We start from the raw sequence: 57,129 nt of genomic DNA, 5'->3' as shown, positions 1-57,129 counted from the left end.
CAGCCACCTCGGCCGCGGCTCCAGCACGGGCAGCGGGACGGCGGCGCCGGCCACGGCGAACTCGTCCGTCTCGGGCTGCTCGTACGGCGTGAACGCGAGCGTCGCCGTGGGCGCGGCCGGGTGTGCGGCCGACAGGGTGCCCGGGCTGGTGGGCAGGGCCGTGTTCCGCCACAGGTGCTCCGGGAGCGGCTGTACGACGGCCAGGGGCATCCGGCGTGCCCAGCGGTGCAGGGTGGCGTACCACAGGGTGCCGGCGGGGCCCTCCCGCCACTGCGGGCCCATGCAGTCGCTGATCAGCAGGGTGACGGTGCGGCCGTCGGCGGGGACGTGCGGGTCGGGTCCGTGCACGGTGCCGTCGGCGGCGGCCCGGTACAGGGTGACCGTGCGGAACGCGCCCGACTGGGCCAGCACCGTGTGCAGTTCCCGGACCAGGGGGCGCCAGACCGGCATCGTGGGCCCGGCGTCGTACACCAGGTTCAGGCGCAGCCAGCGCTCCCGGGCGGGGCGCAGCACCGGCAGCCACCACGCGGGGTCGGCACCGAGGCGGGCGATGCGGTCGGCGGTCGCCGGCTCGTCCAGTTCCTGGCCCACGGGGGCGTCGGTACGGCGTGCCAGCGGGCGCAGCGCGCGTTGCAGCGCCAGCGGGTGGGGCAGCATCGGCGGCGCCGGGGCCAGCAGCGGGCTGTGGGGCCGGTCCGCCGCCGGGGCGTGACGGCGGGAGGGGAGGTGGAGGGGGACGCGGGACGGCGGCCTGGCGGCGGGGTGCGGCCCGGGCGGCCGGGTGCGGTCCTTCGGGGGCCGGGCGGGCTCGGGCCCCGGCGTCTCTTCCCGCGGCGGCGGGGGAGCCGGTTCCTCCCCGGGCAGCTCTTCGCCGGTGCCGTCGGGCGTGCCGGGGTCCGGCTCCATCTGCCGGGCCAGCCACAGCAACTCGGCCAGTTCCCGGGGGCCCGGACGCACGCCGCCGGCCGCCGCGGCCAGGATGTCGGCCAGGCGGACCAGCGGATCCGCGGAGCCGGACGGCCCGGCAGGCCCGGCAGGCCCGGCGGGCCGGGCGGCTCCGGCGGGCTGGGGCGGCTCAGTGGGCCGGGCGGCCCCGGACGGCTCGGGGGTCCTGGTGGGCTCGGACGGCTCGGCGGGCCGGGCGGCTCCGGCGGGCTGGGGCGGCTCAGTGGGCCGGGCGGCCCCGGACGGCTCGGGGGTCCTGGTGGGCTCGGGCGGCTCGGCGGGCCGGGCGGCGCCGGACGGCTCGGGGCTCCCGGCGGGCTTGGGCGGCTCGGCGGGCCGGGTGGCCCCGGACGGCCCGGACAGCTCGGTGAACCGGGCGGTCCCGGCGGGCTCGAACGGCTCGGCGGGCCGGGTGGCCCCGGACGGCCCGGACAGCTCGGTGAACCGGGCGGTCCCGGCGGGATCGGACGGCTCCGTGGTCCCGGCGGTCCCGGCGGGATCGGGCGGCTCCGTGGTCCCGGCGGTCCCGGCGGGATCGGGCGGCTCCGTGGTCCCGGCGGGCTCGCGCGGCTCGGTGGGTTCAGAAGACATCGGACTGTGCCGTCTGGCCCAGGTACGGCATCAGCTGCTCGGCGAGCCGGTCCAGGGACTCGGCGTCCAGGTCGGCGGAGCGGGCCAGGTAGATCGCGTTGAGGAGCTGGTCCGTGGCCAGGTCGCCGACGCCCGACCGGGACAGGAAGCGCTCGATCAGGGTCCGGGCGTACGCGTCCGGCTCGCCCAGGTGCGCGCGGACGATCTCGGCGAGGTGCCGGTCGTCCGGCTGGCGCAGGTGCAGCGTGACGCACCGGCGCAGGAAGGCGGGCGGGAACTCGCGCTCGCCGTTGCTGGTCAGGACGACGAACGGGAAGGCCCGGCAGCGCACCCGGCCGCGGGCCACCGGGACCCGCTCGTCGGTGCCGTCGGCCAGCACCTCGGCGACACCGTCCGGCGTGAGCCGGGCGGCCCGCACCAGCTCGGGGATCTCGTACTGGCCCTCCTCCAGCACGTTCAGCAGGTCGTTGGGCAGATCGAGGTCGCTCTTGTCGATCTCGTCGATGAGCAGCGCGCGGGGACGGCCGTAGGGCAGCAGGGCGGTGCCGAGCGGGCCGAGGCGCAGATGGTGCTCGATGCCCGACCCGCTCTCCGCGCCCCCGGTGCCCCCGGCCCGGTCCGTCCGGCCGGCCTCCTGCCGGGCCGCGTACAGCCGGGAGAGAGGGTCGTACTGGTAGAGGCCGTCGTGGAGGGTGCTGCGGCTGGTGATGTTCCAGCGCAGCACCGGACCGAGCCGCAGCTCCCGGGCGACCGCGTACACCAGCGAGGACTTGCCGGTGCCGGGCGGGCCGGTGACCAGCAGGGGACGGCGCAGGTACAGGGCCGCGTTGACCAGCTGGACCGTCTCCGGCGTGGCCTGGTACGTCTCGGCGCGGTGGGTGCGGTCGGGGGAGACGGCGGAGGCGTCGGCGGTCGCGTCCGGCGCCGGGAGCACCGGCCCGCCGTCGAAGTCCCGCCAGGGCGGCGGCGGGGGGAGCTTCGTGATGCCGTCGTGCGGCTCGCTCGTACCGGTGTAGACGGGCCACAGGGGCATGGGCTCTTCTTCTCCGTGGGGGGCGGTTCGGTCGTACGGTCGGTCAGGCGACGGGCGAATGCAGGCTCGCGGTGGTCTCGGGGAAGCAGCGGGGGTCGTCCCAGAGCAGCTGGAGGTCTCTCGCCCAGTGCCGGTCGGGTTCGTCGGCGGCGTCCGCGGTGAGCCGCAACGACAGGATGTGCCGGGGGAGTTCGGCGGGCGGGACACCGGTGACCGAGGCGGTGAGCTGGTCGAGGAACGCGGTGCCGGGGCAGGACGGTTCCCCGGCGGGGCTGCCGGCGCAGGGGCCGTCGTCCTCGTGGCCGGGGCAGCCGGAGCCGGTCCGGGGCCACAGCAGGACGGGGACGGGGACGTTGAGGCCGACCTCGAAGTGCTGCCGGGCCGCCGTGGGCGGGGTCGCGAAGCCCGCCAGGCCGGCCTCGCCGTCCCACAGCCGTTTGCGCAGGCTCGGCGGCCGCTCCCGGGTGCCGCACTCGACGCGGTGCACCTCGACCGCCCCGCCCGCGTCCAGTTTCTGCCACTTCTTGCGCAGCTGGTGGCGCAGCCGGCCGCTGTGGTGGCGGGCGCGGTCGGTCACCACCAGGGGGTAGGCGCAGCCGAGGGGCGTGCTGTCGTCCGCGCCGCACTCCCACTGCGCCACCGCCTCGTTGAGCCACTCGCGCGGCAGGACGAACGTCACGAGTTCGTCGGCGTCGGGCGCGAGGTGGGCCACGGCCTCGTCGATGCGGTTCTGGACGTAGGCCCGTACCGCGTTCCTCGGCAGCCGGCGGGCGCCCACCGGCCGGCGCCGGCCGTCGCGGTACGCCGACACCTCCACGGTGACCTGGTCGGGACCGGCGCCGCTGTGGTCGATCTCCACGACGACCGGGGACCAGGCCGGCGCACCGGAGGCGGGGGCGGCCGAGGGGGCCGCCGCCGGGGCCGCCGGGGCCGAGGGAGCGGACGGCACCGACCGCGCCGACGGGACCGCCGGGGACCGTAACACCGCCTCCCCGTCCAGCAGTTCCCGGAGCCGGCCGGCGAACCGGGTCACCGCCTCCGGGTCCGGGACCTCGCCCTGCACATAGGCGGCGGCCGCCCCCAGGGACGGGAAGCCGCCCGGGGGCAGCGGCGGCCCGAAGGCACCGACCGCGTCGACGTACAGCCGGTTCGGGTCGCACACCCGCCCGGACTCGGCGGCGGCCCGGCGCAGCAGGCCCTCCAGCCACCCGCGGGTGTCGTGCCGGTGGCCGGGGCGGGGCACCAGCTCGCCCAGCGCGGGCCAGTACCGGGCCATCACGTCCAGCGGCAGCATGCGGCCCTTGCGCACGTCCGGCGTGTCCGAGGCCGCGGTGACCATGCCGGCCACCCTGCCGTCCGGCAGCGTCGCCGCCGCCCCGCTGAACCCGCCCACGAGCGGCTGCCCGTGTCCGTTCCACGCCACCAGCTCCAGCCACTCGCCGGCGATCAACTGGCCCGACACCGCCTGGTACTCGGCGAGGGTTCCCTCGTCGTAGCCCTCCGGGAAGCCGTACGCGACCAGCTTGGGGTACGGCTCGGTGTACGCGGCCTGGGGCGGCGCGAAGCCGGCCGGGGCGAGCGGGACGTCATGGTCCAGTTCGAGGACGGCGACATCGCCGGGGTCGGTGACCGCGCCCGCCCAGCCGCCGTGGACGACGACCGAGGCGGTCAGCTCGCCCAGCTCCCGGGCGTTCGGGAAGGACACGGTGACCGCCGACCGGTCGCTGCACCGGACGACATGGGCGCAGGTGAGCACCCGGCGGCCGGTGACCAGGAATCCGGCCCCCACCTCGTCGCCGCAGGCGATGCGGGCGTGCCAGGCGGCGCTGTGCATCACCGGTCGGCGGGCTCCGGGCCGGACGCGGCGGGCGCCGGCACGGTCTGCCCGGGTACGGCCGGGACGGTCTGATCGGGCACAGCCGACACAGCCGGCACGGCCTGGTCGGGCCCGGCCGGCATCGGCACGCTCTGCTCGGGTACCCCCGGCCGGGGCTCCCCGGGCGCGGCCTGCTCCGGCTGCTGTCCCGGCGACCAGCTGAGCTTGACGACGAGGTGGCCCTCCGCCGAACCCTTCGCGATCACGGCACCGGCCTCGGCGGACAGCCGTACGCCGAACTCGATCTCCACCGCGTCGGGGCGCAGGCTGCCGTCCCGGAAGACCCGCAGCGCGGCGGCCGCCGCCGCGCGGACGCCGTCCAGCGCGCCCTCGAAGGTGCGCGCGGCCTGCGCGGGTCCGTCACCGCGCGAGACGAGGCGGGCGCCCGACCGGGTGGTGCCGGCGCCCTCCACCACGACGAGCGCACCGTCCTCGGTCGTGAACTCCACCAATCCGTCCATCGCGGCGCTCGCTCCCCCGTCGTACCTGACCAGTGACACCGCCCATGTTACGGACGGTGCTACCGGAGTCACCTATCCGGTGGCGCGCGGCGGGACGTCCGCCGGGGTTGGCGAGAACCCGCCAGGGCGCCTTCCCGTCAGTCCCGGCCAACTCCCCTGCGGCAGCGGGCACATCACACTCGTCCCAGCACTCGACGCACTCGGCACACACGAGAAGAGGCGTGGATGAGCACAGGACCAGTCAGACGCGGGGCGGCCCTGCTGGCCGCGGGGCTGGTGAGCGCCCTGCTCCCGGCCGGCCCGGCGGCCGCGGCCCGGCACGCCCCCGGCGCCGGACCCGGCGGCCCCGACACCGCCACCGTCACCCTGGTCACCGGCGACAAGGTGACCGTCACCGACCTCGGACACGGCAGACGGACCGTCACCGTGCGGCGGCCGCGCGGGGCCACCGGCGCCGTCCGGACGCGGCACAGCGGCGGGGACCTCACCGTCGTACCGGACGAGGCGCTGCCGTACGTGCGCGCCGGCACCCTGGACCGGCGGCTGTTCGACGTCGGCGGGCTGATCCGGCAGGGGCTCACCGACGCGAAGGCCGGCGCGCTGCCGCTCATCGTGACCTACGGCAAGGGCGTACGGGCCGCGACCCCGGCCGGCGCCGAGCGGACCCGCGCGCTGCCCAGCCTGCGCGGGACCGCCGTGGCGGCCGGCAGGGACCGCACCTTCTGGCGGTCGTTCACCCGGACGCCCGGCATCGACAAGGTGTGGCTCGACGGGCGGGTTTCGGCCGAACTCGCCGAGAGCAACGCCCAGATCGGCACGGCGGCGGCCTGGGACACGGGGCTGACCGGCAAGGGCGTCACCGTCGCCGTCCTGGACACCGGCGCCGACCTCGGCCACCCCGACCTCGCGGACCGGGTGAGCACGACGAAGAGCTTCGTCGAGGGGCAGGAGGTCGCCGACCGCAACGGACACGGCACCCACGTCACCTCCACCGTCGGCGGCAGCGGCGCCGCCTCCGACGGCAGGGAGAAGGGCGTGGCACCCGGCGCGACCCTCGCCGTCGGCAAGGTGCTCGGCGACCAGGGCTCGGGCAGCGAGTCGCAGATCATCGCCGGGATGGAGTGGGCCGCCCGGGACGTGCACGCCCGGATCGTCTCCATGAGCCTGGGCTCCACGGAGCCGAGCGACGGCACCGACCCCATGGCGCAGGCGGTGGACACCCTCTCGAAGGAGACCGGCGCGCTGTTCGTGGTCGCCGCCGGCAACACCGGCGCCCCCTCCTCCATCGGCTCGCCCGGTGCCGCCGACGCCGCCCTGACCGTCGGCGCGGTGGACTCCGCCGACCGGGCGGCCCCCTTCACCTCGGCCGGCCCCCGGTACGGCGACTACGCCCTGAAACCCGACCTGGCCGCCCCCGGCGTCGACATCCTCGCCGCCCGCTCGGGGCTCGTCCCCGGCTCCGGCTCCTACACGTCCATGAGCGGTACGTCGATGGCGACCCCGCAGGTCGCGGGCGTCGCCGCGCTCCTCGCCGAGCAGCACCCCGACTGGACCGGCGCCCGGCTGAAGGACGCGCTGATGTCCACCTCCACCCCCCTGGACGCCTCCGCCTACGTGCTGGGTGCGGGCCGGGTGAGCGTGCCGGACGCGGTGCACGCGACGGTCACCGCCACCGGCAGCGCCGACCTCGGTCACCACCGCTGGCCCTACGACGCGGACCGGCCGGTCACCCGGACCCTCGCCTACACCAACTCCTCCGCGGAGCCGGTGGAGTTGAGGCTCGCGGTGCAGGGCGCCCCGGCCGGCGTCGCCACCCTCGCCGACGACACCCTCACCGTCCCCGCGCACGGCACCGCCTCCACCACCGTCACCGGCGACGGCTCGAAGGCACCGGTGGGCGGGACCAGCGGACGGATCACGGCCACCGACCCGGCCGGCGCGACGGTCGCGCACACCGTGTTCGGGCTGGTCAAGGAGGAGGAGCGGTACACGCTCACCGTCCACGTCAAGGACCGTGCCGGCGCGCCCGCCGCCGCCGGCCTCACCGTGCAGCGGCTCGCCGCGGGCGCGGACCCCGAGCCCGCACAGGTCGGTGACTCCGGCACGCTCCGGCTGCGTCTGCAGCCCGGCACCTACTCCGTCGCGTCCTTCCTCGACGTGCGCGGCAGCCACGGCGCCGACTCCCTCGGCCTCGGCTTCCTCGCCGCGCCCGAGATCACCCTGGACCGGGACCGCGAGGTCACCCTGGACGGCCGCGCGCTGCGGGAGATCCGTGCGAGGACCGACCGGCGCACCGAGACCCGCCAGCTCGTCATGGAGTACGACCGGGCGGCGGACGGCGCCGACCTGTCCGAGGCGGTCCAGGTGCCCCTCACGTACGACAGCGTCTTCGCCGCGCCCACCGCTGACGTCGGGCGGGGCACCTTCGAGTACCGGACCGTGTGGCGGCTGGCCGAGCCGCTGCTGGAGGTCAGGGGCGTCGGCGAGGCCACCGTCCAGCCCGGCGGCACCCTCGTCGAGGGCCGCAGCAGGCTCCCCCTGGTGGACGTGGGCGACGGGCCCGTCACCGGGGTGTCCGGCAAGGCCGTGCTCGCCCGCCTCGCCGACGGCGCCGACCCGGCCGCGCTCGCGCAGGCCGCGCAGGACGCCGGCGCCAGGGCCCTGTTCGTCACGGACGACGTCCCCGGCCGGCTGATGGCCTGGTGGGGCACCGACGACAACGCCGACCGGCCGCTGCAGATCGCCACCGTGAACCACGCGGACGCGGCCCGCCTCAGGGCGGCGGGCCGGGCCGACATGACCGGCACGGCCGATTCGCCGTACGTGTACGACCTCTCCGAGGGCCACCGGGGCGCGGTCCCGGACCGGGACCTGACGTACGCGCCCGACCGCCGGCAACTCGCGGCCGTGCACGTGAGGTTCCACGCGGCGCGCCCCGGGCAGGGCACTGAGTTCCGGTACTCCCTCACCGGCACGTTCCCCGTCGGCCTCGGCTTCCCGGAACGCGTCGCCCTGCCCGCCGAGCGCACCGACTACGTCTCCACCGGCCCCGGCCAGCTGTGGCACGAGTCCGTCACCGGCGCCGACGGTGCGCTGGAGGAGCGCGGCGGGCTCGTCCGGTACACCGGCGGCACCCGTCCGGAGGTGAACTGGTTCCGGCCGGTGTGGCACCCCTGGCTGGGCACCGGACTCGGCTGGGGCCAGCAGCGCGCCGGGAACCGGATCCAGCTGAACGTGCCCGGCTGGGGCGACTCCGGGCCCGACCACACCGGCTTCGGCGACGTGTGGAGCGAGGACAGCGGCATGCGCCAGACCACCGCCGTCGACGTCGACGGCCGCCTGGCCGACCGCCGTACGGGTTCCGCCGCGTACGTGGAGGACGCGCCCGCCGACGCGCGCACGTACCGGGTCGTCACCGACACGGAACTCGACGCCGGCCGGTGGCCGCTCGCCACCCGGGGCCACACCGAGTGGACCTTCCGCTCGGCCGCCACCCCCGAGGACCACTGGACGTACCTGCCGCTGATCAACCTCGCCTACGACCTCCGCACCGACCTCTCCGGCACGGTGCCCGGCGGGCGGCGCACCACCATCGGCCTCGGCGCGCAGTACGTGGCCCGGGCCGCCGGAACGGGCACGCTCGGCGGAGGCCGGCTGGAGGTGTCGTACGACGACGGCACGACCTGGCGGACGGTCCCCCTGACCGCCGGCCGGGGCGCCTCCTGGCGCGGCACGCTGACCGTGCCGCGCGGCGCGTCGTCCGTGTCGCTGCGGGCCTCGGCCCGGGACGACACGGGGGGAGCGGTGACGCAGGAGATCATCCGGGCGGTGGCGGTGAGGTGACCTACGGGCGGGGACGGTCCCCGCGGTCCACGATGCCCCGGACCACGCCCAGTTCCACCAGGTCCTGGGGGCGGATGCGGAGCTGGTCCGCGGTCGGCCGGACCTCCTCCGGTCGGCGCTTCAGGATGGCGGCCGCCAGTTCCGGGGCGATCACCGAGAAGTAACTGTCCGGTGTGGCCCAGGTGTTGTCCGGCGCGGCCAGCGCGAGGGCGCCGCCCGAGCCGCCCTCGCCGATGACGAGGGTGGTGACCGGCACCCGGGCGGCGGCCACCGCGCCGAACACCTCGGCGATCGCCGCGCCGGCGCCCTGCCGCTCCGCCTCCGCGTCGTTCGCGGCGCCCGGGGTGTCCACCAGCGTCAGCACGGGGATGCCGAGCCGGTCCGCGAGCCGGATCAGCCGGGCGGCGGTGCGGTACCCGGCGGGGCGGGTCGCCGTGCCGGTCTGCGCCGCGTAGGCCACGGTACGGCCGTCCCGTTCGCCGAACCCGCACAGCATCCCGTCGGCGTCGGTGCCGCCGCACCGGTCCCCGCTGATCGGCAGCCGGTCGCCGAAGTAGGCGTCGAGATAGGCGTGCGCCCGGGGCCGGCCGGCCGCCCGGGCCCCCTCGACGGCCTCCCACCCGCTCCCGGGCAGCCCGCCCCGCCCGAGCGCACCCGGCACCGGAGCGGGGACGACCCCCGGCCCGCTCCCGCCCGGTGTGACGCCCGGTCCGCTCCCGCCCGGTGTGACGCCCGCTGCGGCCCCCGTCCCGTGCCCGGCCAGCAGCCGCAGCCATCGGCCGAGCACCCCCTTCAGCTCGGCCGGCTCCACGATCGCGTCCGCCGACCCCGCCGCCACCTGCGCCTCGGCCGTGTACGCGGCCGGATCGGCGTCCGGTGGGCGGACCCGGGAGCCGGCGAAGCCGACCTGGGCGCCGGGGAGGGCGAGGACGATGTCCGCGCCGGCGCCGAGGGTGGCCCAGCCGCCGCCGGTCGTCGGGTCCCGCAGGACCGCGATCTGGGGCAGTCCGGCCTCCCGGGTGAGCGCGGACTGCCGGGCCACCCGCTGGAGCTGGGTCAGCGCGAGCATGCCCTCCTGCATACGGCTGCCGCCGGTCGCGATCAACGGCACGACCGGCAGCCGGTGTGCGCGGGCATGGGTGTACGCCGCCTCCAGCCGGTCCCCGGTGCGCTCGCCCAGCGAGCCGCCGAGGAAGCCGAACTCGAAGGCGATCAGGACGGCCCGGGTGCCGTCGACGCTCGCGGTGCCGCAGACCACCGACTCCTCCTCGCCGGTGCGCGCGGCGGCCCGGGCGCGCGAGGCGTCGTAGCCCTGCCAGCCGAGGGGGCCGGCCGGGCGGGACCGCCCGGCCGGCGACGGGAGTTCGCGGAAGCTGCCCGGGTCCGCGAGCAGCGCCAGCGCCTCCCGTGCCGAGAGCCGCTCAGGCATCGGCGAGGGCCCGCTTCATGATCTTGCCCATGTCGTTGCGGGGGAGTGCCTGGAGGTAGTGGACGACACGCGGGCGTTTGTGCGGGGCCAGCCGCCGGGCCACGTGGTCCGCCAACTCCTCGGCGCCGGGCGGGTCCTCCGGGTCCGCGGGGACGATCCAGGCCACGATCCGCTCGCCCAGGTCGGCGTCCGGCTCCCCGGTGACCGCGGCCTCCCGCACCCCCGGGTGCTCCAGCAGCGCGTTCTCGATCTCCCCGGCGCCGATCTTGTAACCCCCGCTCTTGATCAGGTCGGTGGCCTTGCGTCCGACGATGCGGACGTAGCCGTCCGGCTCGCGCACCGCCATGTCGCCGGTGCGGAAGAACCCGTCGGCGGTGAACGCGGCGGCGGTCGCGTCGGGCCGGTTCAGGTACTCCGTGAACAGGTTGGGGCCGCGCACCTGGATCTCCCCGACGCTCTCCCCGTCGTACGCGGTGATCTCCGTGCCGTCCTCCTCCACCAGTCGCAGCTCCACGCCCGGCAGCGGCACCCCGACCGTCCCGGCCCGCGCCTGGCCGTCGGCCCGCACGCTGGTGTTCATCAGCGTCTCCGTCATGCCGTACCGCTCGATCACCCGGCGCCCGGTGGCCGCCGCGATCCGCTCGTGGTCGTGCACAGGCAGCGCGGCCGAGCCCGACACCAGCAGCCGGGCCCCGGCGAGCGCCCCGGCCAGCTCCGGGTCGGTGGGCAGGGCCTCCGCGATCCGGTGGTACATGGTCGGCACCCCGAACACCATGGTCGCGCCGTCGTTCAGCTCGCGGGCCACGCCCTCGGGGCTGAACCGGCCCAGGTGCCGGACCGAGCCGCCGCGGCGCAGCGGGCCGAGGACGCCCAGCACCAGTCCGTGCACATGGAACAGCGGCAGCCCGTGCACCAGCACGTCGTCCGCGGTCCACTGCCAGGCGTCGGCGAGCGCGTCCAGGGTGGTGGCGAGGGCCCGGCGGGGCAGCACCGCGCCCTTGGGCGGGCCGGTGGTGCCGGAGGTGTAGACGACCAGCGCCGGGTCGCCGTCCGACGCCCGCGCCGTGGGGACGGGCCCGGAGGCGGACGCGTCCACGTCGATCCGCGGCAGGTCGCCGAAGACGGGCGGCAGTTGTGCGCCGGGCGCGGCGAGCACCAGGGCCGGCGCGCTGTCGGACAGGATGTGCGCCAGCTCCTTCTCGCCCGACTTCGGGTTGAGCGGCACCGCGGCCGCCCCGGCGAGCAGCGCACCGGTCACCGCGACGGCGGTCTCCAGCTCCGGGGTGGCCCACACGGCGACCCGGCCGGTGCCCTCGATCCGGGCGGCGAGGGCACCCGCGGCGCCCGCGAGCGCGCCGTACGTCAGGGTCCGTGGCCCGAACCGCAGGGCGGTCCTCCCCCGGAGTTCGTCCGGGGGGACCCCCCGCTCGCTGCGCTCGGCGGGGCCGCCCGTCAGGGCGGGGAAGAGGGAGGACACGCGGCGTACTCCTTACTGTCGACGGTGCCGACTGCCGGGGACGACAGCACCCTTCCTACACCAGGAGCCGCGTCCCGACGACCGTGCTCGGACCGGCCGGGTCCGAGCCGCCCCGGACCGCACCCGGCCGCCCCGGGGCGGGAGTTCGCCCGCGCTTGTTAGCCTCGCAGCCGCGCCACCCCTCGAACCCCGTACGACAGGGAGCCCGCCGTGCCCCGGATAGCCCTCGCCACCTACGACCCCGGAACCGAGCCGGGCAAGGACGCCGATCTGCCGCTGCTGGTGCGGGCGCTCAGGGACGCCGGTGCCGGGGCGGAGGCCCGGTACTGGGACGACCCGGCGGCGGACTGGGCCGGCTACGACCTCGTCGTCATCCGCTCGACCTGGGACTACAGCTGGCGGGCCGCGGAGTTCGGCGCCTGGGTGGACCGGGTCGGCGCGCTGACCCGGCTCGCGAACCCGGCACCGGTGGTGCGCTGGAACGCCGACAAGCGCTACCTCGGCGACCTCGCGGCGGCCGGGGTGCCCACCGTCCCCACCCGCTACGTACCGCCCGGTGAGCCGGCCGGCCTGCCCGACGGCGAGGAGTTCGTGATCAAGCCGGCGTCGGGCGCGGGCGCCCGCTTCGCCGCCCGCTACACGCCCGCCGAGCACGACACGGCGGTACGGCACCTGGCCCGCATGCACGCGGAGGGCCTGACCGCGATGGTGCAGCCGTACATGCCGCGCATCGACGTCGGCGGCGAGCGGGCCCTGCAGTTCTTCGGCGGCCGGCTGCTGCACGCCAGCCGCAAGGGCGCCGTCCTCGCGCCCGGCACCCCGTACGACGCCGACAAGGTGGCCCACCCCCGCCTGGAGCCCTGGCGGCCCACCGACGCGGAACTCGCCGTGGCGGAGAAGGCGTTGGCGGCCGTGCCCGGCGCCCCCGGGCTGCTGTACGCCCGTGTCGACCTGGTCGACGGCGAGGACGGCGAGCCCCGTCTGATGGAGCTGGAGCTGGTGGAGCCGAACCTGTTCCTGTGGCTGCACCCGGACTCGCTGCCGCGCGTCACCCGGGCGATCCTGGCGGCGGCCGAGGACCCCGCCTAAGGTGTGACCGGCACGGTGCATGATCCGTGAACGGCCGTGCCTGAGGGGGAGTTGACGTGGACAAGGTCTGGCTGGTGACCGGGGCGAGCAGCGGCTTCGGCCGGGAGATCACCGAGGCGGCCGTCGCCGCGGGCGACTTGGTGATCGGCGCGGTCCGCCGCCCCGAGGCCCTGGACGACCTGGTGGCCGCCCACCCGGGCCGGGTGGAGGCGGTGCGTCTGGACGTCACCGACCTGGCCGCGGTCGACGCGGTGGTCCGGGACGCCGTGGACCGGCACGGCCGGATCGACGTGCTGGTCAACAACGCGGGCCGCACCCATGTCGGCGCGGTCGAGGAGACCACCGACGCGGAGCTGCGGGACCTGTTCGACCTGCACTTCTTCGGGCCGCTGGCGCTCGTGCGGGCCGTGCTGCCGCACATGCGGGAGCGGCGCTCGGGCGCGATCGTGCAGATGAGCAGCATGGGCGGGCAGATGTCCTTCGCGGGCTTCGGCGCCTACAGCGGCACGAAGTTCGCGCTGGAGGGCGTCTCCGAGGCGCTCGCGGACGAGGTGGCGGAGTTCGGTATCAAGGTGCTGATCGTGGAGCCGGGCGCGTTCCGGACCTCCCTGTTCGGCGCCGGCCGGTCGGGAGCCAGCCCGGACAGCGGGGTGTACGCCAAGGTGAGCGGGACCCGTGCGGCCGTGTCCGGCGGCGACGGCACCCAGCCGGGCGACCCGGCCAAGGCGGCGGCCGTGATCCTGGCCGCGCTGGAGGCCGAGCGGACCCCGCTGCGGCTGCCGCTCGGCGACGACGGGGTGAGCGCGGTCCTGGCCCACCTCGACCAGGTCCGCGAGGAGGTCACGGAGTGGGAGAAGCGGACGAGGGCGACGGCCTTCGACGCCTGATGCCCCTCAGGGCAGCACCGCCGTCCGCTGGAGCAGCCCCCAGGTGAACTCGGCGACGACCTCCCGCCGTACGCCCTCCCGGTCGGGGGCGGTGAGGGCCAGTCCCCACCGGGTGGGGGCGGTGCCCTCCAGCGGGCGGGCCGGGGGGAAGGCGCGGGCGGCCTCGTCCACGGTGCAGGACCAGGGGGTCAGGTCCTCCAGGGTGCGCAGCGGGGGTGCGGGCGCGCCGGGCGCCCGCACCAGCCACTCGTTCCAGACGCCGCCGTCGGGTCCGACGAGCACCTCGAAGCGCAGGTCCGGCCAGAGCGGCAGGGTCCACCGCCGGGCCTCGCAGACGGCGTCGCCGAGGCGGCGGGGCTCGACGGATCCGGGCTCGCCGAGGACGGAGCGGTACCGGGCCGCCGCGCCCCGGGCCCGCGGCGAACGGACCATGGCCTGCCACCGTTTGTTGGCCTCCCGCATGTCCGCGGCCGACGCGCCGAGCCGCCGCCGGGCCTCCTCGACCAGGCCCGGGTTGTGGTCGGCCATGCGGCGCAGCAGCACCAGCTGGAAGTCGGGATCCATGACCCCCATGGTGCCCGTGACCGCGGGGGTCGTTCCCGACCCATTGCCCGCACCACCCGCCATGACTAGCCTGTGTTCGTCATGCCGATCGTCTGTTGAAATATCGAACGCAGACGCCAGACCGTAAGGGAGGGGGCCGGACGTGGGACGCCTCGTGCCTGCCGTGACCCGGGCTCTCGACATTCTTGAGCTGTTCCTCGACGGGGACGGGACGCTCTCCGCCCCCGACATCGTGCGCAAGCTCCAGCTGCCGCGCACCACCGTGCACGAGCTGGTCACCACGCTCGCCGCACGCTCGTACATCGTTCCGGTGCCCGGACAGCCGGGACGGTACCGGCTCGGCGTGCGCCCGTACCAGCTCGGCAGCCGCTACGCCGAGCAGCTCGACCTCGCCGCCGAGGGCCAGCAGGTGGCCCGCTCGGTCGCCGAGACCTGCGACGAGACCGTCCACGTCGCCATCCTCGAAGGCACCGACGTCATCTACATCGCCAAGGTCGACTCCACGCACGCGGTCCGCATGGTCTCCGCCGCCGGCCGCCGCCTTCCGGCCCACTGCACGTCGGTCGGCAAGATGCTGCTGGCCGCCCTGCCCGAGCCGGAGCTGGCCGCGCGGATCCCGGACGGCACCGGGCTGGCCGCGATGACGCCCAACAGCATCACCGATCCCGCCGTCCTGCGCGAGACCCTGGCGGAGATCCGGCGGCGCGGGATCGCCGTCGAGAACCGCGAGTCCAACCCGGACGTCTCCTGTGTGGCCGCCCCGGTCCGCGACCGCACCGGCCAGGTCGTCGCCGCCCTCTCCATCTCCGTCCCGATGATCCGCTGGAGCGAGGACCGCCGGGCCGAGCTGGAGCAGCTCGCCGCGAAGGGCGCGGCGGAGCTGTCGGAGCGCCTGGGCCACCGGAGCGCGGCATGACGGCGTACGAGGTCGCGGTGCGGGCGGAGGCGGCGCTCGGCGAGGGCCCCACCTGGGACCCGGCGACGGGCCGGCTGGTCTGGCTGGACATCCTGGGCATGCGGCTGCACACCTACGACCCCTCCTCCGGCCGCCGCACCCTGCGCACGACGCCCCAGCACGTCGGCGCCGCCAAGCCCCGGGCGGGCGGCGGCCTGGTGCTGAACCTGCGGGACGGCGTCGGTCTGCTGGACCCCGACGACTCGTTCCGCTGGCTGCACCACGAGCCGGTCCCCGGCCGCCGCGCGAACGACGCCGCGGTGGCCCCCGACGGCTCCCTCTGGGCGGGCACGATGCGCTACGACGAGGCGCCGGGCGGCGGCACCCTGTCCCGGCTGACGGGGGACGGAACGGTGACGACGGTCCTCCCCGACGCCACCGTCAGCAACGGCACCGGCTGGAGCCCCGACGGCCGCCTCCTGTACTACGTCGACTCCCCGACCCGGCGCGTGGACGTCTTCGACCACGATCCCGACGGCACGGTCCGCGACCGCCGTCCCCTGGTGCGGATCGAGGAGGGCGCCGGCTTCCCCGACGGCCTGACGGTCGACGCGGAGGGCTGTGTGTGGGTGGCGCTGTGGGACGGAGGCGCGGTACGCCGTTACACACCCGCCGGCGACCTCGACCGCGTGATCACCCTGCCGACCCCGCGCACGACGGCCTGCGCGTTCGGCGGCGAGAACCTCACCGACCTGTACGTCACCACGGCCCGCACGGGCCTGACCTCCCCGGACCCGCTGGCGGGCTCCCTCCTGGTGATCCCGGACGCGGGCAAGGGCCTGCCCCAACCGTCGTTCCAGGGCTGAACCCGGCCACGGCGCGTCGGCAGCCGAGGGCGACTACAGCTCCCCAGGGGCGCGGGGAACTGCGCGACCAGCCACCACGGAGCCGCGGTCGGCGGACGGCAGGGCACACCCCGGGACGGCAGCCGCGCGTACCGCCGCCACGTCGGCCGGACGGGCCAGCGCGCGGGACACCGCACCGATCCCCTGGAGCAGGCACGCGGGGTCGGGCCCCCCGCCCGGCCCCGCCGCCGACGGCATGCACGCCCTGGTCTCGACCGCGTCGAGAACGGTCACCGCGGCCGCCAGCGCGCGGGCCCGCTCGGGCGGGTGGCCGAGGCCGAGCGCGGCGTCGTACGCGCGGCTGCCGAGGCCGGTGTCGATGTGGCGGGCGAGCGTCAGCAGCACGTCGCGGATGAACGTCTCGCGCCGGGTGAGCCGCAGTTCCGGCGCGGCGCGCAGCGCGAACGGCACCCCCTCGCCGCTCGCGGCGCACAGCACCCGGTACAGCGGCCGCAGTTCGCGCAGGGCGCTCCGGACCCGCCGGCGGTCGTGCAGGTACTGGCCGGCGTGGGGGAGGACGAAGCCGGCCGCCATCAGGATGGCGGAGAGGGCCGCCACCGGCGGGGCCAGGTCGGTGCTCAGCCAGTCCAGGTCCCGCCCGGACCAGCGCGCGACCACGGCGGTCAGCTTGGCCGCGCCGAACAGCAGGTTCATCACGTAGCCCGCGCCCAGCAGTCTCAGGCCCCGGCGCAGCCACGCGTCCAGGCCCGCCGCCCGTACCCAGTCCCGGAGCAGCCGGAGGGTGAGCACGCAGGCCACGGCGTGCGCGACCAGGTAGAGCAGGATCTCCTCGCGCATGAACGGCGTGGTCGCGTAGTAGGTGTCCAGGTCCCGCACCCGCTCCTCGCGCGCGTCGGCGAGCAGGAACAGCACCCACAGCGCGGCGATCACACCCGAGTACGCCGACACCACCCACCGCGTCGCCCGGCGTGTGGCGGCCGAGCGGTCGTACGGGCCGTTGCGCCAGGTGACGAGGAGCAGCAGGCAGGAGCCACAGAACGCGGTGATGAGCGAATAGCACCAGGGCGCCGAGAAGTTGGGCACGCCGGTCAGCCGGTTGACCCGGGCGATGGTGGACGGGGTGCAGAACACGAACACCGCGCAGGCGAGCAGCAGCAGCCCGCCGACCGCGCGCAGCAGGGGGTCCCGCCACAGCCGGATGATGCTGGGCAGCTTGATCACGAGGGCGGCGGTGAGCACGGCCGTGGGGATCCAGAAGGAGATGTAGAACGTGCTGAGGATCCCGGAGGGGTCCGCCGCCGGCAGGGTCACCGAGCCGTTCCTCCGCGCCCCCGGTAGCCGAGGGAACGCTGCACCGGGTCCAGCGGGGCGGAGGCGTCTCCGGCGAGGTGGCCCCGGAACAGCGTGGCCAGGCGGTGCCCGAAGTCGTCGGCCTCGGCCTCGTCGGCCTCCCGGGAGCCGTTGCGGGCGGCCACGGTGAGGGCGGCCTCCCGCCAGCCGGGGGTGTCGGCGAGGGCCCGGGCGGCGGCGTCCCCGGCGAGATGGTGGTGGCGGTGCCCGGCGTGCAGGTGCCACAGTTCGTGTCCGAGGATGACCAACTGCTGGACGGCCTCGGCCCGTTCCTCCACGATGACCAGGTCGAAGTCGGCGAACTCGACCCACAGCCCGGTGACCTCGATCTCGTCCGGGAAGCGCTCGAAGCGCAGCTCCACCGGCCGCCCGCCGCGCAGCGCGCTCATCTCCTCGCACAGCGCCCGGCACAACGGACGTACGCCCTGCGGCTGTTCGGGCCGGGTGCGGACGGCGGCGGCGAGGTCGCCGGACAGGGTGCGCATGGCCGAACCCGGGCGGGTGCGCCGCAGCCGTGCGGCCAGGCGTGCCGCCTGCTTCCGCGCGCCCCCGAAGCTCATCTGTCTCCCTTCCCACCGCCGGTCGCGGCTGGTCCGAGCGTACGCGCAGGGATGTGCCCACGTCATGTGATCCGACGGCCGTCGTTCAACGGGGAACCACCTGTGAGCGTGTGTCCAACCCATTGACGTGAACGCGCTTCGAATCTACGGTCCCGTTCGAAGTTACGAGCATTATCCGGTATATCGAACGGCGAGGCCCCGACCGACCCGGAAGGAACCCATGAGCAAGCGCACCGCCCGCTTCACCCTCGACCCCGCGTTCACCGTCGGCCGAGTGGACCCCCGTCTCTTCGGCTCCTTCGTGGAACACCTCGGCCGCTGCGTCTACACCGGCATCCACGAACCCGGCCACCCCGCGGCCGACGCCGAAGGCCTCCGTACGGACGTGCTCGACCTGGTCCGCGAACTCGGCGTCACCACCATCCGCTACCCCGGCGGCAACTTCGTCTCCGGCTACAGGTGGGAGGACTCGGTCGGCCCGGTGGAGGACCGCCCCCGCCGTCTGGACCTCGCCTGGCACTCCACCGAGACCAACCGTTTCGGCCTCTCCGAGTACATCGCGTTCCTGAGGAAGGTCGGCCCCCAGGCCGAACCCATGATGGCCGTCAACCTCGGCACCCGGGGCGTGGCCGAGGCGCTGGAACTCCAGGAGTACGCCAACCATCCCGCCGGCACCGCCCTCTCCGACCTCCGGGCCGCCCACGGCGACAAGGACCCCTTCGGCATCAGGCTCTGGTGCCTCGGCAACGAGATGGACGGCCCCTGGCAGACCGGCCACAAGACGGCCGCCGAGTACGGCCGTGTCGCCGCCGAGACGGCACGGGCCATGCGCCAGCAGGACCCCTCCGTGGAACTGGTCGCCTGCGGCTCCTCCAGCCAGGCCATGCCCACCTTCGCCGCGTGGGAGGCGACCGTCCTGGAGGAGACGTACGAGCTGGTCGACTACATCTCCCTGCACGCCTACTACGAGCCCGTCGACGGCGACGTGGACTCCTTCCTCGCCTCGGCCGTCGACATGGAGTCCTTCATCGAGAACGTGGTCGCGACCGCCGACCACGTGGGCGCGAAACTGAAGTCGAAGAAGAGGATCAACCTCTCCTTCGACGAGTGGAACGTCTGGTACCTCTCCAGGTGGGAGGCGCATGCGAAGACCATCGACCCGTCCGACTGGCCGGAGGCACCCCGCCTGCTGGAGGACAACTACAGCGTCACGGACGCCGTCGTCCTCGGCTCGCTCCTCATCGCGCTGCTCCGGCACGCCGACCGCGTCACCGTCGCCTGCCTCGCCCAGCTCGTCAACGTGATCGCGCCGATCATGACGGAGCCGGGCGGCCCGGCCTGGCGGCAGACCACGTTCTTCCCGTTCGCGCAGGCCTCCCGGTACGGCCGGGGCCAGGTGCTGGACGTGCGCGTGGACTCGCCGACGTACGCCACGAGGAAGTACGGCGAGACGGACCTGCTGCACGCCACCGCCGTCCGCGCGGACGACGGCACGGTCACCGTGTTCGCGGTCAACCGCAGCCGCACCGAGCCGCTGCCCCTGGAGGTCGCGCTGAACGGGCTGGAGCTGACGGCCGTCACCGAGCACAGCGCGCTCGCGGACGCCGACCCCGACGCCCGCAACACCCTGGCCGACCCCGACCGCGTCACCCCGCACCCGGTCCACGGCAGCGCCCTGACGGACGGCACCCTCACCGCCGTACTGGAGCCGCTGTCCTGGAACGTGATCAGGCTGGCCTGATCAGACCGGCTCGACCGGTACGCCGCCGGTCGCCCTGCCGAGCAGGGTCAGCCGTACCGACCCGGGGCCGGACAGCGTGGTGAACTCCGACAGGACCGCCAGCGCCAGGGTGTTGGTGCCCCGGGTGCGCAGGACGCCGTTCGGCAGGACGAAGGTGTGCTGCGGGCCGACGTTGTTGATGTACTGGCCCAGGTTCCAGCCGTTGAGGAAGATCTGGGCGCGGTAGGCGCGGTACGGGTCGTCGTCCAGGGTCAGGCCGATCGACGCGTCGACGTCGGCCGGCACCGACAGCCGGAACGTGGTCCGGTACCAGGTCACGCCCTGGTACCGCTCCGCGCGCGGGAACGTCACCCGCTCCCAGCCGCGGTCCTGGAAGCCGGGCAGGTGCCAGCCCTCCCGCTCGCCGTACAGACCGCCGTTGTTCATCGGCCCGCGCACCGGGTCGGGGGCGCTCGCGCCCTGGATGCGCCAGCGCACCTTCGGCTCGGCGCCCGTGAAGGTGACCGCCGTCAGGCCCCGCGCCGCCTTGTGCGTGTCGAGCGCCTTGCCGTCTTGGTCGTGCTGCATGCGCCGGACCAGGACGGACAGCACGTGCCGGCCGGGGGAGCGCAGCCGCTCGCGCACGGGGAAGACGGCCGTCTCCGTCCACGTGCCCTTGCGGATGGTCACGGTCTTGTCCGGCACCGGCATCCGGTGGGTGCCCAGCGGTTCGCCGTCCAGCCAGGCCATCAGCAGGCCCTGCGTGCCGGTGCTGTAGGCGAGCGAGACCTCCTCGACGCCGCTGGTGTCGGTGAGGGCGCCCCGGTACCAGACGTCCCCGTAGTGGAAGCCGTAGTCGTCGGCGAAGAGGACCGGCTGCCCGTCCGGGACGGCCGTGGTGCTGTACGACGTGGTCTTGTCGGCGAGCTGCCACGAGGAGTCGTCGAAGCTCGGGCCCGCCTCCGGGTTCTCCGTCCGCATCCGCCAGCCGCCCAGCTCGGGCAGCCGCACCTCGGGGGTGTCCGGGAGCATCCCGGTGGTCATCAGGCTGCCGGAGAGGGTGACCCGGGTGGGCAGCTTCCGGCCGTTCCACACCAGGGTGTCGATCCCGCGCGGGCCCCACACCTCCATGCTGGTCCGTTCGGTGATGTCACCGGTGAGACGGACCTCCGAGCCGTGCACCTCCGCGTGCCGCAGCAGCGCCGGGCCGTAGACGAGGAGGGTCCCGGACGGGGTGTCGTAGGGGAAGAGGCGGACGGCGGTCGCGTCGTCGGCGAGGAGCAGCAGCAGCGGGGTGTCGCTCTCGCCCTTCTGCACCAGCACCCGGGTCAGCCCGCCCTGCCCCAGGGGGGCGTTCACATGCAGCTCGCCCCGGTCGTAGGCCCAGCCGGCCTCCTCGTCCAGGCGCTGCACGAAGGGTTCCTCCGCGCAGTCCAGCACCAGCTCGGCCATCTCGTCGCGCCGCCCGGCGAACACGGCGATGTCCTGCCGGCCCGCCGTCAGGAAGGTCATCGGCGCGGCGGTGGCGTACTTCAGCTTCCGCCCGCCCAGCGGGAGACCGGTGGTGAGCAGCTTGGCGTCCTTGCCGGGCACGGTGATCCGCAGCCGGCCGGCGTCGGTGGGCAGCTCGGTGGTGACCGGGTCGGTGCCGTCGTTGCGGGCGACGTACACATGGCTGCCGGTGTCCGGGTTGGTCAGGTGGTAGACCTTCAGCCCCTCGGCGGTCACGTCCGCCGCCCGGTCCAGTTTGGCGAAGTCGGGCACGCGCTGGAGCAGGTGCCCGAGCTGGTGCATCGGCGCCATCTTGTCCGTGACGTTGCGGCCCTCGTCGATGGCGGCGCCGTAGTCGTACGACGTGTAGACGACCGGCGCGGGCAGCCACCCCCACGAGGTCCCGCCGAACGCCATGTACACGTTGTGCAGGGTGAGCCCGTTGGCGAGGTTGGTCAGGTAGAACCGGCGCTCGTACGCGGCGTCCCGGGTGCGCCGCGACTCGGCGTACCCCTTGCCGTCGAACCAGGCCCCGCCCCACGGGTCGAACCAGCCGCCGCCGAACTCGGGCACGAAGCCGGGCGTGGACGGCGAGGCGGTGGCCCCGCCCTTCGGCCCGCCCGGACCGTAGTGCCCCCAGTCCGGCGGGGTCTGCGACGGCGACGGGTAGCCGTCGAACCCGTACAGCCAGCCGCCCTTCTCCCCGCCCGTGTCGAAGGAGCCCGGCACCCAGTAGCCGTTGCGGCCCTTGTCGTTGTGGAACAGCGGAACGTCGATCCCGTCGTCCCGTACCTTCCGGTACAGGTGGGACATGTAGTTCCGCCCGGCGGTGTCCGTCGCGTGGGCGTCGTACTCGTTCTCGATCTGGTACAGCAGGACCGTGCCGTCGCCCTGCGTGAACAGGTGCCGGCGGGCGATCCGGTTCACCTGGGTCAGCCACTCGTCCACGTACGACAGGTAGACCGGGTCGTCGGTCCGGGCCGTGCCCTTGGCCGCGGTCAGCCACCCGGGGAACCCGCCCCCGTCGACCTCGGCGTTGATGTAGGGCCCGGGCCGCAGGATGACGTACAGCCCGGTCTCGGCGGCCGTCCGCAGGAACAGGTCGAGGTCCCGGACCCCGCTGAAGTCGTAGCGGCCCGGCGCGGGGGAGTGGTAGTTCCAGGCCACGTAGATGCTGACGGCGTTGAAGCCGTGCGCCCGCATCTTCTGCAGCACGTCCCGCCACAGCGACGGGCTGGGCAGCCGGAACGGATGCATCTCGCCCGACCACAGCACCAGCCGCCGCCCGTCCACGAGCAGCGAGTAGCGGTCGTACCCGATGGTGTGCCGCCGGCCGTCGGCGCTCGGCGGGACCGGAGCCGGACCGGTCGGCGCGCTGCCGCCCGCGTACGCCGAGGGCGCCCCGGGGCCGCCGCTGCCGCCCAGGGCGAGCCCGAGCGCGGCACAGCCGGCCAGGGCGCTGAAGGTACGTCTGCTGAGCGCCAAGGTGGATCCTCCCGGGCGATCTTACGGGGGCGCGGTCCGGCCATTCTCCACACGGGCACGCCCCGCTATGGACCCATGGGTTCTCGGCGCGGGCGGATTACGCGGTACGGGCGGTACCGGAGCTGGCCGTACGGCAGGGTAACGGTCCGGTGAAGGCAGGGGAAATCGCCACCGTACGGGCCCTCCCGCACACGCCCCGGAGGACCCGGCGTCCCGGTCCCGCGCGGATGCGGAGGCCCGCCGCTCGTCCACTAGGGGGACGGGGAGGTTTCCCCCGGGGGGCCCGGTCGTTGGTAAGGCCATGATCAAGAAGCTCGCCTGCGTCACCGTCCTGGCCGCCGCCCTGCTGGCCGCCGCCCCCGCCGCCGAGGCCGCCCAGCGCCCCGCCCCGCCCGCCTCCGTCCCCGGCGGCGCCCTCCTGAACGCCCTCCTCGGCTCCCTCGAAGTGGGCCACCCCGTCACGTCGCTGCGGACGCTGCTCCCCACACGCCTCCAGGGCTGACAGGGGCGAACAGGTCCAACGGGGCGATTCCGGGCGGGCCGTGAATGGCCGGAGTTCGCTCTCCCGGCCCCGGGCGGGGGTCCCTACGCTACCCACGCCTCCACCACGGCTTCACAGGTGACGCACAAGTCTTTCACCTTTGAACCGTTACGGGCGGAGGCGGCACCCCCCACTCGACAACCGGGAGAGACCCATGGTTGGTGGACTCCTCATGGGCGGCGCAGTGGCCGCCCTGCTCACCACCGCACTAGCGCCCGCCCAGGGCTCGTCACCCTTCGACGACCCGCCCCCGGACAAGATCGTCATCGACGTCGCCACGGTGAACGGCTCGGGCTGTCCCGCCGGTACGGCCGCCGTGGCGGTGTCGCCGGACAACACGGCGTTCACGGTCACGTACAGCGCCTACCTGGCCCAGGCCGGCGGCAACTCCGACCCCACGGCCTTCCGCAGGAACTGCCAGCTCAACCTGGTGGTCCACGTCCCCCAGGGCTTCACCTACGCGATAGCCAGCGCCGACTACCGGGGCTTCGCCTCGCTCCAGCGGGGCGCCACCGCCACGCAGAAGGCGTCGTACTACTTCCAGGGCTCGTCCCAGACGGTCCCCAGGACCCACCCGTACAACGGCCCCTACAACGACGACTGGCAGGCCACCGACTCCACGGACTGGGCCCAGCTGGTCTGGGCCCCCTGCGGGGTCCTCCGCAACTTCAACATCAACACCGAACTCCGCGTGAACGCGGGCACCGTGACCCCCGACAAGGTCAGCTTCATGACGATGGACTCGACGGACGGGGACATCAGCACGGTGTACCACCTGGCGTGGAAGGAGTGCCGCCCGGCCTCCTGAGCGGGGTGGAAGGTCTCGGGCCGCTTGCCCGGAGCGAGCGGCCCGACGGTCACCTCTTGAACCAGGCCGGTTCGGAGGTGCTCACAGGTCTCCCCGCACCGAGGGCCGCGACCCCCTCCCGGACGGCGTCCACGCACCGCGTCGGCTCCGCCGCCAGGACCTCCCGGGTTCGTCGTCACCGACATCCGCGCGAACCTACCAAGCGCGCCGCGGCGCCGGGCGGACCGGCCCGTCCGCTGCTCCGAACGGGTACATCCGTCATCCCAACGGCCGTGCCTCGGCCGCTCTGGGCGTCCCCGCCGCCGTCGCGCGGCCAGGATGGCGGGTGACCGGCGCCATGGCGTGGGCGGACGGCGAGCATCGGGAGACGGACGACCTGTGAGCATCCTCAACGAACCCCAGGACGGGGCGACGGCAGCCGAGGACTCGTACGAGAACGAGCTGCCGCTGCGGCGCAAACAGCCCGGCAACGTGATCGTGAGGTGGCTGACCACCACCGACCACAAGACGATCGGCACGCTGTACCTGTCGACGTCGTTCGCGTTCTTCCTGGCCGGCGGCGTGATGGCGCTGATCCTCCGGGCCGAGCTGGCCCGCCCCGGCCTGCAGCTGATCTCGAACGAGCAGTACAACCAGCTGTTCACGATGCACGGCACCGTGATGCTGCTGATGTTCGCCACCCCGCTGTTCGCCGGGTTCACGAACTGGATCATGCCGCTCCAGATCGGCGCCCCGGACGTCGCCTTCCCGCGGCTGAACATGTTCGCCTACTGGCTCTACCTCTTCGGCTCGCTCATCGCCGTCGGCGGCTTCCTCACCCCCGAGGGCGCGGCCGACTTCGGCTGGTTCGCGTACACCCCCCTGTCGGACGCGATCCGCAGCCCCCAGGTCGGCGCGAACCTGTGGATCCTGGGGCTGGCCTTCTCCGGCTTCGGCACCATCCTCGGCGCCGTCAACTTCATCACCACGATCGTCTGCATGCGCGCCCCCGGCATGGCCATGTTCCGCATGCCGATCTTCACCTGGAACGTGCTGCTGACCGGTGTCCTGGTCCTGCTGGCCTTCCCGGTGCTGGCGGCCGCCCTGTTCGCCCTCGCGGCGGACCGCATCTTCGGCGCCCACGTGTACGACCCCGCCAACGGCGGATCCCTGCTGTGGCAGCACCTCTTCTGGTTCTTCGGCCACCCGGAGGTGTACATCATCGCCCTGCCGTTCTTCGGCATCGTCACCGAGATCATCCCGGTGTTCTCCCGCAAGCCGATCTTCGGCTACATGGGACTCGTGGCCGCGACCATCGCGATCGCCGGCCTGTCCGTCACCGTGTGGGCCCACCACATGTACGTCACCGGCGGTGTGCTGCTGCCGTTCTTCTCCTTCATGACCTTCCTGATCGCGGTCCCGACCGGTGTGAAGTTCTTCAACTGGATCGGCACGATGTGGAAGGGCTCCCTGAGTTTCGAGACACCGATGCTGTGGGCCGCCGGCTTCCTCGTGACCTTCCTCTTCGGCGGACTCACCGGCGTCATCCTGGCCTCGCCGCCCATGGACTTCCACGTCTCGGACTCGTACTTCGTGGTGGCCCACTTCCACTACGTCGTCTTCGGCACGGTCGTGTTCGCGATGTTCGCCGGTTTCCACTTCTGGTGGCCGAAGTTCACGGGCAAGATGCTGGACGAGCGCCTCGGCAAGATCACCTTCTGGACGCTGTTCGTGGGCTTCCACGGCACCTTCCTGGTCCAGCACTGGCTGGGCGCCGAGGGCATGCCGCGCCGCTACGCCGACTACCTCGCCGTCGACGGCTTCACCGCGCTGAACACGGTGTCGACCATCAGCTCCTTCCTGCTCGGCCTGTCGATCCTGCCGTTCCTCTACAACGTCTGGAAGACCGCCAAGTACGGCACCCCGGTCGGCGTGGACGACCCGTGGGGCTACGGCCGCTCGCTGGAGTGGGCGACCTCCTGCCCGCCGCCGCGGCACAACTTCGTCACCCTGCCGCGGATCCGCAGCGAGTCCCCGGCGTTCGACCTGCACCACCCGGACATCGCCCTGCGGGAGCAGGAGGCCTACGCGCTGCCGGGCACCGGCGACCGGGGCCACGGGTGAGCGGTCTGCCCAAGCAGGGGGCCGGCGCCGGCGGCGACCTCGGCAACGAGGTGGAGGGCTATCTGCTGTGGCAGGCCCGGATCGCCGAGGCGGAGCGGCGGGCCCGGGAGTTCACCGGCCCCCTGGACTGGATGACGACGGCCCAGCGCGAGCAGATCGAGCAGCACTACGTCGCCGACAGCCTGCAGCGGGCCAAGGCCGACCTCGAACGCATCGCGGCCCGCTGTGTGTCCCTGCGCGCCGAGTACGAGCAGCGCTACCAGGAGCTGCGCCGCCGCTGCCTGGGCGTCACCCTGGCGGTGTGCGCCGCCCTCACCACCGCCATGGCCGCGCTGCTCCTGCTCCTCCTCTGACGCCCGGCCCTCGCTCCCCGTACGGCTCTCAGCCCGCCGCCTGACCCGCGCCCGCCGCGTTGGGCCAGCTCTGGGCGTTGGGCCAGCCCGTCGCGGGTGCCGGGGTCAGACCGGCGGCGGGGGCCGGGGCCGTCATCCCGCGGACCTGGGCCGCGGTGAGCCCGCCGCGGGCCGGAACACCGGGCGGGGTGGGCGCGAGGGCCACGGCGGGGGCGGGTGCCACGGCGGGGGCGGCGGCCGGGACGGGCGCGGGGGCCAACGGCGCAGGGGTCATCGCCGCGGGGGTCATCGCCGCCGGAGCCAACGGTGCGGGCGCAGGGGCAGGCGCGGGAGCCGGGGCGGGGGCTGGTGTGGGCACAGGCGCCGGGGCCGGGGTCGGCGCCTGCGCCGGTGGGGGTGTCGGGGTGAAGGCCGGTTGCGGGGCCGGTGCCGGTGCCGGAGCTGGGGCCGGTCGGACCGCCGCCGCCATCGGCTGGGCCGCCGTCGGCATCGGCTGGGCTGCCGCCGGCATCGGCATCCTGCCGCCGGTCGGGGTGACGGCGGCGGGGAGCGGCATGCCGGTGCCGGCGGCGGGAGCGGGGCCGGCCGGGGTGAGCCGCATTCCGGCCCCGTTGGTCTCGCTGACCAGCCGGTCGACCGCCGCCGTACCCGAGCTGTAGCTGGTCCCGGTGCCCGGCTCGGGTACGGCGGCTCCCCTCCTGGGCCCGTAGAGCACCTGTTCCAGGCCGGACACCAGGCGACGCACGTCGACCTGGGGGCGCACCACGAGCCGCAGGAAGCGGCTGGAGGATCCGATCTTGTTGCCGCACTCGCGGACCAGGATCCGGTGCTCGGTGAGCATCCGGTCCCGTACCACCGTGCCCTCGGCGCCGACGGGCAGCCGTACGAAGAGGAAGTTGCCCTGGGAGGGGTAGACGGTGAGGCCGGGGAGCGCGGAGAGGTGGCTGGCCATCTCCAGGCGGTCGCGGCGGACCTGCTGGAGGCTCTGCGCGTACTCGGCGCCGTGCTCCTTCAGCATGAACACCACGTGCTCGGCGAAGGAGTTGAGGTTCCACTTCGGCAGCATCGAGCGGACCCTGCCCGCGAGCGCCGGGTTGGCGACGAGGTAGCCGAAGCGGATGCCGTGCAGGCCGAAGTTCTTGCCGAGGCTGCGCAGGACGATCACGTTGGGGCGGAGCATGGCCTCCTGGACGACGCTCGGCTCGGCCTCCGCGTCGGCGAACTCCAGGAACGACTCGTCGACCACGACCAGGTCGAGGTCCGCCATGGCGTCCATGAACTGCACCACCTGCTGCCGGCGCAGATAGCCGCCGTCGGGGTTGTTCGGGTTGCAGATCACGGCCACCCGGGTGCCCCGGCTGCGGATGAACTCGGCGTACTGGGCGAGGTCGAGGGCGAAGCCGTTCGCCTCCTGGAGCGGGAACATGTCGACCCGCTTGCCGGTCTCCATCGGCTGGTCGGTCCAGCGGCCGAAGGTGGGGACCGGTATCGCCAGGGACTCACGGACCAGGAGGTGGTCGATCCAGGTGATCAGCTCGGTCGAGCCGTTGCCCATCGCCACGCACTGCGGCGGGAGCTGGAGCAGGTCGCACAGTTCCGCGGTGATGGTGTCGGCGCCGCTGGGGTAGTACGTGACGATCTCGCGCAGCCGGGCGCCCATCTCCTCGAACATGGCGGGAGTGGGGAAGTAGGGGTTGCACGGGATGCAGAAGTCCACCGGGCCCGACCCGTCGCTCTCCCGCGTCAGCGCCGCCATCGAAGGGCTGTGCGCGGCGGTGTTGCGGAACAACGAGGTGACGTTGTCAGGCAAGGGAACCTCCGTCGAAGGGTGGCCCGTGCGGGGGAGCACGGGCCGCCCTTCGATACGGAGGGGACGGCAGTGGTGTTCAACTCGTCCGCTGTGTGAGCCGGTTCACGCGCCGAAGGTGTGGAGGGTCGACGTCCGGTACGTCCGCCCCGGCCTGAGCACCGTCGACGGGAACTCCGCGTGGTTCGGCGAGTCCGGGAAGTGCTGCGTCTCCAGGCACAGGGCGTCGCCCTGCCGGTAGGTGCGGCCGCCGGTGCCGGTGAGCGTCCCGTCGAGGAAGTTGCCGGAGTAGAACTGCAGTCCCGGCTCGGTGGTGGCGATCCTCAGGGTGCGGCCGGAGCGCGGGTCGCGCAGGGTCGCGACGTGCTCGGGCCGAGACGTGATCCCCTTGTCCAGCACCCAGTTGTGGTCGTACCCCTTGGCCTGCACCTGCTGCTCGTGCCCGGCGCGGATGTCCCGGCCGATCGGCTTGGCGTGCCGGAAGTCGAACGGGGTGCCCGCCACCTTCGCCAACTCCCCGGTGGGGATCAGCCCGGAGTCGGTGGGGGTGTAGCGGGCGGCGGCGATCGTGAGTTCGTGGTCCTCGATCGTGCCGCTGCCCTCGCCGGACAGGTTCCAGTAGACGTGACTGGTGAGGTTGACGACGGTGGCCTTGTCGGTGGTGGCCTCGTAGTCGATGCGCCAGTCGCCGTGCCGGGTGAGGGTGTACGTCACCTTCGTCCGCAACGTGCCCGGGTAGCCCATCTCCCCGTCGACGCTCGTGTAGTGCAGGTGCAGGCCGACGTCGGTGCCCCGGGTGAACGGCTCCACGTCCCACACGCGCTTGTCGAAGCCCTTGGCCCCGCCGTGCAGGCTGTTGTCGCCGTCGTTCACGGAGAGCTGGTACGACGTCCCGTCCAGCGTGAACCGCCCCTTGCCGATGCGGTTGCCGTACCGGCCGATCAGCGCGCCGAAGTACGGGCTCTTCGCGGCGTAGTCGGCGAGGTTGTCGAACCCGGCGACCACGTTGGCGTGCCGGCCGTGCCGGTCGGGGATCTCCAGGGTCTGGACGATGCCGCCGTAGGACAGCACCTTCAGCCGGGTGCCGCCGTTCGCCAGCGACCAGCGGTACACCTTCGTGCCGTCGGCGAGCGTGCCGAAGAGTTCCTTCACCGGCTTCCTTCCCGAGGCGGCTTCGGCAGTGCCGCCGAGGGCGGTGGCGGCAAGGCCCGCCGCGGCTGCTCCCGCTATGACCGTGCGTCTGTTCAGTTCCATGAGTGCGGCTCCGTTGTCTGGGCGCTTTACGAACCGGACTTGCGCTTGTTCCACACGTCGAACCCGACCGCCACCAGCAGGGCGAGGCCCTTGATGACCTGCTGCCAGTCGGTGCCGACGCTGAGGAGGTTCATGCCGTTGTTCAGCACGCCGAGGACGAGGCCGCCGATGATGGCGCCGAGGACGGTGCCGACACCGCCGCTCATGGACGCGCCGCCGATGAACGAGGAGGCGATCGCCTCCAGTTCGAAGTTGACGCCCGCCTTCGGCGAGGCCGCGTTCAGCCGGGCGGCGACCACCATGCCCGCCAGGGCCGCAAGCACGCCCATGTTCAGGAAGACGTAGAAGGTGACCTTCTTGTCCTTCACACCGGACAGCTTGGCCGCCGGCAGGTTGCCGCCGATCGCGTAGATGTGCCGGCCGAAGACCGCGTTGCGCATGACGTAGCCGTAGCCCACGACCAGCGCGCCGAGGATGATCAGCACGATCGGGGCACCCTTGTAGCTGGCGAGCAGCAGGGTGAGGACGAGGATCGCGGCGACCAGCGCGGTCAGCTTGAGCAGGAACAGCCGGGTGGGCAGCACGTCCAGGGAGAACTCCTGCTGGCGGCGGCGGTCCCGGAACTCCTGCCACACCACGGCGGCGATCAGGACGAGCCCGAGCAGCAGGGTGAGGTTGTGGTAGTTGGTGTCCGGGCCGACCTCCGGCAGGAAGCCGTTGCCGAGCTTCTGCAGCCCCTCCGGGAACGGGCCGAGGGTCTGCCCCTTGAGGAGGATCTCGGTGAGGCCGCGGAAGAGCAGCATCCCGGCGAGGGTGACGATGAAGGACGGTATGCCGAGATAGGCGATCAGATAGCCCTGGACCGAGCCGGCCGCGGCGCCCACCAGCAGGCACAGCACCAGCGCGATCGGCCAGGACACCCCGTGCTGCACGGTCAGTACGGCCGCGAAGGCCCCGACGAACGCCGTGAGCGAGCCGACCGACAGGTCGATGTGCCCGGCGATGATCACCAGCATCATGCCGATCGCGAGGATCAGGATGTAGCTGTTCTGGAGCACCAGGTTGGAGACGTTGCGCGGCAGCAGCAGGTCCCCGTCGGTCCAGATCGCGAAGAGGACCACGATCAGGCCGAGCGCGATCAGCATGCCGTACTGGCGCATGTTGCGGCGCAGGCCGGCCAGCACCAGGCCGAGCAGTCCCCCGTCGGCGGCCGGTCCGCTCCTGCCCGGCGGCGCGGGGGCCGGGCTCTTGGCGGTCACATCCGTGCTCATCGCGTTACCTCTTTGTCCTTCGTCATATGGCGCATCAGCACTTCCTGCGTGGCCTCGGCCCGCGGCACCTCACCGGTCAGCCGCCCGGCGGCCATCGTGTAGATGCGGTCGCACATGCCGAGCAGTTCGGGAAGCTCGGAGGAGATGAAGACGACCGCCTTGCCCTGGGCGGCGAGCTGGTCGATGACCGTGTAGATCTCGTACTTGGCGCCCACGTCGATGCCGCGGGTCGGTTCGTCGAGGATCAGCACGTCCGGACCGGCGAAGATCCACTTGCTGAGGACGACCTTCTGCTGGTTGCCGCCGGAGAGCTTGCCCACCGGCTCGAAGACCGTGGGCGCCTTGATGTTCATGGACTTCCGGAAGCCCTCGGCGACCTGCCGCTCCTCGTGCTCGTCCACCACACCCCGCTTGGCGACCTTGTCCAGCGCGGTCAGCGAGATGTTCCGGTTGATGGTGTCGATGAGGTTCAGGCCGTAGTGCTTGCGGTCCTCGGTGACGTACGCTATGCCGTGCCCGATCGCCTCCGCCACGGTCTTCGTACGGATCTCCGTGCCGTCCTTCAGGACGGTGCCGGCCGCGTACCGGCCGTAGGTCCGCCCGAAGACGCTCATCGCGAGTTCGGTGCGGCCCGCGCCCATCAGGCCCGCGATGCCGACGATCTCCCCGCGGCGCACGGACAGCGACACGTCGTCCACGACCTTGCGCTGCTGGTCGATCGGGTGGAACACGGTCCAGCCGCGGATCTCCAGCGCCGGCGCCGCGCCCTCCTCCGGCTGGTGCGGGGTGCGCTCGGGGAAGCGGTGGTCGAGGTCGCGGCCGACCATGCCGGCGATGATCCGCTCCTCGGTCGTCTCCGGCGCCTTCACGTCGAGGGTCTCGATGGACCGCCCGTCCCGGATGATCGTCACCGAGTCGGCGACCTTGCGGATCTCGTTGAGCTTGTGGGAGATGATGATCGAGGTGATGCCCTGGTTCTTCAGCTCCAGGATCAGGTCGAGGAGCTTGTCGCTGTCCTCGTCGTTCAGGGCCGCCGTCGGCTCGTCCAGGATCAGCAGCTTCACCTGCTTGGACAGCGCCTTGGCGATCTCCACCAGCTGCTGCTTGCCCACGCCGATGTCGGCGACCCGGGTCTCCGGGTGCTCGTCCAGGCCGACCCGGCGCAGCAGCGCGGTGGCGTGGCGCAGGGTCTCTCGCCAGTTGATGAGCCCGCGCCTGGCGTGCTCGTTGCCGAGGAAGAGGTTCTCCGCGATGGACAGGTGCGGTACCAGCGCCAGTTCCTGGTGGATGATGACGATGCCGTGCTGCTCGCTCGCCCGGATGTCCTTGAACTGGCAGGTCTCTGACTCGAAGAGGATGTCCCCCTCGTAACTGCCGTACGGGTGGACGCCGGAGAGCACCTTCATCAGGGTGGACTTGCCGGCGCCGTTCTCCCCGCAGATGGCGTGGACCTCGCCCTGCCGGACGGTCAGGGTGACGTCCGACAGCGCTTTGACACCGGGAAAGGTCTTGACGATCGAGCGCATTTCCAGGACGGGTCCCGCCATGGTCGTGCCTTCCAATCCGTAGGAAATGAGCGGGTTACTTGAGGTCGCCCTCGGTGTAGTAACCGCCGTCGACCAGGACCTGCTTGTAGTTGGACTTGTCGACGCTCACCGGCTGGAGCAGGTAGGCGGGCACGACCTTCGTCCCGTTGTCGTAGGTCTTGGTGTCGTTGACCTGCGGCTTCTTGCCCTTCAGGGAGTCGTCCATCATCGACGCGGCGACCTCGGCGAGCTTGCGGAGGTCCTTGTAGACGGTCTGCGTCTGCTGGCCGGAGATGATCGACTTCACGGAGGCCAGCTCGGCGTCCTGGCCGGTGATGACCGGCAGCGGCTTGCTGCCCGAGCCGTAGCCGTCCGACTTCAGCGCGGACAGGATGCCGATGGAGATGCCGTCGTACGGCGAGAGGACCGCGTCGACCCGGCCGGTCTTGTAGGACGAGGTGAGGATGTCCTCCATGCGCTTCTGCGCGGTGGTGCCGTCCCAGCGCAGGGTGACGACCTGGTTCAGCCGGGTCTGCCCGGACTTCACGACCAGCTGCTTCTTGTCGATGTACGGCTGGAGCACCTTCATGGCGCCGCCGAAGAAGTACTTGGTGTTGTTGTCGTCGTTGGAGCCGGCGAACAGCTCGATGTTGAACGGGCCCTTCTTGCCCTTGCCCAGCCCGAGCTTGTCCACGATGTACTGGCCCTGGAGCGTGCCGACCTTCTCGTTGTCGAACGAGGCGTAGTAGTCGACGTTCTTGGTGCCGAGGATCAGCCGGTCGTAGGAGATGACCGGGATGTGCGCGTCCGCGGCCTGCTGGAGCACGCTGTTCAGCGACTTGTTGTCGATGGCCGCGACGATCAGGCCCTTGACGCCCTGCGTGATCAGGTTCTCGATCTGGGAGACCTGCTGCTCGGGGTCGTCCTCGCCGTAGACCAGCTTGGTCTTGTAGCCCTTGGCCTCCAGGTCCTTGACGACGTTCTTGCCGTCGGAGATCCAGCGCTCGGAGGACTTGGTCGGCATGGCGATGCCGATGGTGGCGCCCTTGGTGTCGCCCGGCTTCTCCTTGCTGCCGCCCTCGCCGCTCTGGCCGCAGGCGGTCAGGGTGAGGGCGAGCGAGGCGGCTCCGGCTATCGCGGCGAGTGCGGCTCTGCGGTTGCGCATGGGGATCAGTCCTTGTTCTTCTCGTCGTTGAGAGGGGTCACGCGGTGACGGGGAAGCGGTGGAGCGTTCCGGGCAACCGGGAGCCGAGCGGCGCCATGTCGCCGTCCGCGCCGTGCCGGGCGAGCAGGTCCAGGGCGAGCCGGCCGCGCCGCACCCGCTCCCGGGCGGTGTCCAGGGTCACGTCCCTGAGGTGGGTGCCCCACGGGTAGATGCCGGGGGCCTTGGAGAGACCGAACTTCAGGTAGAGCGGTGCGCCGCGCCGGATCAGCTCGGCGACCTCGTACATCCGGACGTAGCCGCCGAGGTCGTCGGGCGCCTCGATGTACATGTCCATGGGGGCGCCGGAGACCCGCCGGATCTCGGTGAGGTGGTCCAGCGTCAGATCGCTGGGGACGTTGACGGAGTCGGCGCCGAGCCGCTCGTAGACGGCGTACGAGGACGGGTTGACCGGGCCGATGAGCGCCGAGACCTTCAGCGTGGTGTCGGCCGGGATGATGCCGGCCTCACGGGCCCGGTGCAGGGTCCACAGCACGCCCTCGTCGGCGACGAGCAGGCACTTGACCCCCAGCTCGGTGGCCCGGACGGCGTCCTCCACACAGCCGGCGACCGCGTCGTGGCCCCGGGCGCGCAGTCCGGCCCCCCGCGAGTCGGACCGCACCGAGCCGCCGATGTCCCAGGTGCCGCGCGGACCGGTGAACAGGCAGAGTTCGATGTCGCGTTCGGCGGTGGCGTCGACCATCTCGGTGATCTCGGCGTCGGTGAGCATCCACACACCGCTGCCCTGGCTGATCCGGTGGATCGGCACATCGAGGCGGGAGGCCTCCTTGAGGACGACCGCCAGCGCTTCGGGACCCTCGCACGAGGGGATCTCGGTGCGCCAGCGGCCGCCGCCCGGGAAGGTGTGGGCGGAGGCGTCGGCGGGGTCGAGTGCGGGCGCGCCGAGGCCGAGTGCGGCGAGCACCTGCTCGCCGGGCCTGCGGGCTGCCGGGACGGAAGCGTCGGTCACAAGCTGTCCTTAGGGTCCTGAGTGTTCGGTATATCGGACAAGGTTCGCGGCTCTGGGTGTGAAAAAGCGCTGGGTGTACGCCGGTCAGGGCGCCGTCAGGTCACGCCCTGACCGGCGTACGGTCAGGGGCGGAGCAGCACCTTGCCCACCTGGGGATCACCGGCTCCCACCAGCTCGATCGCCCGCGGGAACTCGGTCAGCGGCAACTCGTGCGTGACCAGCGGCAGCGGGTCCAGCAGTCCGGCGCCGAACACCCGCACGGCGTGCGCCCAGGCGTCCGGCGGCGCCCCGAAGACGGTGTGCACCTCCAGCTGCCGTACGACCAGGTCGGTCGGGTCGAGCCCGTCCGCGCCCGGCGCCGGGATCCCCGTGAGGACCAGGCGCCCGCCGCGCCGCAGCAGCGCCGCGGCGGTGCGGGCGGCGGAGGCCGACCCGGCGGTCTCGATGACCACGTCGAAGTCGTCGGGCAGCTTCTCGTCCCGCAGCCGGAAGTCGCTCGCCCCGAACTGCCGGGACAGCGCCTCGCGGTCCCCCCGCGTGCCCACGACCAGCAGCTCCACCGGCGAGACGGCCTTCAGGAACTGCACCGCGAACATGCCCAGCGTGCCCGTGCCGACCACCGCCACCCGCTCGCCCGGCCGGGCGTTCGCCTTCAGCGCGGCGGCGGCGATGCAGGCGGCCGGCTCCAGCAGCGCGGCGGCCGTCAGGTCGGCGTCGTCCGGCAGGACGTGCAGCAGCCGGGCGGGCAGGGTGAGGGTGGCCGCCATGGCGCCGGGCTGGGTGAACCCGGTCTCCTCGTACCCGGCCGAGCACAGCGTGGTCTCGCCCGCGTGGCAGCGCTCGCACACCTGGCAGTTGCGGAAGCCCTCGCCGACGACCTTGCGGCCGACGAGCGAGCCGGGCACCCCGGCGCCCACCGCCGCGACCGTCCCCGACCACTCGTGCCCGGGGGTGAGCGGATACCGCACGTACCCTTCCGGCCGGTTGCCCTGGTACACCTCGCGGTCGCTGCCGCAGATGCCGGCCGCGTGCACCGCGACCAGCGCCTCGCCGGGACCGGGCTCCCGGGGCGTGTGGGCCTCGACCCGGTGCACGCCCGGCGCCTCGACCAGAACCTGGGAACTCACTTCGTGCCCTTCGGCCTGCGCTGCTCCCAGCCCTCGGCCCACAGGTCGAACCGGGCCTGCTGCTGCGGGAACTCCGCCGCCGCGTCGACGTCCAGCTCGACACCGAGACCGGGCGCGTCGGACAGGTGGAAGCAGCCGTCCTCCGGGTTCACCTGCGGCGCCCCCTTGACCACCTTCTTGATCTCCGCGTCCGCGAAGTCGTTGAAGTGCTCGAGGATCTTGAAGTTCGGGGAGGTGAACCCGACCTGGAGGGAGGCGGCGGTGAGCACCGACCCGCCCACGTTGTGCGGGGCGACCAGCATGTAGTGCGTCTCGGCGGTGGCGGCCAGCTTCCGGGTCTCCCAGATGCCGCCGATGTGGCCGACGTCGGGCTGGATGATGTCCACGGACTGGCTGTCGAACAGCTCGCGGAACTCGATCCGGTCGTGGATGCGCTCACCGGTGGCCACCGGGAGGTCCACCTTGGCGGCGACCTTCTCCAGCGCCTTCAGGTTCTCCGGCGGCACCGGCTCCTCCAGCCACGCGGGCTTGAAGGGGGCCATCTCCTTGGCCAGCCGGACGGCGGTGGCGGGGGAGAAGCGGCCGTGCATCTCCAGCATCAGCTCGGCCTCGGGGCCGATGGCGTCCCGCACGGCCTCGATGAGCGAGACGGCGTACAGGGTCTGCTCGTGGTCCAGCTCGAAGTGCCCGGTGCCGAAGGGGTCGATCTTCAGCGCCCGGTAACCGCGCTCCATCACCCCTTGGGCGGCCTTGTGGTACGCCTCGGGCGTTCGCTCGGTCGTGTACCACCCGTTGGCGTACGCCTTGACCTTGTCGGTCACCTTCCCGCCGAGCAGCTGCCAGACCGGGACGCCCAGCGCCTTGCCCTTGATGTCCCAGCAGGCCATCTCGACGACCGCGATGCCGGACATGACGATCTCGCCGGCCCGGCCGTAGTCGCCGTACTTCATGCGGCGGACCAGGTCCTCGACAGCGAACGGGTCCGATCCGAGAATGTGGTTGGCCTCGGCCTCCTTCAGATAGCCGATCAGCGCGTCGGTGTGACCGAGCATCCGGGTCTCGCCGACTCCCGTGATCCCCTCGTCGGTGTGCACCTGGACGTAGGTCAGGTTGCGCCACGGCGTGCCGACCACGTGCGTGCTGATTCCGGTGATGCGCACGGCAGTTGCCCCTCAGCTGTTCGAGATTTCGTCACACGTTCGAAATGCTGGCGTGACAGTAAGGATGGTCCGGCGGGGGTGTCAATGGGTCGAACAGGTAACGGTTTCGGCAAGGCTTTCGAGAACTCTTTCGATCTCGCACGAAACCTTCACAGCGGCGCCTGGAACCGTGTCCCGCGCGGACTCTAGTCTTCCCGCGTCATGGACTACTGCCCCCCGTGCCAACGGCACCTCAATGGCGCCCTGGCCTGCCCCGGGTGCGGAACACCGGCCGACCGCCTCGCCGTCACCACGGCCGCGCCGGCCACCCACGCGCACGCGTACGCGCAGACGCCCGCGGGGTACGGGGAGGGGGCGTACGGGCAGCCGCACGAGTCGTCGTACGAGCGGCTGTATCAGCAGCCGTACGAGCCGTCGTACGAGCAGGCGCACGCCGGGCCTCGCGACGGGCTCGGCGAGGGACCGGACCGGCTGGAGGAGCCCGCCCGTGACGCGCACGAGGACGAGTCCGGGGACGCGTACGAGGACGAGTCCGGGAACGCCTACGAGGACGAGTACGAGGACGGTTCCGAGGGGGACGGCGAGGCCTCCGACGACGACGCTCCCGTCGGCCGGCGCGCCGCCCGCGCGGGGGCGAGCCGGCGGGACCGCAAGGCCGCCGTGCACCGTCGCCGCCGTCGCCGTACCGTCCTGATCGCGGCCGGTTTCGTGCTCGCGGCCGGCGGACTGAGCCTCGCCGAACTCGGCACCGACGCGCCCTTCTCGCCGTTCTCCAGCGACACCCCGGCCCCCGCCGGGGACACCACCGCCGACGGCGGCGCCGCCTCCGGCGCGCCGGGCGGCACCACCGCCGACCCGGTCGGCGCCACCTCCGGCGCCGCCCCGCGCCCGGGCGACTCCTCCGCCTCCGCCGACGCCTCGGCCTCCGCGTCCGCCTCGAAGTCCCCCAAGGACAAGGACTCCGCCTCCCCTGCCGCCGACAAGACCGACGAGGTCCAGCAGTCGTCCCCGGCCGGTTCCGGCACGACCCCGGCGAGCCCCGCCGCCCCCGCTCCCACCCAGCCCGCCACCCCCACCGCGGCCCCGACGACCTCCGCCCCCGCTCCCGAGCCGACGCCCACCAAGACCTGCGACCGCTTCCTGTGGTGGTGCACCTGAGCGCACCCCGTGCACCCCGTGCACCCGGCCGCACCCGACCGCGCCTGACGGCATCCGGGTGCACCTGGAGCACACCCCGGCGCACCCCGTGCCGCACCGTCCCACCGGCCATCCGGGGCATCCGTGACACCTGCCGGCCCTCGGAGGGGTTGAGTCGAACAGGCACGTCCCGCCGTACCGCTGTCGGGAACGCCCGAGGCAGGGACGGGTGTGGTGCCAGGTGGAGCAGCGAGCAGCGGATGGTCAAGGAGAGCGGATGACGCGGGAGATCACCGTACAGGGCGCGGTCGCCGAGGGCTTCGAGCCGGTGCGCGAGGAGTTCGCCGCCTTCGTCGCCGGCGAACGGGAGGACTACGAGGGCCAGTTGTGCGCGTACGTCCACGGTCGCAGGGTCGTGGACCTGTGGGCGGGCGCGGGCGTGGCGGGTGACTCGCTGTACGCCGTGTACTCGGCCACGAAGGGCGCGGCGCACCTGGTCGCGGCGCTGCTCGTGCAGGACGGCACGCTGGAGCCGGACCGCAAAGTCACCTACTACTGGCCGGAGTTCGCCGCCGAGGGCAAGGGCGCGCTGACCCTGCGGGACCTGCTCGCGCACCGCGCCGGGCTGGTCGGTACCGACACCGGCTTCACCCTCGCCGAACTGGCCGACGACCGGATGATCGCCGAGCGCCTCGCGGACCAGCGGCCCTTCTGGCGGCCGGGCACGGCCTTCGGCTACCACGCGCTGGTGATCGGCGCGCTGACCGGCGAGGTCGTCCGCCGGGCGACGGGCCGCACGCTCCAGGAGGTCTACGAGGAGCGGATCCGCGCCCCGCACGGCCTCGACCTGTACCTGGGCCTGCCGGCCGCGCACGAGCCCCGCTTCCGCACGGTCCAGCCGATGCTGCCGACCCCCGCGCAGCAGGCGCAGCTCGACGCCGTACCGACCGGTCCGCACACCCTCGCCTCGATCGCCTTCAACCGGCACGGCACGGACCCCACCGACCTGGAGAACCTGCCGAACGAGCGGCTGGTCCGCGCCAAGGGCCCGGCGTCGGTGGGCGGTGTCGGCTCGGCGCGCGGCCTGGCGGCCATGTACGCCGCCATGATCAGCGAGGTGGACGGCAGGGCACCGCTGCTGAAGGAGGACACGCTGGCGGAGTTCGCCCAGATCCACTCCACGGGCCACGACCTCGTGGCCCGCACCCACAAGTCCTTCGGTCTCGGCTTCCAGGCGACCTCCGACAACTGGCACCCCTTCCTGGGCGCCAAGACCGTCGGCCACAGCGGCGCGAACGGGGTGCAGGCCTTCGCCGACCCGCACAGCGGGATCGCCTACGGCTACACGAGGCGCAGGTTCGCGTTCCCGGGAGGAGCGGCACCGGAGAACAACAGGTTTGCGGCCACCGTCCAGCAGGCAGCTCTGGCAGCGCCCTGAAGGGGCGCGGGGAACTGCGCGACCAGCCCCGAACAGCCGGCACCCGGAAACGGCAGAGCACCCGGCAGACGCCCCCCCGGCCAGAAAACAGCCGCACCCCACGTCCAAGGGTGCGGCTGCCGATGTAAGGAACGACGAAGGTCAGACCAGCGTCACGGTGATGTCGCCCCGAGTCGCCTTCGAGTAGGGGCACACCTGGTGGGCCTTCTCGACCAGGCTCCTCGCGGTCGCCGCGTCGACGTTCGGAATGTTCGCGGAGATCTCCACGATGATCCCGAACCCGTCGTCGTTCTTGCCGATCCCGACCTTCGCGGTGACGGTCGACCCGGAGACGTCGGCCCCCTCGGCGCGGGCGACAACACCCAGCGCCCCCTGGAAGCAAGCGGAGTATCCCGCGGCGAACAGCTGCTCCGGGTTGGTCCCGGACCCGCTGCCGCCCATCTCCTTCGGCGGGTTGACGACGACGTCGAGTCGGCCGTCGTCCGTGGCGACCCGCCCGTCCCGGCCGTTCTCGGCGGTGGCGACGGCGGTGTACAGGACGTCGGACTGCGTGATGGGCATGCGGTTGTCTTCCTCCTCGGTCCGCCGCGACTCGCGCCCACGATCGCGACGGATTTCGGAAAGAAGTTACCGCATGTCGAAAATTCCGTGAAGGCTAGAGCTTGACGACCATCTTGCCGACGTTGTCGCCGCGCAGGACCCCGAGGAACGCCTCCAGGTTGTTCTCGATGCCCTCGACCACGGTCTCCCGGTACTTCAGCGCGCCCGAGGCGACCCACGGCCCGACCTCCTGGACGAACTGCGGCTGCAGGTCGTAGTGGTCGCCGACCAGGAAGCCCTCGATCCGGCCGCGGGTCTGGATGAGGCGGGCCAGGTTCTTCGGGCCGGGGGCGGGCCGGGTGTTGTTGTAGACCGAGATCATGCCGCAGACCGCGATCCGGCCGCCCTCGTTCAGGGAGCCGATGGCGGCCTCCAGGTGGTCCCCGCCGACGTTGTCGAAGTAGACGTCGATGCCGTCGGGCGCCGCCTCGCGCAGCTGCTCGGCGACCGGGCCGTTCTTGTAGTTGAACGCGGCGTCGAAGCCGTACTCGTCCACCAGCAGCTTGACCTTCTCGTCGGAGCCGGCCGAGCCGATGACCCGGGAGGCGCCCTTGAGCCTGGCGATCTGGCCCACCTGGCTGCCCACGGCCCCGGCCGCGCCGGAGACGAAGACGGCGTCGCCCTCCTTGAAGGAGGCGGTGCGCAGCAGGCCGGCGTAGGCGGTGAGGCCCGTCATGCCGAGGACGCCCAGGTACGCCGACAGGGGCGCGGCCTGGGGGTCGACCTTGACGGCGTGCCGGGCGTCCACGGCCGCGTACTCGCGCCAGCCGAGGAAGTGCAGGACGTGGTCGCCGACGGCGATGCCCTCGGCGTTCGACTCGACCACCTCGCCGACCGCGCCGCCCTGCATGGCCTTGCCCAGCTCGAAGGGGGCGATGTACGACTTCGCGTCACTCATCCGGCCGCGCATGTACGGGTCGACGGAGAGGTACTTGTTCCGCACCAGCACCTGACCCTCGCCCGGGGTCGGGACCGGCGCCTCGACCAGGGCGAAGTCCTCGGGCTTGGGCCAGCCGACGGGACGGCTGAGCAGGTGCCACTCGCGGTTGATCATGATGGGCCTTTCACAGTTACTTCAGTACCTGAAACAACCATGCACCTGAATATTTCAGGATGTCAAGTAACCGGCTATCCTGGACGGCATGTCCACCCCATCGAAGAACCGTCGCCCCGACGCCCTCACCCTGGAAGTCCTGGAGCTGATCGGCGACGTCGTGGCCCGCTTCTACGCGGACTACGAGAAGGCGGCGGCCGAGCACTCGCTGACCGGCCCGCAGGCCCGGCTGCTCAGCCTGCTCTCGCTGGAGCCCCTGCCCATGCGCAAGCTGGCCCAGAAGCTCAAGTGCGAGCCGTCGAACGTGACCGGGATCGTGGACCGCCTGGAGACCCGCGGGCTGGTGGAGCGCCGCCCCGACCCGGCCGACCGCCGGGTGAAGGTGGCCGCCGCCACCGAGGAGGGCCGCCGGACGGCCCGGGACCTGCGCGAGAACCTCGACTTCGCGCGCGAGCCGCTCGCCGCCCTGAGCGACGACGAACGCGGCTCCCTGCGCGACCTGCTCCGCCGCATGCTGGACGTCTGACGCCCCCGGTCCGGCATCCCGCACTGTCACACCCAGCCAGTAGAGTCCTCGCCATGCGCGATCTTGGGGTGGGTTTCGGTTATCTGCTGAAGGGCCAGCGGTGGGCGGCCCGGCACAGGCGCAGTTACGGCTTCGGGCTGCTGCCCGGCCTGATCACGCTGGTGCTGTACACCGCCGCGCTCGTCGCGCTCGCCCTGTGGGGCGAGGACGCGGTCGGCTGGGCGACCCCGTTCGCGGACGACTGGTCCAGCCCCTGGCAGGGCCTGTTCCGCGGTTTCCTGACCGCCGTCCTCTTCGCGCTCGGCCTGCTGCTGGCCGTGCTGACGTTCACCGCCGTCACCCTGCTGGTCGGCCAGCCCTTCTACGAGAGCCTCTCGGAGCGGGCCGACGCCGACGCCTCGCCCGACGGCACCGCTCCCCGGTCCGACCTCCCGCTCTGGCGCGAGCTGTGGATCTCGGCCCGGGACAGCCTGCGCGTCCTGGTCCGGGCCGGCCTGTGGGGCGTCCTGCTCTTCGCGCTCGGCTTCCTGCCGTTCGTCGGGCAGACCGCCGTCCCCGTGATCGGCTTCTTCGTCACCGGTTTCTTCCTCACCGAGGAACTCGCCGCCGTGGCCCTGCAGCGCCGGGGGGTCGACCTGCGCGCCCGCCTCACCCTGCTCCGCTCCCGCAAGACCCTGGCCTGGGGCTTCGGCACACCCCTGGGCCTGGCCTTCCTGGTTCCGTTCGTCGCGGTGTTCCTGATGCCGGGCGCGGTCGCGGGCGCCACGCTCCTCGCCCGTGACCTGCTGGGCGAGGAGACCGCGGGGGACGGCACCGACGAGCCCGAAGAGGAGAACGCCACGCCGTGACCGAGGTACTCGCCGTAGCCGTCATCACCGTCCTGGCCGTCATCGCCCCCGGCGCCGACTTCGCGATGATCGTCCGCAACAGCTATCTGTACGGCCGCCGCACCGGCCTGTTCGCCGCCGCCGGAGTCGCCGCCGGCGTACTGGTCCACGTCACCTACACGATGCTCGGCGTGGGCCTGCTGATCGCCTCCTCCACCTTCCTGTTCACGGTCATCAAGCTGATCGGCGCCGCCTACCTCGTCTACATCGGCGTACGCACCTTCCGCACCCGCGGCGAGGTCGAGGTCGACCTGGAGCACAAGGCCACGCTGACCCCGCTCGCCGCGCTGCGCACCGGCTTCCTCACCAACGTCCTCAACCCCAAGACGACCCTGTTCGTCGTCTCCACCTTCGCCCAGGTCGTCAGCCCCGGCACACCGGTGTGGCGGCAGGCGGGCTACGGCCTGTTCATGTCGCTGGCCCACCTGCTGTGGTTCGGCGTCGTCGCGCTCTTCTTCTCGCAGGAGCGCATGCGCACGCTGATGCTCCGCGCCCAGAAGGTCCTCAACAAGGCCATCGGCTCTGTCCTCGCCGGTCTCGGCATCAGCCTGGCCTTCGCTCCGTCGCACTGACGGCCACGGCGACGATCGCCCGCACCTGGGCGATGATGTCCAGCCGGTTGCGGACGAACTCGGGGTCGGTCACCTCGGTGGTGTTCCCGGCCCCGAACTGCAGCACCGGGGTGTGCACATGCCCGCCCGGCAGCGTGTCGTGCAGGCCGAGCCGGTCCCGCAGCAGAGTGGCCCGGTAGGCGATCTCGTTGGACAGGTAGTCGCCGCCGCCCCCGGCCCGGGCGGTGGAGCCGGGGGTCGGCCCGTCCGGCCGCACCACGGGCTCGCTCCCGCCCGCGGGTATCTCGGTGACCTGCGTGTGGTCGTACACCGGGAAACGCCCGGTGTGCGCGGCCGTGACGGCGGCGTACGGCAGGGTCGTGGCCGTCCACTGCGGCTGCGTCGCCGGGTCCGTGACCGGTACGGTCTCCGTCCGGCTGACGTTGTCGTTGTCCGGGAAGCCGCCGCGCCAGGCGCCGTTGGTGCGCTCGATGTCGAACCGGCCGACCCGGCCCTGGCTCACGGTCGTGAACAGGTCCGCCGTCGGCAGGTACGGCCGCAGGGTCCGCTCCACCGTGCCCTCGGCGAAGTCCCGCCAGCACACCGGGAACACGGCGGTCTCGATGCGCGCCGGTCCCGCCGCCGTCTCGACGACGGTGCCGTCCAGCGCGAGCGCCGTCGCCCCGGACGGGTTGGAGGTGCGGATGTCCCGGTCGAGCGTGAAGGGGTCGAAGCCGGTGAGGACGACCCGGCGCGACGGGCCCCCGGCCGGGTAGCGGATGTCGGTCTGCCCGCGGGAGGTCCGCTCCAGCCGGTCGAGCAGCGCGCCGCGCTGCCGCTCCGTGAGGGCGAAGTCCGGCCGCCAGGTGCGTACGTCCCGGGTCATGCCCAACCGGGCCCAGTACAGGGGCCGGTCGTCGTCCCGGGACAGGTCGCCGCCCGCCGGGCCGCGTCCCTGCGCGCGGTCCACCGCCCGCCGCCACAGGGCGGTCCCCTCGCGTACGACGACGCGGCGGGCCTGTGCGTAGGAGCGCGCGTGTTCCAGTGCGCGGCCGAACTCCGGTGCCGCGTCGTCGAACCCGGAGCGGCGGAGGATCTCCCGGGGGACGGCCTGGTCGAGCCGCTGCTCCTCGACGGTGGGGGAGGGGACGGTGGGGGAGGGGGTGGCGGGAGCGGCGGCGGGGAGGGCCAGGCCGGTGAGCAGGACCGAGCCGAGGGCGGCGAGGCGTATACGTAGGGGACGCAAGGGAGTCGGGCTCCTTCCGGGGACGCCGAAATTCCGCCCCACCGTACTCGGCCGCGGGCCGGCGGGGGCCGGTCGCGCGGTCCCCGCGCCCCCGCGGAGCGCTCCCTCAGTCCACCCGTTCCCCCAGCAGCCGCAGGAAGTCCCGGAACGCGCCCGGCATGTCGACCGAGTCCGGGTCCAGGAGCCACTGGTACTGGAGGCCGTCCATCACGGCGACGAGCAGGGGGGCGGTCCGTTCGGGGGTGAGGCCGCTCGGGAGCAGGTCGCCGTACTCGCTGCGCAGGACGGCGGTCATGGAGGCGCGCACGCGCGCGTACCGCTCGGTGAAGTAGCCCCGCGCCGGATGACCCTCCGTCACGCTCTCGCCGAGCAGCGCGGAGAAGGTCTGGATGATCGCCGGCCGCATCGCGTTGTACTCGACCAGCGAGGCCAGCAGGTCCGTCCGCCACTGCGAGTCCGGCACCGCGTCCCACCGGTCCCGGTCCTGGAGCACGGCCACCAGCAGCGCCTCCTTGGTGGGGAAGTGGTGCAGCAGCCCCTGCTGGGTGAGCCCGACCCGCTCCGCCACGGCCGTGAGGCTCGCGCCCCGGTAACCGCGCTCGGCGATCACCTCCAACGCGGCCCCCACGATCTCCGCGCGCCGCTCCTCGCCCCTGACCCTCGCCTTCATGACGTCACCGTACGGCATCCCCGCCCCGCCGACATAACGCCAAGGTTACGAAACCTACCGCATTACAGGTAACACGGGCACGATGGAGGCACCTGCACGGACTCGACGAGGAGGAACCCGATGGCGGGAGCCCAGCCCACCCCGGCCGACACGGCCCGCGAGGCGGTCGTGGAGGCCGCCCTCCGCGCGCTCGACCTGGACGCCAAGACCCGGCTGCTGGCCGGGCAGGACATGTGGAGCCTGCCCGCGCTGCCCGAGATCGGCCTGGGCTCCCTGGTCATGTCGGACGGCCCGATCGGCGTCCGGGGCGTGCACTGGAGCGCCGACGACCCCTCCGTGGCCCTGCCCTCACCGACCGCGCTCGCCGCCACCTGGGACCCCGGTCTCGCCCGCCGCGCCGGTGTGCTGCTCGCCCAGGAGGCCCGCCGCAAGGGCGTCCACGTCCTGCTCGCGCCCACCGTCAACCTGCACCGCTCCCCGCTCGGCGGCCGCCACTTCGAGTGCTACAGCGAGGACCCGTACCTGACCGGTGTCATCGGCACCGGCTATGTCACCGGCGTCCAGTCCGGCGGAGTCGGCACCACCGTCAAGCACTTCGTCGCCAACGACGCCGAGACCGACCGCCTCACCGTGAACAACCTGGTCCCCGAACGCGCCCTGCGCGAGCTGTACCTGGCCCCCTTCGAGGCCATCGTCACCGGCGCCCGCCCCTGGGGCGTCATGACCGCCTACAACACGGTCAACGGCACGACGATGACCGAGCACCACCACCTCGTGAACGAAGTCCTGCGCGGCGAGTGGGGCTTCGACGGCTTCAACGTCTCCGACTGGACGGCCGCCCGGGACACGGTCGCCGCCGCCCACGGCGGCCTCGACGTCGCCATGCCCGGCCCCCGGACCGTGTACGGACCCGCCCTCGCCCAGGCCGTGCGCGACGGCAGGGTCGGCGAGGCCACCGTCGACGCGGCCGTCCGCCGGGTGCTCCGCCTCGCCGCCCGCGTCGGCATCCTCGCCGGTGCCGAACCGGTGGTCCCCGAGCCGCCCGCGCCGGTCGACGGAGAGGCCCTGGCCCGCGAGATCGCCCGCCGCTCCTTCGTCCTCCTGCGCAACGAGCGCGGCGCGCTCCCGCTGCGGCCCGGCGCCACCGTGGCCCTGATCGGCGCCGCCGCCCGCGACGCCCGCGTCCTCGGCGGCGGCTCCGCCACCGTCTTCCCGGCCCGCACCGTCTCCCCGCTCGACGGCCTCACGGCCGCCCTCCCCGACGGCACCCTCAGCTACGCCGTCGGCGCCGATCCCGCCACCGAACTGGCCGTCGCCGACCAGGGCTTCACCCTGCGGGCCGTCTGCCGGAACGCCGCCGGCGACGTCATCGGCACCCGCTCCGCCCCCGGCGGCCAGATCCAGTGGATGGGCTCCGACCTCCCCGACGGCGTCACCCACGCCACCCTCCACACCATCGAACTGACCGGCACCTTCACCCCCCGCGAGTCCGGCCCGCACACCTTCGGCATCAAGGGCACGGGCCCCTTCACCCTCACCGTCGACGGCACCACGTACTACGACGACGTGCAGCGTCCCGCCGAGGACGACCCCTTCGACGCCTTCTTCGGCGCCCCCGTTCCCCGCGCCGAGACCGAGCTGACCGCCGGCGAACCGGTCGACATCTCCCTCACCCACGTCGTCCATCTCCCCGAGGACCTGTCGATGAAGGTGATCGCCTTCGCGCTCGCCCACTCCGGTCCGCAGCGCGATCCCGACGAGCTGATCGCCGAGGCCGCCGAGGCAGCCCGGCGCGCCGACACGGCCGTGGTCGTGGTCGCCACCACCGACCGCGTCGAGTCCGAGGGCTTCGACCGCCGGGACCTGAGGCTGCCCGGCCGCCAGGACGACCTGGTCCGCGCGGTCGCCGCCGCCAACCCGAACACGGTCGTGGTCGTCAACGCCGGCTCCCCGGTGGAGCTGCCCTGGCGGGACGAGGTCGCCGCCGTCCTGCTGACCTGGTTCCCCGGCCAGGAGGGCGGCGCCGCCCTCGCCGACGTGCTCACCGGCGCCCACGAGCCCGGCGGACGGCTCCCCACCACCTGGGGCTCCCTCGCCGACGCCCCGGTCACCCAGGTCGTCCCGGTCGACGGAGAACTGCCGTACACCGAGGGCGTGTTCATCGGCCACAGCGCGTGGGAGAGGGCCGGCCGCACCCCCTCGTACCCCTTCGGCCACGGCCTCGGCTACACCGACTGGGCCTACGAGTCGCTGGAGGTCGACGGCACCACCGTGCGCGTCCGCGTGCGCAACACCGGCGAGCGGGCCGGCCGGGAGGTCGTCCAGGTCTACGTCTCACCGGCCGGGCCCGGCCCCGAGCGTCCGGCGCGCCGGCTGGCGGGCTTCGCGTCGGTCGAGGCCGGGCCCGGCCAGAGCGCCGAGGCCGACGTCGAGCTGTCGCGCCGCGCCTTCGAGGTCTGGGACGAGGAGGCGAAGGCGTGGTCGTGTGTGAAGGGTTCGTACGAGATCACCGCCGGACGCTCGATCGCCGACCGCCGGCTGATCGCCCCGATTAACGTCTGATCCGGGACAAGTCTCCCCGCATGAGCAGCCCCGGCCCGGGACCTGACCCCTGGGCCGGGGCTCGGCATGTGCGTTTAACAGCGTTGCGTCCCGTTCGTCAAGGTACGAGTTCCCGGAACCTGACCGGGGTGCGGCCGCCGGGGTTCATTTGAAGCAGCCCGGGAACGGCTCGGGCACCAACCCCCACGGAGGCGGATTCCCATGACGAACATCGAGCGCAAGAACTACAAGAAGCGCCTGGCGATGCTGGCCACCACGGTCACCCTGGCAGCCGGCGGTGTCCTGCTCCCCACCGCTGCCTTCGCCGCACCGGCGGCCGCACCGCACTCGGCCCACACCCAGCTGCTGCACCACGGCCACCACAAGCCGCACCACCCTCATGTGATTCCTCAGGGTAATGGGGCCGGTGCGGGTGCGGGCGCCGGTGCTGGTGCTGGTGCCGGTGGTGGCGCTGGTGCCGGTGCTGGAGCGGGTGCCGGTGCGGGTGCCGGTGCTGGTGCTGGTGGTGGAGCCGGTGCGGGTGCGGGCGCCGGTGCGGGTGCTGGGGCGGGTGCCGGTGCTGGCGGTGGTGCGGGTGCCGGTGCTGGGGCTGGTGCCGGTGCTGGTGCTGGTGCCGGTGCTGGCGGTGGTGCGGGTGCCGGTGCTGGGGCTGGTGCCGGCGCTGGAGCCGGTGCGGGTGCCGGTGGTGGCGCTGGTGCTGGAGCCGGTGCCGGTGCGGGTGCTGGGGCCGGTGCGGGTGCCGGCGGTGGAGCCGGTGCGGGTGCGGGTGCTGGAGCCGGTGCAGGCGCTGGAGCCGGTGCCGGTGGTGGAGCCGGTGCGGGTGCCGGGGCTGGTGCTGGTGCTGGGGCTGGTGCGGGTGCTGGTGGTGGAGCCGGTGCGGGTGCCGGGGCTGGCGCGGGTGCCGGTGCGGGTGCGGGTGCTGGTGGTGGCGCCGGTGCTGGTGCTGGCGCTGGTGCTGGTGCTGGTGCTGGTGCCGGCGGTGGTGCCGGTGCTGGTGCTGGTGCTGGCGCTGGTGCCGGTGCCGGAGCCGGGGGCTGAGCCCCGCGGTCCGGGCGGTGAGGACCGTCTGGTTCCTCGCCACGGTCGAGGCCTTCGGGCCGGTGGGACTTCCGTCCCGCCGGCGCGGAGGCCTCCTCCGCGTCGCCGGCCGGTCAGGGCGTCGAGAGGGCGTACACCGTCTCGGAACGGAAGACCTCGCCGGGCCGCAGCACCGTGCTCGGGAAGTCGGGCCGGTTCGGCGAGTCCGGGAAGTGCTGCGTCTCCAGGGCGATCCCGGCGCCGGGGGAGAACGGCCCGGAGAGATGGTCGGCGGTGTACAGCTGGAGGCCGGGCTCGGTCGTCGCGACCGTCAGCCTCCGCCCGGACGCGGGGTCGTACAGCTCGGCCACCTCCTCGGCCGCGCCGGTCACCCCCTTGTCGAGGACGAAGTTGTGGTCGTAGCCGGAGCCGGTCCTGCGGGCCGTACGGAAGTCGAAGCGGGTGCCCGTCACGTCCGCAGGCTCCCCGGCCGGGATCAGGTCCGCGTCCGCCGGCGTGTACCGGGACGCGGCCAGCCGCAGCTCGTGCGTGCCGGCGGGACCGGAACCGGAGCCGCTCAGGTTCCAGTACGTGTGCTGGGTGAGGTTCACGACCGTCGGCGCGTCGGTGTCCGCCTCGTAGACGATCCGCAGCGCACCCGACTCCGTCAGCGTGTACGTCACCGTCACCGCGAGCCGGCCGGGGAAGCCCTCCTCGCCGTCCGGGCTCACCCGGCTCAGCCGCAGCCCGTGCGCCACCGGCTCCACGTCCCACACCCGCTTGTCGAACCCGCGCTCACCGCCGTGCAGCGAGTTCGGGCCGTTGTTCCGCGCCAGCGCGTACGTCCGGCCGTCCAGGCAGAACCGGCCGCCCGCGATCCGGTTCGCGTACCGGCCGATCACGGCGCCCAGATAGGGCTCCGGGTGGGCCAGGTAGCCGGCGAGCTCCGGGAACCCCAGCACCACGTCCGTCGTCCGCCCGGCCCCGTCCGGGACCTCGACCGACTGCACGATCCCGCCGTACGACAGCACCCGCACCCGCACCCCGCCGCGCTCCAGCGTCCACCGGTGCACCGGGGTGCCGTCGGAAAGTGTGCCGAAAAGTTCGCTCATGTGGAAAACCCTAGTAGTGCCGTCGGAAGTCGCATCCGCCGCGAGTGACGGTTCACCGCATGCGCCCCGCCCGCACTTGACGGGGTGTCGTGTGTCTGGTGGTGTTTCCCGTCGCCCCGCCCGCTGTCGGGGCGGACGAGGACTCATCACGCGCGGGGGACGCATGAGTGATCGCGAGCTGTGGGCGAGTGCGGGCCTGCTGGCCACATTCCTGGGCTTCGTCGTGTCGGTCTTCGCCGGTCCTCCGGCCTGGTTCCTGGGCATCTTGTTCGCCGCACTGGCCGTGAGCGTACTGATCATCTGGACCGAGCAGAAGAAGCGCGGGCACCGCTGAAGCCGCGCTGCCTGTCCGACCCGCTCACCGAACGGGGCCGGTCACGGATTTCCCGCCGTGATCCTCCGGTACGCGATCTCCGCCAGCCGCGCCTGGCCGTCCTTGCTGGGATGGAACCAGTCCCAGTGACTGAGCTGGTCCGTGCCGAAGCGGTAGTCGTGCACCGCGTTGCCGTCGAAGCGGCAGCGGCGGTCCTTGGCGCAGACCTCCGCCAGCACCTTGTTGTACGCCACGACCCGCTGCTGCACGGCGTCCCGGCGCAGCATCGCCGCGCTGGTCAGATCGTCCGCGTCACCGAGCATCGAGGGGCAGATGCCGAGCTTCCACACCTGCTTGCCCAGCGGGTTCGACCGGCCCTCGGACCACAGCCGCTTCAGGTTCGGCACGCTCGACACGTACACCTGCGTCTTCGGCAGCGCCGAGCGCAGCGTGTCCAGCGCCTCCTCGAAGTCCGCGCGGAAGTCGGCCACCGGGGTCATCGCCGACGCCGAGGAACGGCAGGCGTCGTTCGCCCCCACCATCACCGTCACCAACTCCGGGCGGCGGGCCACCGCCTGCTCCATCTGCCCGGGCAGGTCGGCCATGCGGGCGCCGGTCACCGCGTAGTTCCAGCTGCGCTCCGCCGCGCCCGTCACCCCCAGCAGCCGCACCGCCAGACTGTCCACCCGGGCGTCGCTGCCCGTCGCCCACGACACCTCCGGGCAGTCCGACAGCACCGTGCACGCGTCGAAGCCGCGGGTGATGGAGTCGCCCACCGCGGCGATGGAGTCCGGACTGCGGTCCCACACCGGTGGCCGGGCCGCGCGTGCCGTGGTGCTGTGGGGCGCCGGTGAACGCCCGTCCCCGCCGGCGCAGCCGGCGGCTCCCAGCACCACGGCCGTCACGACGGCGAGAACGGCCCGCACACGGTGGCTTGGCTTCCGCATCCCTGGTGTTCTCCTCGCTCGACGGTCGGCACTCCCCTCCCATAACAACGTGCGAGGGTTCCCGCCCCGGCACCTGGGAACGGCGCACCCCCGTACAAGCGTCCCCCTGGGTGAATGGCGGCGGTTTCCTGGCACCGGGACCGACGGTACGTCACACTCCTTGCCCCGCCGCAAGGTAGCCTCGCCATCAACGCGGCCGTCGCGCCACTGCCGCCCAGCCAGTCCGCAAGATGTCCCGCTCTGCCCGGAGGTTCCGGTGACGACACGTGGAGTTCTGTACGTGCACTCCGCGCCGCGCGCGCTGTGCCCGCACGTCGAGTGGGCCGTCGCCGGGGTGCTCGGCACGCGCGTCAACCTCGACTGGATCCGGCAGCCCGCGGCCCCCGGCACCTGGCGCTCGGAGTTCTCCTGGCAGGGCGAGGCCGGCACCGCCTCCAAGCTCGCCTCCGCGCTGCGCGGCTGGCATCTGCTGCGCTTCGAGGTCACCGCCGAGCCCTGCCCGACCGCCGAGGGCGAGCGCTACAGCTGCACCCCCGACCTCGGCATCTTCCACGCCGTCACCGGCATCCACGGCGACATCCTGATCCCCGAGGACCGCCTGCGCGCCGCACTGACGCGGTCCAGACAGGGGGAGACCGACCTGGAGGCGGAGATCGCCAAGCTCCTGGGCAAGCCGTGGGACGACGAGCTGGAGCCGTTCCGCTACGCGGGCGAGGGCGCCCCGGTCCGCTGGCTGCACCAGGTGGTGTGAGCGTCCCGTCCCGGACCACCGGACACGCCGAAGGGCCCTCACCAGCCGGTGAGGGCCCTTCGCTCACGTCTTTCAGACGGTCCGGAACGCCAGGACCACGTTGTGCCCGCCGAACCCGAACGAGTCGTTCAGCGCGGCGATCCGGCCCTCGGGCAGCTGACGGGCCTCACCGGTCACCACGTCCGCGTTGACCTCCGGGTCGAGGTTCTCCACGTTGATGGTCGGCGGAGCCGTGCGGTTCACCAGGGCCAGGATCGAGGCGACGGTCTCGACACCGCCGGCGCCGCCGAGCAGGTGACCGGTCATCGACTTGGTCGCGGAGATCGCCATGTGGTCGACGTCGTCGCCGAACACCTTCCGCAGCGCCTTGATCTCGGCGACGTCACCCTGCGGCGTCGAGGTGGCGTGCGCGTTCACGTGCACGATCTCGGCCGGCTTCAGGTCGGTGTTGTCCAGCAGGTTCTGCAGCGCGTGCGCGATGCCGTTGCCGGACGGCTCCGGCTGCGTGATGTGGTGGGCGTCGGCGGAGACGCCCTGCCCGACCGCCTCGACGTAGATCCGGGCACCGCGTGCCTTCGCGTGCTCCTCGGACTCCAGGACGATCACACCGGCGCCCTCGCCGAGCACGAAGCCGTCCCGGCCCGCGTCGTAGGGACGCGAGGCGCCCTGCGGGTCGTCGTTGTTCTTGGACATCGCCATCATGTTGCCGAACGCGGCGATGGGCAGCGGGTGGATGGCGGCCTCGGTACCACCGGCCACGACCACGTCCGCACGCCCGGTGCGGATCATCTCGATCGCGTACCCGATGGCCTCCGCGCCCGAGGCGCAGGCCGAGACCGGGGTGTGCACACCGGCGCGGGCACCCAGCTCGATACCGACGTTGGCCGCCGGGGAGTTGGGCATCAGCATCGGCACGGTGTGCGGGGAGACACGGCGTACGCCCTTGTCCTTGAGGACGTCGTACTGGTCCAGCAGGGTCGTCACGCCGCCGATGCCGGAGGCGATGACCGCACCGAGACGATCGGGGTTCACGGACGAGTCCTCGCCGGCCCTGGCGGTGAAACCGGCGTCCTTCCAGGCCTCCTGAGCGGCGATCAGCGCGAACTGCGCGGACCGGTCCAGCTTGCGGGCCTGCGGGCGCGGGATGATCTCGCCCGGCTCCACGGCGATCTGCGCCGCGATCCGGACGGGCAGCTGGGCCGCCCACTCCTGCTCCAGAGGGCTGACGCCGGACGTGCCGGCGACGAGGGCCTCCCAGGTCGAGGCTGCGTCGCCACCCAGCGGTGTGGTTGCGCCGATACCGGTGACGACCACGGTGCGATTGGTCGGGCTCACGGGAATTCTTTCTCCAACGGAATACGGGAGGACTACCCCCGCCTCAGCGGGGATGACGGCGCCACCGCCGGGTGGCGGGGCCTTGCAGCCTGACGGCCTGTAAGGACCTAAGGGATGACTCAGCCCTGGTGGTCGAGGATGTACTGCGTCGCGTCGCCGACGGTCTTGAGGTTCTTGACGTCCTCGTCGGGGATCTTCACGTCGAAGCGCTCCTCGGCGGCGACGACGACCTCGACCATGGACAGCGAGTCGACGTCCAGGTCGTCGGTGAAGGACTTGTCCAGCTTGACGTCCTCAACCGGGATGCCGGCGATCTCGTTCACGATTTCGGCGAGACCTTCGACGATCTCTTCCTGGGTGGCGGCCATGTGAGGCGCTCCTTCTTCGATAATCCAGACGGTTTGTGGCAGTTGTCCCCGTTTCGGATCGCATGATCCGGCACGGAGTGCCTAGGGGAGGGTAACGACCGTGGCGGCGTAGACGAGACCCGCCCCGAATCCGATGACGAGCGCGGTGTCGCCGCTCTTCGCCTCCCCGGTTGCCAGGAGCCGCTCCATCGCGAGCGGGATCGAGGCGGCCGAGGTGTTGCCGGTGGTGCGGATGTCACGGGCGACCGTGACGTGCTCCGGCAGCTTCAGCGTCTTCACCATCGAGTCGATGATCCGCACGTTGGCCTGGTGCGGAATGAAGACGTCCAGGTCGTCCGGGGTGATTCCGGCCGCGTCCAGCGCCTGCTGGGCGACCTTCGCCATCTCGAACACGGCCCAGCGGAACACCGCCTGGCCCTCCTGCGTGATCGCAGGGAACTTGATGTTGCCCTCGCTGTCGAGGGGCAGCTGGGAGACGTCACCGAGCCGGAACCGGTCCCACGGGACGGTCTGCTTGATCGTCTCGGACTTGTCGCCCTCCGAGCCCCACACCGTCGGGCCGATCGCCGGCTCCTTCGAGGGGCCGACCACGACCGCGCCGGCGCCGTCGCCGAACAGGAAGGCGGTCGCCCGGTCCTCCAGGTCGGTCAGGTCGCTCAGCCGCTCCACGCCGATGACGAGCACGTACTCGGCGGAACCTTCCACCACCATGCCCTTGGCGAGCGTCAGGCCGTAGCCGAAGCCCGCGCAGCCCGCCGAGATGTCGAAGGCGGCGGCCTTGTCGGTGCCGAGCCTGTCGGCGATCTCGGTGGCGACGGCCGGGGTCTGGCTGAAGTGCGAGACCGTCGAGACGACGACCGCGCCGATCTGCTCGGCGTCGATGCCGGCGTCCGCGATCGCCTTGCCGGAGGCCTCGATCGCCATCGCGGCCACGGTCTCCTCGGGACCCGCCCAGTGCCGGGTCTCGATGCCGGAGCGCGAGCGGATCCACTCGTCGGACGAGTCGATCCTTTCGAGGATCACCTCGTTCGGCACCACCCGGGTCGGCCGGTAGCCGCCGACGCCGAGGATGCGCGCATACGGGGCACCCTTGCTGGGCTTGATCTTCGACATGCTCTCGGGCTCCTTAGGCGCCGGCGTGCTCGGCGATGAGCTCGCGAGCGGCGTCGAGGTCGTCGGGGGTCTTCAGGGCGAGGTTCCTGACCCCGGGCAGGGCCCGCTTGGCCAGGCCGGTCAGGGTGCCGCCCGGGCACACCTCGACGATCGCGGTGACGCCCAGCTCCTTGAACGTCTCCATGCACAGGTCCCAGCGGACCGGGTTGGCGACCTGGCCGACCAGCCGCTCCAGCACCTCGGCGCCGGAGGAGACGGTCCGGCCGTCCTTGTTGGAGACGTAGGGGACCTTCGGGTCGGCCGGCGACAGCTGCCCCGCGGCCTTGGCCAGGGTCTCCACGGCGGGCGCCATGTGGTGGGTGTGGAAGGCGCCGGCCACCTTCAGCGCGACGACCTTGCGGACGCCCTCGGGCTTGTCGTCGTTCAGCGCGGCCAGCTGCTCCAGCGTGCCCGCGGCGACGATCTGGCCCGCGCCGTTGATGTTCGCCGGGGTCAGGCCCAGCTTCTCCAGGTGCGCGACGGAGGTCTCCGGGTCGCCGCCGAGCAGCGCCGCCATGCCGGTCTCGGTGACCGCGGCGGCGTCGGCCATCGCCAGACCCCGCTTGCGGACGAGGCCGAGGGCGGACGTGTCGTCCAGCACACCGGCGAAGGCGGCGGCGGTGATCTCGCCCACGCTGTGACCCGCGACCGCGCCCGGCGCGATCTCGGAGATGTCACCGAGTGCCGCGGCGGACAGGAGGCCGGCGGCCACGAGCAGCGGCTGGGCCACCGCGGTGTCACGGATGGCGTCGGCGTCGGCCTGGGTGCCGTAGTGGACGAGGTCCAGTCCGATGGCGTCCGACCAGGCGGCGACGCGGTCGGCGGCACCGGGCAGTTCGAGCCAGGGGGTCAGGAAGCCGGGCGTCTGAGCGCCCTGGCCGGGAGCGACGAGTACGAGCACTCTCACACTCTCTCTTGGGGACGGCCAGGGCCGCCCGTGGGGACAGGGACGAAGAACACGAAGGGCTTTTGTGGGCCTCCGACAAAACCCTATGCCTGGGGTTCGGCGTCGGCCAGACGCCCCAGGATGAGCGCGATCCGTAGTGTGAACGCGGATCGTACATCCGAGGGCGACCATCCGGTGACGTCTGTCACACGTCGGAGCCGGTAGCGCACGGTGTTCGGGTGAACGAAGAGCATCCTCGCCGCGCCTTCCAGGCTGCTCGCCTGCTCCAGGTAGACACTCAGGGTTTCCAGGAGCGCCGAGCCCGCCTCCTCGAGCGGTCTGTAGATCTCCTCCACCAGCTGCTCGCGGGCGCTCGGATCACCCGCTATGGCGCGCTCCGGCAGGAGGTCGTCCGCGAGCACCGGCCGCGGTGCGTCCTGCCAGGCGGAACAGGCCTTCAGCCCCGCGGCGGCGGCCTGCGCGGACCGGGTGGCGGCCAGCAGATCGGGTACGACGGGCCCCGCGACGACCGGCCCCGCGGCGAACGGCCCGATCAGCGACCTGGCGACGGCGAGCGGATGCGGGCTGCCGCCGGCGATGACGACCAGCCGGTCCCCGAGCACCCCCGTGAGCACCTGCAGCTTGGCGTGGCGCGCGGCCCGCCGGATCGCCTCGACGGTCAGCTCGCTGTCGCCGTCGGGCGCGGTCCCGAGCACCACGCACACGTGCTCCGGCGAGTTCCAGCCCAGCGCGGCGGCCCGGCTGACCGCCCCCTCGTCCGCCTCCCCGCTCAGGACGGCGTTCACGACCAGCGACTCCAGCCGCGCGTCCCAGGCACCGCGTGCCTCGGCGGCCTGGGCGTACACCTGGGCGGTGGCGAAGGCGATCTCCCGGGCGTACACCAGCAGCGCCTCGCGCAGCACGCTCTCGTCACCGGGAGCGGCCACCTCGTCGATGGCGCTCTCCATGACCTCGATGGTGGTCCGCACCATCTCCACGGTCTGCCGCAGTGTGATCGCCCGGGTCAGCTCACGCGGGGCGGTCCCGAAGACGTCCGTGGAGATCGCCTGGGGCGCGTCCGGGCGCCGGAACCACTCGGTGAAGGCCGCGATCCCCGCCTGGGCGACGAGACCGATCCAGGAACGGTTCTCCGGGGGCATGGCCCGGTACCACGGCAGGGTCTCGTCCATCCGCGCGATCGCCTGCGCGGCGAGCCTCCCGGAGGACTTCTCCAGTCGCTTCAGGGTCGCGGCATGCGCGTGGACGTGGTGGGCTGCGGGATCGCCGTGGTGGGATTCGGGTTCGGGCACGGGGACAAGACTGCCTTATCGGGACGGGCCCGTGCTCCGCCGGGGCTGTGCTTGAGACCTCGGCCGCCTCCGGGGAGCGCCCGAGCCGGTGTCGGGAGGCCGTGGGGACGGTGCGCGTCGGCGGGGCCCTCGCCCTCCCCGGAACCGGTGTGCCCGGGCGGGCTACCGTGGTGCCTGTGATCGACGTACGGCGCGCCGCCGAGCGCTACCGCGGAGGGGAGCCCGGGGCCGGGATCGACACCCGGCACGCCTTCTCCTTCGGCCCGCACTACGACCCGGACAACCTCCGCTTCGGCGCGATGATCGCGTGCAACGAGGAGCGGCTCGCCCCCGGCGCCGGCTTCGGCGAACACCCGCACAGCCACACCGAGATCGTCACCTGGGTCGTCGAGGGCGAGCTGACCCACCGCGACTCGGCCGGACACGAGACGCGGGTCCGCCCCGGGGACGTCCAGCACCTCAGCGCGGCCGCGGGCGTCCGGCACGTGGAACGCAACGACGGGCCGGTGCCGCTGACCTTCCTCCAGATGTGGCTGACACCACACGAGTCCGGCGGCGAGCCCGCGTACGCCCTTGCCCCGGAC

49 protein-coding genes (2 of these 49 cut by a window edge) are annotated in these 57,129 nt (G+C 73.0%); 19 read left to right on the top strand and 30 right to left on the bottom strand.

The features are described 5' to 3' along the window. The 4 genes in view from IEZ20_RS39455 to IEZ20_RS00975 are tightly spaced (at most 43 nt apart) and all read right to left on the bottom strand, a layout consistent with a single transcriptional unit that may run on beyond the window. Positions 1–1,536 carry the 5' end (the start) of an SAV_2336 N-terminal domain-related protein gene (locus IEZ20_RS39455; RefSeq protein ID WP_308434632.1) on the bottom strand. Its footprint begins 3,309 nt before the window's first position, so only the first 1,536 of its 4,845 coding nucleotides appear in the window; the start codon lies at positions 1,534–1,536; its stop codon lies off the left edge, out of view. Beyond that, positions 1,526–2,569, bottom strand: coding sequence for an AAA family ATPase (locus tag IEZ20_RS00985; protein ID WP_189294133.1), 1,044 nt, complete (start codon positions 2,567–2,569; stop codon positions 1,526–1,528). Before IEZ20_RS00985 ends, IEZ20_RS39455 begins: the two co-directional genes overlap by 11 nt. 43 nt (positions 2,570–2,612) lie before the next feature. Beyond that, a complete protein-coding gene (locus tag IEZ20_RS00980) occupies positions 2,613–4,403 on the bottom strand; it encodes a VMAP-C domain-containing protein (RefSeq protein ID WP_189294132.1) in 1,791 nt (596 codons plus the stop codon). Then, positions 4,403–4,906 (bottom strand): CU044_2847 family protein, encoded by a 504-nt coding sequence (locus IEZ20_RS00975; RefSeq protein WP_189294131.1) that lies wholly within the window; start codon positions 4,904–4,906, stop codon positions 4,403–4,405. The genes IEZ20_RS00980 and IEZ20_RS00975 overlap by 1 nt, the downstream gene beginning before the upstream one ends. 225 nt (positions 4,907–5,131) lie before the next feature. Here IEZ20_RS00975 and IEZ20_RS00970 point away from each other — a divergent pair, with 225 nt between their 5' ends. Beyond that, the gene (locus IEZ20_RS00970; RefSeq protein WP_189294130.1) at positions 5,132–8,749 is read left to right on the top strand and encodes a S8 family serine peptidase; all 3,618 of its coding nucleotides are present in this window, start codon (positions 5,132–5,134) and stop codon (positions 8,747–8,749) included. 1 nt (position 8,750) lies between these two features. Here IEZ20_RS00970 and IEZ20_RS00965 read toward each other — a convergent pair whose 3' ends face one another. Both IEZ20_RS00965 and IEZ20_RS00960 read right to left on the bottom strand, forming a co-directional pair. Beyond that, the gene (locus tag IEZ20_RS00965; RefSeq protein ID WP_189294129.1) at positions 8,751–10,178 is read right to left on the bottom strand and encodes a carboxyl transferase domain-containing protein; all 1,428 of its coding nucleotides are present in this window, start codon (positions 10,176–10,178) and stop codon (positions 8,751–8,753) included. Further along, the gene (locus tag IEZ20_RS00960; protein WP_189294128.1) at positions 10,171–11,655 is read right to left on the bottom strand and encodes an acyl-CoA synthetase; all 1,485 of its coding nucleotides are present in this window, start codon (positions 11,653–11,655) and stop codon (positions 10,171–10,173) included. Before IEZ20_RS00960 ends, IEZ20_RS00965 begins: the two co-directional genes overlap by 8 nt. 210 nt (positions 11,656–11,865) lie before the next feature. Between IEZ20_RS00960 and IEZ20_RS00955 the strand changes: the two genes are divergently transcribed. Beyond that, positions 11,866–12,744: an ATP-grasp domain-containing protein gene (locus tag IEZ20_RS00955; RefSeq protein WP_189294127.1), complete on the top strand. Its 879-nt coding sequence runs from the start codon at positions 11,866–11,868 to the stop codon at positions 12,742–12,744. A 56-nt stretch (positions 12,745–12,800) separates the two neighbouring features. Then, positions 12,801–13,631, top strand: a complete 831-nt coding sequence (locus IEZ20_RS00950) for an oxidoreductase (RefSeq protein ID WP_189294126.1) — start codon at positions 12,801–12,803, stop codon at positions 13,629–13,631. 6 nt (positions 13,632–13,637) lie between these two features. On the opposite strand, the gene IEZ20_RS00945 is transcribed toward IEZ20_RS00950, so the two are convergent. Continuing rightward, positions 13,638–14,195 carry a hypothetical protein gene (locus IEZ20_RS00945; RefSeq protein ID WP_308434630.1) on the bottom strand — a complete coding sequence of 186 codons (558 nt, stop codon included), beginning with the start codon at positions 14,193–14,195 and terminating at the stop codon, positions 13,638–13,640. 142 nt (positions 14,196–14,337) lie between these two features. Here IEZ20_RS00945 and IEZ20_RS00940 point away from each other — a divergent pair, with 142 nt between their 5' ends. Next, a complete protein-coding gene (locus tag IEZ20_RS00940; protein ID WP_189294124.1) occupies positions 14,338–15,111 on the top strand; it encodes an IclR family transcriptional regulator in 774 nt (257 codons plus the stop codon). After that, positions 15,108–15,956, top strand: a complete 849-nt coding sequence (locus IEZ20_RS00935; protein WP_189294123.1) for an SMP-30/gluconolactonase/LRE family protein — start codon at positions 15,108–15,110, stop codon at positions 15,954–15,956. Before IEZ20_RS00940 ends, IEZ20_RS00935 begins: the two co-directional genes overlap by 4 nt. 33 nt (positions 15,957–15,989) lie before the next feature. Here IEZ20_RS00935 and IEZ20_RS00930 read toward each other — a convergent pair whose 3' ends face one another. Further along, complete coding sequence (locus tag IEZ20_RS00930; RefSeq protein WP_229895827.1) at positions 15,990–17,267, bottom strand: MAB_1171c family putative transporter; 1,278 nt, start codon at positions 17,265–17,267, stop codon at positions 15,990–15,992. Further along, on the bottom strand, positions 17,264–17,866 hold the full coding sequence (locus IEZ20_RS00925) for a toxin-antitoxin system, toxin component family protein (protein ID WP_189294122.1): 603 nt from the start codon (positions 17,864–17,866) through the stop codon (positions 17,264–17,266). The genes IEZ20_RS00930 and IEZ20_RS00925 overlap by 4 nt, the downstream gene beginning before the upstream one ends. A 220-nt stretch (positions 17,867–18,086) precedes the next feature. Here IEZ20_RS00925 and arfA point away from each other — a divergent pair, with 220 nt between their 5' ends. Continuing rightward, entirely contained in the window at positions 18,087–19,607 is a 1,521-nt protein-coding gene (gene arfA / locus IEZ20_RS00920; protein ID WP_189294121.1) for an arabinosylfuranosidase ArfA, read from the top strand. On the opposite strand, the gene IEZ20_RS00915 is transcribed toward arfA, so the two are convergent. Next, entirely contained in the window at positions 19,608–22,562 is a 2,955-nt protein-coding gene (locus tag IEZ20_RS00915; RefSeq protein ID WP_189294120.1) for a glycoside hydrolase family 35 protein, read from the bottom strand. 301 nt (positions 22,563–22,863) lie between these two features. Between IEZ20_RS00915 and IEZ20_RS00910 the strand changes: the two genes are divergently transcribed. The 4 genes from IEZ20_RS00910 to IEZ20_RS00895 all read left to right on the top strand — a co-directional run bounded on the left by IEZ20_RS00910 (position 22,864) and on the right by IEZ20_RS00895 (position 26,367). Continuing rightward, the gene (locus IEZ20_RS00910) at positions 22,864–23,064 is read left to right on the top strand and encodes a hypothetical protein (RefSeq protein ID WP_189294119.1); all 201 of its coding nucleotides are present in this window, start codon (positions 22,864–22,866) and stop codon (positions 23,062–23,064) included. A gap of 193 nt (positions 23,065–23,257) precedes the next feature. Next, positions 23,258–23,911 carry a DUF4360 domain-containing protein gene (locus tag IEZ20_RS00905; protein ID WP_189294118.1) on the top strand — a complete coding sequence of 218 codons (654 nt, stop codon included), beginning with the start codon at positions 23,258–23,260 and terminating at the stop codon, positions 23,909–23,911. Between the two features lie 378 nt (positions 23,912–24,289). Beyond that, on the top strand, positions 24,290–26,014 hold the full coding sequence (ctaD, locus tag IEZ20_RS00900) for an aa3-type cytochrome oxidase subunit I (protein ID WP_189294117.1): 1,725 nt from the start codon (positions 24,290–24,292) through the stop codon (positions 26,012–26,014). Then, positions 26,011–26,367: a cytochrome C oxidase subunit I gene (locus tag IEZ20_RS00895; protein WP_189294116.1), complete on the top strand. Its 357-nt coding sequence runs from the start codon at positions 26,011–26,013 to the stop codon at positions 26,365–26,367. Before ctaD ends, IEZ20_RS00895 begins: the two co-directional genes overlap by 4 nt. A 28-nt stretch (positions 26,368–26,395) precedes the next feature. Here the strand turns inward: IEZ20_RS00895 and IEZ20_RS00890 are convergent, their stop codons facing one another. The 8 genes from IEZ20_RS00890 to IEZ20_RS00855 form a co-directional block, all read right to left on the bottom strand. Then, positions 26,396–28,177: a pyridoxal phosphate-dependent aminotransferase gene (locus IEZ20_RS00890; RefSeq protein ID WP_189294115.1), complete on the bottom strand. Its 1,782-nt coding sequence runs from the start codon at positions 28,175–28,177 to the stop codon at positions 26,396–26,398. Positions 28,178–28,279: 102 nt separating this feature from the next. Then, positions 28,280–29,428 (bottom strand): aldose epimerase family protein, encoded by a 1,149-nt coding sequence (locus IEZ20_RS00885; RefSeq protein ID WP_189294114.1) that lies wholly within the window; start codon positions 29,426–29,428, stop codon positions 28,280–28,282. Positions 29,429–29,454: 26 nt separating this feature from the next. Next, positions 29,455–30,699, bottom strand: coding sequence for a multiple monosaccharide ABC transporter permease (gene mmsB / locus IEZ20_RS00880; protein WP_189294113.1), 1,245 nt, complete (start codon positions 30,697–30,699; stop codon positions 29,455–29,457). Beyond that, the gene (gene mmsA, locus IEZ20_RS00875; RefSeq protein ID WP_189294112.1) at positions 30,696–32,246 is read right to left on the bottom strand and encodes a multiple monosaccharide ABC transporter ATP-binding protein; all 1,551 of its coding nucleotides are present in this window, start codon (positions 32,244–32,246) and stop codon (positions 30,696–30,698) included. The genes mmsB and mmsA overlap by 4 nt, the downstream gene beginning before the upstream one ends. A 34-nt stretch (positions 32,247–32,280) precedes the next feature. After that, positions 32,281–33,390, bottom strand: coding sequence for a multiple monosaccharide ABC transporter substrate-binding protein (chvE, locus tag IEZ20_RS00870; RefSeq protein ID WP_189294111.1), 1,110 nt, complete (start codon positions 33,388–33,390; stop codon positions 32,281–32,283). Positions 33,391–33,427: 37 nt separating this feature from the next. Then, positions 33,428–34,396 carry a hypothetical protein gene (locus IEZ20_RS00865; RefSeq protein ID WP_189294110.1) on the bottom strand — a complete coding sequence of 323 codons (969 nt, stop codon included), beginning with the start codon at positions 34,394–34,396 and terminating at the stop codon, positions 33,428–33,430. Between the two features lie 122 nt (positions 34,397–34,518). Beyond that, a complete protein-coding gene (locus IEZ20_RS00860; protein WP_189294109.1) occupies positions 34,519–35,523 on the bottom strand; it encodes a zinc-dependent alcohol dehydrogenase in 1,005 nt (334 codons plus the stop codon). After that, the gene (locus IEZ20_RS00855) at positions 35,520–36,683 is read right to left on the bottom strand and encodes a mandelate racemase/muconate lactonizing enzyme family protein (RefSeq protein WP_189294108.1); all 1,164 of its coding nucleotides are present in this window, start codon (positions 36,681–36,683) and stop codon (positions 35,520–35,522) included. The genes IEZ20_RS00860 and IEZ20_RS00855 overlap by 4 nt, the downstream gene beginning before the upstream one ends. A 201-nt stretch (positions 36,684–36,884) precedes the next feature. Here IEZ20_RS00855 and IEZ20_RS00850 point away from each other — a divergent pair, with 201 nt between their 5' ends. Then, positions 36,885–37,841 (top strand): SCO2400 family protein, encoded by a 957-nt coding sequence (locus IEZ20_RS00850; protein ID WP_189294107.1) that lies wholly within the window; start codon positions 36,885–36,887, stop codon positions 37,839–37,841. A 256-nt stretch (positions 37,842–38,097) separates the two neighbouring features. Beyond that, on the top strand, positions 38,098–39,258 hold the full coding sequence (locus tag IEZ20_RS00845; RefSeq protein WP_189294106.1) for a serine hydrolase domain-containing protein: 1,161 nt from the start codon (positions 38,098–38,100) through the stop codon (positions 39,256–39,258). A gap of 141 nt (positions 39,259–39,399) precedes the next feature. Here the strand turns inward: IEZ20_RS00845 and IEZ20_RS00840 are convergent, their stop codons facing one another. Both IEZ20_RS00840 and IEZ20_RS00835 read right to left on the bottom strand, forming a co-directional pair. Then, positions 39,400–39,819, bottom strand: coding sequence for an organic hydroperoxide resistance protein (locus tag IEZ20_RS00840; protein ID WP_189294105.1), 420 nt, complete (start codon positions 39,817–39,819; stop codon positions 39,400–39,402). Positions 39,820–39,913: 94 nt separating this feature from the next. After that, positions 39,914–40,912: an NADP-dependent oxidoreductase gene (locus IEZ20_RS00835; RefSeq protein ID WP_189294104.1), complete on the bottom strand. Its 999-nt coding sequence runs from the start codon at positions 40,910–40,912 to the stop codon at positions 39,914–39,916. 88 nt (positions 40,913–41,000) lie between these two features. On the opposite strand from IEZ20_RS00835, the gene IEZ20_RS00830 reads away from it, so the two are divergent. The 3 genes from IEZ20_RS00830 to IEZ20_RS00820 are packed head-to-tail and all read left to right on the top strand — an operon-like array spanning position 41,001 to position 42,897. Continuing rightward, positions 41,001–41,438 carry a MarR family winged helix-turn-helix transcriptional regulator gene (locus tag IEZ20_RS00830; protein ID WP_189294103.1) on the top strand — a complete coding sequence of 146 codons (438 nt, stop codon included), beginning with the start codon at positions 41,001–41,003 and terminating at the stop codon, positions 41,436–41,438. A gap of 53 nt (positions 41,439–41,491) precedes the next feature. After that, a complete protein-coding gene (locus tag IEZ20_RS00825) occupies positions 41,492–42,286 on the top strand; it encodes an EI24 domain-containing protein (RefSeq protein WP_189294102.1) in 795 nt (264 codons plus the stop codon). Continuing rightward, positions 42,283–42,897: a LysE family translocator gene (locus tag IEZ20_RS00820; protein WP_189294101.1), complete on the top strand. Its 615-nt coding sequence runs from the start codon at positions 42,283–42,285 to the stop codon at positions 42,895–42,897. Before IEZ20_RS00825 ends, IEZ20_RS00820 begins: the two co-directional genes overlap by 4 nt. Here the strand turns inward: IEZ20_RS00820 and IEZ20_RS00815 are convergent. Together IEZ20_RS00815 and IEZ20_RS00810 are read right to left on the bottom strand one after the other, a co-directional pair. Further along, on the bottom strand, positions 42,869–44,122 hold the full coding sequence (locus IEZ20_RS00815) for a pyroglutamyl-peptidase I (RefSeq protein WP_189294100.1): 1,254 nt from the start codon (positions 44,120–44,122) through the stop codon (positions 42,869–42,871). The two genes, IEZ20_RS00820 and IEZ20_RS00815, sit on opposite strands and share 29 nt — an antisense overlap. 106 nt (positions 44,123–44,228) lie before the next feature. Beyond that, a complete protein-coding gene (locus IEZ20_RS00810) occupies positions 44,229–44,810 on the bottom strand; it encodes a TetR/AcrR family transcriptional regulator (protein WP_189294099.1) in 582 nt (193 codons plus the stop codon). A gap of 102 nt (positions 44,811–44,912) precedes the next feature. On the opposite strand from IEZ20_RS00810, the gene IEZ20_RS00805 reads away from it, so the two are divergent. After that, positions 44,913–47,354 (top strand): beta-glucosidase H, encoded by a 2,442-nt coding sequence (locus IEZ20_RS00805; protein ID WP_189294098.1) that lies wholly within the window; start codon positions 44,913–44,915, stop codon positions 47,352–47,354. A gap of 259 nt (positions 47,355–47,613) precedes the next feature. Here IEZ20_RS00805 and IEZ20_RS00800 read toward each other — a convergent pair whose 3' ends face one another. Together IEZ20_RS00800 and IEZ20_RS00795 are read right to left on the bottom strand one after the other, a co-directional pair. Next, on the bottom strand, positions 47,614–48,435 hold the full coding sequence (locus IEZ20_RS00800; RefSeq protein ID WP_189294097.1) for a hypothetical protein: 822 nt from the start codon (positions 48,433–48,435) through the stop codon (positions 47,614–47,616). Between the two features lie 70 nt (positions 48,436–48,505). Continuing rightward, complete coding sequence (locus tag IEZ20_RS00795) at positions 48,506–49,483, bottom strand: aldose epimerase family protein (RefSeq protein WP_189294096.1); 978 nt, start codon at positions 49,481–49,483, stop codon at positions 48,506–48,508. A gap of 163 nt (positions 49,484–49,646) precedes the next feature. On the opposite strand from IEZ20_RS00795, the gene IEZ20_RS00790 reads away from it, so the two are divergent. Then, entirely contained in the window at positions 49,647–49,817 is a 171-nt protein-coding gene (locus IEZ20_RS00790; protein WP_189294095.1) for a hypothetical protein, read from the top strand. A gap of 41 nt (positions 49,818–49,858) precedes the next feature. Here IEZ20_RS00790 and IEZ20_RS00785 read toward each other — a convergent pair whose 3' ends face one another. Continuing rightward, a complete protein-coding gene (locus IEZ20_RS00785) occupies positions 49,859–50,743 on the bottom strand; it encodes an SGNH/GDSL hydrolase family protein (protein ID WP_189294094.1) in 885 nt (294 codons plus the stop codon). A gap of 256 nt (positions 50,744–50,999) precedes the next feature. Here IEZ20_RS00785 and IEZ20_RS00780 point away from each other — a divergent pair, with 256 nt between their 5' ends. Next, on the top strand, positions 51,000–51,494 hold the full coding sequence (locus tag IEZ20_RS00780) for a DUF3145 domain-containing protein (protein WP_189294093.1): 495 nt from the start codon (positions 51,000–51,002) through the stop codon (positions 51,492–51,494). A 72-nt stretch (positions 51,495–51,566) separates the two neighbouring features. Here IEZ20_RS00780 and fabF read toward each other — a convergent pair whose 3' ends face one another. The 5 genes from fabF to fasR all read right to left on the bottom strand — a co-directional run bounded on the left by fabF (position 51,567) and on the right by fasR (position 56,545). Beyond that, on the bottom strand, positions 51,567–52,829 hold the full coding sequence (gene fabF / locus IEZ20_RS00775; protein ID WP_189294092.1) for a beta-ketoacyl-ACP synthase II: 1,263 nt from the start codon (positions 52,827–52,829) through the stop codon (positions 51,567–51,569). Between the two features lie 119 nt (positions 52,830–52,948). Beyond that, the gene (locus IEZ20_RS00770) at positions 52,949–53,197 is read right to left on the bottom strand and encodes an acyl carrier protein (protein ID WP_189294091.1); all 249 of its coding nucleotides are present in this window, start codon (positions 53,195–53,197) and stop codon (positions 52,949–52,951) included. A gap of 81 nt (positions 53,198–53,278) precedes the next feature. After that, the gene (locus IEZ20_RS00765; protein ID WP_189294090.1) at positions 53,279–54,310 is read right to left on the bottom strand and encodes a ketoacyl-ACP synthase III; all 1,032 of its coding nucleotides are present in this window, start codon (positions 54,308–54,310) and stop codon (positions 53,279–53,281) included. A 13-nt stretch (positions 54,311–54,323) separates the two neighbouring features. Continuing rightward, a complete protein-coding gene (locus IEZ20_RS00760; protein WP_189294089.1) occupies positions 54,324–55,250 on the bottom strand; it encodes an ACP S-malonyltransferase in 927 nt (308 codons plus the stop codon). A gap of 89 nt (positions 55,251–55,339) precedes the next feature. Further along, positions 55,340–56,545 (bottom strand): fatty acid biosynthesis transcriptional regulator FasR, encoded by a 1,206-nt coding sequence (fasR, locus tag IEZ20_RS00755; RefSeq protein ID WP_189294088.1) that lies wholly within the window; start codon positions 56,543–56,545, stop codon positions 55,340–55,342. Positions 56,546–56,724: 179 nt separating this feature from the next. Here fasR and IEZ20_RS00750 point away from each other — a divergent pair, with 179 nt between their 5' ends. Beyond that, a protein-coding gene (locus IEZ20_RS00750; protein WP_189294616.1) for a pirin family protein crosses the window boundary here: on the top strand, positions 56,725–57,129 show its 5' portion. The gene runs 249 nt beyond the window's last position; the window shows 405 of its 654 coding nt (coding positions 1–405); it begins with the start codon at positions 56,725–56,727; its stop codon lies off the right edge, out of view.

This window comes from Streptomyces cinerochromogenes (assembly GCF_014648635.1).
Classification (GTDB): Bacteria; Actinomycetota; Actinomycetes; order Streptomycetales; family Streptomycetaceae; genus Streptomyces; species Streptomyces cinerochromogenes.
This window is presented reverse-complemented; position numbering and strand designations above follow the sequence as displayed.

What these genes read in the sequence shown, in the direction of transcription:
- IEZ20_RS00830 (WP_189294103.1), top strand. Translation starts at nt 41,001, where the DNA reads ATGTCCACCCCATCGAAGAACCGTCGCCCCGACGCCCTCACCCTGGAA.
- IEZ20_RS00840 (WP_189294105.1), bottom strand. Translation starts at nt 39,819, where the DNA reads ATGCCCATCACGCAGTCCGACGTCCTGTACACCGCCGTCGCCACCGCC.
- chvE (WP_189294111.1), bottom strand. Translation starts at nt 33,390, where the DNA reads ATGCGCAACCGCAGAGCCGCACTCGCCGCGATAGCCGGAGCCGCCTCG.
- IEZ20_RS00970 (WP_189294130.1), top strand. Translation starts at nt 5,132, where the DNA reads ATGAGCACAGGACCAGTCAGACGCGGGGCGGCCCTGCTGGCCGCGGGG.
- IEZ20_RS00825 (WP_189294102.1), top strand. Translation starts at nt 41,492, where the DNA reads ATGCGCGATCTTGGGGTGGGTTTCGGTTATCTGCTGAAGGGCCAGCGG.
- IEZ20_RS00935 (WP_189294123.1), top strand. Translation starts at nt 15,108, where the DNA reads ATGACGGCGTACGAGGTCGCGGTGCGGGCGGAGGCGGCGCTCGGCGAG.
- IEZ20_RS00765 (WP_189294090.1), bottom strand. Translation starts at nt 54,310, where the DNA reads ATGTCGAAGATCAAGCCCAGCAAGGGTGCCCCGTATGCGCGCATCCTC.
- IEZ20_RS00835 (WP_189294104.1), bottom strand. Translation starts at nt 40,912, where the DNA reads ATGATCAACCGCGAGTGGCACCTGCTCAGCCGTCCCGTCGGCTGGCCC.
- mmsB (WP_189294113.1), bottom strand. Translation starts at nt 30,699, where the DNA reads ATGAGCACGGATGTGACCGCCAAGAGCCCGGCCCCCGCGCCGCCGGGC.
- IEZ20_RS00910 (WP_189294119.1), top strand. Translation starts at nt 22,864, where the DNA reads ATGATCAAGAAGCTCGCCTGCGTCACCGTCCTGGCCGCCGCCCTGCTG.
- IEZ20_RS00810 (WP_189294099.1), bottom strand. Translation starts at nt 44,810, where the DNA reads ATGCCGTACGGTGACGTCATGAAGGCGAGGGTCAGGGGCGAGGAGCGG.
- IEZ20_RS00850 (WP_189294107.1), top strand. Translation starts at nt 36,885, where the DNA reads ATGGACTACTGCCCCCCGTGCCAACGGCACCTCAATGGCGCCCTGGCC.
- IEZ20_RS00975 (WP_189294131.1), bottom strand. Translation starts at nt 4,906, where the DNA reads ATGGACGGATTGGTGGAGTTCACGACCGAGGACGGTGCGCTCGTCGTG.
- IEZ20_RS00795 (WP_189294096.1), bottom strand. Translation starts at nt 49,483, where the DNA reads ATGAGCGAACTTTTCGGCACACTTTCCGACGGCACCCCGGTGCACCGG.
- IEZ20_RS00925 (WP_189294122.1), bottom strand. Translation starts at nt 17,866, where the DNA reads ATGAGCTTCGGGGGCGCGCGGAAGCAGGCGGCACGCCTGGCCGCACGG.
- IEZ20_RS00985 (WP_189294133.1), bottom strand. Translation starts at nt 2,569, where the DNA reads ATGCCCCTGTGGCCCGTCTACACCGGTACGAGCGAGCCGCACGACGGC.
- IEZ20_RS00805 (WP_189294098.1), top strand. Translation starts at nt 44,913, where the DNA reads ATGGCGGGAGCCCAGCCCACCCCGGCCGACACGGCCCGCGAGGCGGTC.
- mmsA (WP_189294112.1), bottom strand. Translation starts at nt 32,246, where the DNA reads ATGGCGGGACCCGTCCTGGAAATGCGCTCGATCGTCAAGACCTTTCCC.
- IEZ20_RS00790 (WP_189294095.1), top strand. Translation starts at nt 49,647, where the DNA reads ATGAGTGATCGCGAGCTGTGGGCGAGTGCGGGCCTGCTGGCCACATTC.
- IEZ20_RS00885 (WP_189294114.1), bottom strand. Translation starts at nt 29,428, where the DNA reads ATGGAACTGAACAGACGCACGGTCATAGCGGGAGCAGCCGCGGCGGGC.
- arfA (WP_189294121.1), top strand. Translation starts at nt 18,087, where the DNA reads ATGAGCAAGCGCACCGCCCGCTTCACCCTCGACCCCGCGTTCACCGTC.
- IEZ20_RS00905 (WP_189294118.1), top strand. Translation starts at nt 23,258, where the DNA reads ATGGTTGGTGGACTCCTCATGGGCGGCGCAGTGGCCGCCCTGCTCACC.
- IEZ20_RS00770 (WP_189294091.1), bottom strand. Translation starts at nt 53,197, where the DNA reads ATGGCCGCCACCCAGGAAGAGATCGTCGAAGGTCTCGCCGAAATCGTG.
- IEZ20_RS00845 (WP_189294106.1), top strand. Translation starts at nt 38,098, where the DNA reads ATGACGCGGGAGATCACCGTACAGGGCGCGGTCGCCGAGGGCTTCGAG.
- IEZ20_RS00965 (WP_189294129.1), bottom strand. Translation starts at nt 10,178, where the DNA reads ATGCCTGAGCGGCTCTCGGCACGGGAGGCGCTGGCGCTGCTCGCGGAC.
- IEZ20_RS00945 (WP_308434630.1), bottom strand. Translation starts at nt 14,195, where the DNA reads ATGGATCCCGACTTCCAGCTGGTGCTGCTGCGCCGCATGGCCGACCAC.
- IEZ20_RS00785 (WP_189294094.1), bottom strand. Translation starts at nt 50,743, where the DNA reads ATGCGGAAGCCAAGCCACCGTGTGCGGGCCGTTCTCGCCGTCGTGACG.
- IEZ20_RS00980 (WP_189294132.1), bottom strand. Translation starts at nt 4,403, where the DNA reads ATGCACAGCGCCGCCTGGCACGCCCGCATCGCCTGCGGCGACGAGGTG.